Annotated in this window: 55 protein-coding genes (2 of these 55 running past the window's edge); 10 read left to right on the top strand and 45 right to left on the bottom strand. The window is 62.6% G+C overall.

Going from position 1 to position 55935, the window contains the following annotated elements; genetic code table 11:
* The 10 genes from dnaQ to AC3WUT_RS07800 all read right to left on the bottom strand — a co-directional run.
* Positions 1 to 149, bottom strand: partial view of a DNA polymerase III subunit epsilon gene (gene dnaQ / locus AC3WUT_RS07845; RefSeq protein WP_492346512.1) — the 5' portion only. The gene continues 562 nt to the left of window position 1, outside the view; the window shows 149 of its 711 coding nt (coding positions 1-149); it begins with the start codon at positions 147 to 149; the stop codon falls past the left edge of the window.
* Positions 149 to 487: an ISC system 2Fe-2S type ferredoxin gene (gene fdx, locus AC3WUT_RS07840; RefSeq protein ID WP_492346511.1), complete on the bottom strand. Its 339-nt coding sequence runs from the start codon at positions 485 to 487 to the stop codon at positions 149 to 151. Before fdx ends, dnaQ begins: the two co-directional genes overlap by 1 nt.
* A gap of 52 nt (positions 488 to 539) precedes the next feature.
* Entirely contained in the window at positions 540 to 2402 is a 1863-nt protein-coding gene (gene hscA, locus AC3WUT_RS07835) for a Fe-S protein assembly chaperone HscA (RefSeq protein ID WP_492346510.1), read from the bottom strand.
* A gap of 54 nt (positions 2403 to 2456) precedes the next feature.
* Positions 2457 to 2975, bottom strand: coding sequence for a Fe-S protein assembly co-chaperone HscB (gene hscB, locus AC3WUT_RS07830; protein WP_492346509.1), 519 nt, complete (start codon positions 2973 to 2975; stop codon positions 2457 to 2459).
* 87 nt (positions 2976 to 3062) lie between these two features.
* A complete protein-coding gene (iscA, locus tag AC3WUT_RS07825; protein WP_492346508.1) occupies positions 3063 to 3386 on the bottom strand; it encodes an iron-sulfur cluster assembly protein IscA in 324 nt (107 codons plus the stop codon).
* A gap of 3 nt (positions 3387 to 3389) precedes the next feature.
* A complete protein-coding gene (iscU, locus tag AC3WUT_RS07820) occupies positions 3390 to 3776 on the bottom strand; it encodes a Fe-S cluster assembly scaffold IscU (protein WP_492346507.1) in 387 nt (128 codons plus the stop codon).
* Positions 3777 to 3809: 33 nt separating this feature from the next.
* Positions 3810 to 5030: an IscS subfamily cysteine desulfurase gene (locus tag AC3WUT_RS07815; protein ID WP_492346506.1), complete on the bottom strand. Its 1221-nt coding sequence runs from the start codon at positions 5028 to 5030 to the stop codon at positions 3810 to 3812.
* Between the two features lie 92 nt (positions 5031 to 5122).
* Positions 5123 to 5659, bottom strand: a complete 537-nt coding sequence (gene iscR, locus AC3WUT_RS07810) for a Fe-S cluster assembly transcriptional regulator IscR (RefSeq protein ID WP_492346505.1) — start codon at positions 5657 to 5659, stop codon at positions 5123 to 5125.
* A gap of 301 nt (positions 5660 to 5960) precedes the next feature.
* Entirely contained in the window at positions 5961 to 8057 is a 2097-nt protein-coding gene (gene uvrB / locus AC3WUT_RS07805) for an excinuclease ABC subunit UvrB (protein ID WP_492346504.1), read from the bottom strand.
* 89 nt (positions 8058 to 8146) lie between these two features.
* Positions 8147 to 9064 (bottom strand): hypothetical protein, encoded by a 918-nt coding sequence (locus AC3WUT_RS07800; protein WP_492346503.1) that lies wholly within the window; start codon positions 9062 to 9064, stop codon positions 8147 to 8149.
* A gap of 160 nt (positions 9065 to 9224) precedes the next feature.
* Here AC3WUT_RS07800 and AC3WUT_RS07795 point away from each other — a divergent pair, with 160 nt between their 5' ends.
* The gene (locus AC3WUT_RS07795; RefSeq protein ID WP_492346502.1) at positions 9225 to 10421 is read left to right on the top strand and encodes an amino acid aminotransferase; all 1197 of its coding nucleotides are present in this window, start codon (positions 9225 to 9227) and stop codon (positions 10419 to 10421) included.
* An 80-nt stretch (positions 10422 to 10501) separates the two neighbouring features.
* Here AC3WUT_RS07795 and ygiD read toward each other — a convergent pair whose 3' ends face one another.
* Entirely contained in the window at positions 10502 to 11302 is an 801-nt protein-coding gene (gene ygiD, locus AC3WUT_RS07790) for a 4,5-DOPA-extradiol-dioxygenase (protein ID WP_492346501.1), read from the bottom strand.
* Positions 11303 to 11554: 252 nt separating this feature from the next.
* On the opposite strand from ygiD, the gene AC3WUT_RS07785 reads away from it, so the two are divergent.
* Positions 11555 to 13024: a polyhydroxyalkanoate depolymerase gene (locus AC3WUT_RS07785; RefSeq protein ID WP_492346500.1), complete on the top strand. Its 1470-nt coding sequence runs from the start codon at positions 11555 to 11557 to the stop codon at positions 13022 to 13024.
* A 7-nt stretch (positions 13025 to 13031) separates the two neighbouring features.
* On the top strand, positions 13032 to 13703 hold the full coding sequence (rsxB, locus tag AC3WUT_RS07780; RefSeq protein ID WP_492346499.1) for an electron transport complex subunit RsxB: 672 nt from the start codon (positions 13032 to 13034) through the stop codon (positions 13701 to 13703).
* 19 nt (positions 13704 to 13722) lie between these two features.
* Here rsxB and AC3WUT_RS07775 read toward each other — a convergent pair whose 3' ends face one another.
* From AC3WUT_RS07775 to scpA, 7 genes are all read right to left on the bottom strand, one after another.
* A complete protein-coding gene (locus tag AC3WUT_RS07775) occupies positions 13723 to 16020 on the bottom strand; it encodes a methyl-accepting chemotaxis protein (protein WP_492346498.1) in 2298 nt (765 codons plus the stop codon).
* A gap of 310 nt (positions 16021 to 16330) precedes the next feature.
* Positions 16331 to 16816 carry a VOC family protein gene (locus AC3WUT_RS07770; protein WP_492346667.1) on the bottom strand — a complete coding sequence of 162 codons (486 nt, stop codon included), beginning with the start codon at positions 16814 to 16816 and terminating at the stop codon, positions 16331 to 16333.
* Positions 16817 to 16836: 20 nt separating this feature from the next.
* Complete coding sequence (locus tag AC3WUT_RS07765; RefSeq protein WP_492346497.1) at positions 16837 to 18879, bottom strand: acetyl-CoA carboxylase biotin carboxylase subunit; 2043 nt, start codon at positions 18877 to 18879, stop codon at positions 16837 to 16839.
* A 149-nt stretch (positions 18880 to 19028) separates the two neighbouring features.
* Positions 19029 to 20561, bottom strand: coding sequence for an acyl-CoA carboxylase subunit beta (locus AC3WUT_RS07760; RefSeq protein ID WP_273425506.1), 1533 nt, complete (start codon positions 20559 to 20561; stop codon positions 19029 to 19031).
* An 85-nt stretch (positions 20562 to 20646) separates the two neighbouring features.
* Positions 20647 to 21657: a methylmalonyl Co-A mutase-associated GTPase MeaB gene (gene meaB / locus AC3WUT_RS07755; protein WP_492346496.1), complete on the bottom strand. Its 1011-nt coding sequence runs from the start codon at positions 21655 to 21657 to the stop codon at positions 20647 to 20649.
* A 55-nt stretch (positions 21658 to 21712) separates the two neighbouring features.
* Positions 21713 to 22033, bottom strand: coding sequence for a hypothetical protein (locus AC3WUT_RS07750; RefSeq protein WP_492346495.1), 321 nt, complete (start codon positions 22031 to 22033; stop codon positions 21713 to 21715).
* Between the two features lie 5 nt (positions 22034 to 22038).
* A complete protein-coding gene (gene scpA, locus AC3WUT_RS07745) occupies positions 22039 to 24216 on the bottom strand; it encodes a methylmalonyl-CoA mutase (protein WP_492346494.1) in 2178 nt (725 codons plus the stop codon).
* Between the two features lie 120 nt (positions 24217 to 24336).
* Between scpA and AC3WUT_RS07740 the strand changes: the two genes are divergently transcribed.
* Entirely contained in the window at positions 24337 to 24972 is a 636-nt protein-coding gene (locus tag AC3WUT_RS07740; protein ID WP_492346493.1) for a GntR family transcriptional regulator, read from the top strand.
* A gap of 81 nt (positions 24973 to 25053) precedes the next feature.
* Here AC3WUT_RS07740 and dusA read toward each other — a convergent pair whose 3' ends face one another.
* Positions 25054 to 26088 (bottom strand): tRNA dihydrouridine(20/20a) synthase DusA, encoded by a 1035-nt coding sequence (gene dusA / locus AC3WUT_RS07735; protein ID WP_492346492.1) that lies wholly within the window; start codon positions 26086 to 26088, stop codon positions 25054 to 25056.
* 119 nt (positions 26089 to 26207) lie between these two features.
* Here dusA and AC3WUT_RS07730 point away from each other — a divergent pair, with 119 nt between their 5' ends.
* Positions 26208 to 27224, top strand: a complete 1017-nt coding sequence (locus AC3WUT_RS07730; RefSeq protein ID WP_492346491.1) for a site-specific integrase — start codon at positions 26208 to 26210, stop codon at positions 27222 to 27224.
* A 276-nt stretch (positions 27225 to 27500) separates the two neighbouring features.
* Complete coding sequence (locus tag AC3WUT_RS07725; RefSeq protein ID WP_492346490.1) at positions 27501 to 29054, top strand: hypothetical protein; 1554 nt, start codon at positions 27501 to 27503, stop codon at positions 29052 to 29054.
* A 38-nt stretch (positions 29055 to 29092) separates the two neighbouring features.
* On the opposite strand, the gene AC3WUT_RS07720 is transcribed toward AC3WUT_RS07725, so the two are convergent.
* The 16 genes from AC3WUT_RS07720 to AC3WUT_RS07645 all read right to left on the bottom strand — a co-directional run bounded on the left by AC3WUT_RS07720 (position 29093) and on the right by AC3WUT_RS07645 (position 43874).
* Positions 29093 to 29686: a DUF2514 family protein gene (locus tag AC3WUT_RS07720; protein ID WP_492346489.1), complete on the bottom strand. Its 594-nt coding sequence runs from the start codon at positions 29684 to 29686 to the stop codon at positions 29093 to 29095.
* Positions 29676 to 30185 carry a lysozyme gene (locus tag AC3WUT_RS07715; RefSeq protein WP_492346488.1) on the bottom strand — a complete coding sequence of 170 codons (510 nt, stop codon included), beginning with the start codon at positions 30183 to 30185 and terminating at the stop codon, positions 29676 to 29678. The genes AC3WUT_RS07720 and AC3WUT_RS07715 overlap by 11 nt, the downstream gene beginning before the upstream one ends.
* Positions 30182 to 30526, bottom strand: a complete 345-nt coding sequence (locus AC3WUT_RS07710; RefSeq protein WP_492346487.1) for a hypothetical protein — start codon at positions 30524 to 30526, stop codon at positions 30182 to 30184. The genes AC3WUT_RS07715 and AC3WUT_RS07710 overlap by 4 nt, the downstream gene beginning before the upstream one ends.
* A complete protein-coding gene (locus AC3WUT_RS07705) occupies positions 30526 to 30825 on the bottom strand; it encodes a hypothetical protein (protein WP_492346486.1) in 300 nt (99 codons plus the stop codon). Before AC3WUT_RS07705 ends, AC3WUT_RS07710 begins: the two co-directional genes overlap by 1 nt.
* Complete coding sequence (locus AC3WUT_RS07700) at positions 30822 to 31199, bottom strand: hypothetical protein (RefSeq protein WP_492346485.1); 378 nt, start codon at positions 31197 to 31199, stop codon at positions 30822 to 30824. The genes AC3WUT_RS07705 and AC3WUT_RS07700 overlap by 4 nt, the downstream gene beginning before the upstream one ends.
* Positions 31200 to 31219: 20 nt before the next feature.
* Positions 31220 to 32311, bottom strand: coding sequence for a glycine-rich domain-containing protein (locus tag AC3WUT_RS07695; protein ID WP_492346484.1), 1092 nt, complete (start codon positions 32309 to 32311; stop codon positions 31220 to 31222).
* Entirely contained in the window at positions 32311 to 33069 is a 759-nt protein-coding gene (locus AC3WUT_RS07690) for a hypothetical protein (protein WP_492346483.1), read from the bottom strand. Before AC3WUT_RS07690 ends, AC3WUT_RS07695 begins: the two co-directional genes overlap by 1 nt.
* Positions 33069 to 33992 (bottom strand): hypothetical protein, encoded by a 924-nt coding sequence (locus AC3WUT_RS07685; RefSeq protein ID WP_492346482.1) that lies wholly within the window; start codon positions 33990 to 33992, stop codon positions 33069 to 33071. The genes AC3WUT_RS07690 and AC3WUT_RS07685 overlap by 1 nt, the downstream gene beginning before the upstream one ends.
* Positions 33993 to 34005: 13 nt before the next feature.
* The gene (locus tag AC3WUT_RS07680; RefSeq protein WP_492346481.1) at positions 34006 to 38925 is read right to left on the bottom strand and encodes a phage tail length tape measure family protein; all 4920 of its coding nucleotides are present in this window, start codon (positions 38923 to 38925) and stop codon (positions 34006 to 34008) included.
* A 15-nt stretch (positions 38926 to 38940) separates the two neighbouring features.
* Positions 38941 to 39297: a DUF1799 domain-containing protein gene (locus AC3WUT_RS07675; protein WP_492346480.1), complete on the bottom strand. Its 357-nt coding sequence runs from the start codon at positions 39295 to 39297 to the stop codon at positions 38941 to 38943.
* Between the two features lie 20 nt (positions 39298 to 39317).
* Complete coding sequence (locus tag AC3WUT_RS07670) at positions 39318 to 39689, bottom strand: phage tail assembly chaperone (RefSeq protein WP_492346479.1); 372 nt, start codon at positions 39687 to 39689, stop codon at positions 39318 to 39320.
* Between the two features lie 77 nt (positions 39690 to 39766).
* On the bottom strand, positions 39767 to 40417 hold the full coding sequence (locus tag AC3WUT_RS07665; protein WP_492346478.1) for a phage tail tube protein: 651 nt from the start codon (positions 40415 to 40417) through the stop codon (positions 39767 to 39769).
* 35 nt (positions 40418 to 40452) lie between these two features.
* Positions 40453 to 40926 carry a hypothetical protein gene (locus AC3WUT_RS07660; RefSeq protein ID WP_492346477.1) on the bottom strand — a complete coding sequence of 158 codons (474 nt, stop codon included), beginning with the start codon at positions 40924 to 40926 and terminating at the stop codon, positions 40453 to 40455.
* A complete protein-coding gene (locus AC3WUT_RS07655; RefSeq protein ID WP_492346476.1) occupies positions 40923 to 41249 on the bottom strand; it encodes a head-tail joining protein in 327 nt (108 codons plus the stop codon). The genes AC3WUT_RS07660 and AC3WUT_RS07655 overlap by 4 nt, the downstream gene beginning before the upstream one ends.
* Positions 41250 to 41292: 43 nt before the next feature.
* A complete protein-coding gene (locus tag AC3WUT_RS07650; protein ID WP_019578332.1) occupies positions 41293 to 41625 on the bottom strand; it encodes a DUF2190 family protein in 333 nt (110 codons plus the stop codon).
* Between the two features lie 74 nt (positions 41626 to 41699).
* Positions 41700 to 43874: a prohead protease/major capsid protein fusion protein gene (locus AC3WUT_RS07645; RefSeq protein ID WP_492346475.1), complete on the bottom strand. Its 2175-nt coding sequence runs from the start codon at positions 43872 to 43874 to the stop codon at positions 41700 to 41702.
* A gap of 321 nt (positions 43875 to 44195) precedes the next feature.
* Between AC3WUT_RS07645 and AC3WUT_RS07640 the strand changes: the two genes are divergently transcribed.
* Complete coding sequence (locus AC3WUT_RS07640) at positions 44196 to 45929, top strand: AAA family ATPase (RefSeq protein ID WP_492346474.1); 1734 nt, start codon at positions 44196 to 44198, stop codon at positions 45927 to 45929.
* Positions 45930 to 45971: 42 nt separating this feature from the next.
* On the opposite strand, the gene AC3WUT_RS07635 is transcribed toward AC3WUT_RS07640, so the two are convergent.
* The 9 genes from AC3WUT_RS07635 to AC3WUT_RS07595 form a co-directional block, all read right to left on the bottom strand.
* A complete protein-coding gene (locus AC3WUT_RS07635) occupies positions 45972 to 47444 on the bottom strand; it encodes a phage portal protein (RefSeq protein WP_492346473.1) in 1473 nt (490 codons plus the stop codon).
* Positions 47445 to 47450: 6 nt separating this feature from the next.
* Positions 47451 to 47672 carry a phage head-tail joining protein gene (locus AC3WUT_RS07630; protein WP_492346472.1) on the bottom strand — a complete coding sequence of 74 codons (222 nt, stop codon included), beginning with the start codon at positions 47670 to 47672 and terminating at the stop codon, positions 47451 to 47453.
* A 122-nt stretch (positions 47673 to 47794) separates the two neighbouring features.
* Entirely contained in the window at positions 47795 to 48109 is a 315-nt protein-coding gene (locus tag AC3WUT_RS07625; protein ID WP_492346471.1) for a Mor transcription activator family protein, read from the bottom strand.
* A gap of 55 nt (positions 48110 to 48164) precedes the next feature.
* Positions 48165 to 48917 carry a hypothetical protein gene (locus AC3WUT_RS07620; RefSeq protein WP_492346470.1) on the bottom strand — a complete coding sequence of 251 codons (753 nt, stop codon included), beginning with the start codon at positions 48915 to 48917 and terminating at the stop codon, positions 48165 to 48167.
* A gap of 39 nt (positions 48918 to 48956) precedes the next feature.
* Positions 48957 to 51017, bottom strand: coding sequence for a phage terminase large subunit family protein (locus AC3WUT_RS07615; protein WP_492346469.1), 2061 nt, complete (start codon positions 51015 to 51017; stop codon positions 48957 to 48959).
* Positions 51014 to 51559, bottom strand: coding sequence for a hypothetical protein (locus AC3WUT_RS07610; RefSeq protein ID WP_492346468.1), 546 nt, complete (start codon positions 51557 to 51559; stop codon positions 51014 to 51016). The genes AC3WUT_RS07615 and AC3WUT_RS07610 overlap by 4 nt, the downstream gene beginning before the upstream one ends.
* Complete coding sequence (locus AC3WUT_RS07605; protein ID WP_492346467.1) at positions 51556 to 51903, bottom strand: hypothetical protein; 348 nt, start codon at positions 51901 to 51903, stop codon at positions 51556 to 51558. The genes AC3WUT_RS07610 and AC3WUT_RS07605 overlap by 4 nt, the downstream gene beginning before the upstream one ends.
* Positions 51900 to 52988: a helix-turn-helix domain-containing protein gene (locus tag AC3WUT_RS07600; protein WP_492346466.1), complete on the bottom strand. Its 1089-nt coding sequence runs from the start codon at positions 52986 to 52988 to the stop codon at positions 51900 to 51902. The genes AC3WUT_RS07605 and AC3WUT_RS07600 overlap by 4 nt, the downstream gene beginning before the upstream one ends.
* Positions 52985 to 53455: a phage regulatory CII family protein gene (locus AC3WUT_RS07595; protein WP_492346465.1), complete on the bottom strand. Its 471-nt coding sequence runs from the start codon at positions 53453 to 53455 to the stop codon at positions 52985 to 52987. The genes AC3WUT_RS07600 and AC3WUT_RS07595 overlap by 4 nt, the downstream gene beginning before the upstream one ends.
* Before the next feature lie 62 nt (positions 53456 to 53517).
* On the opposite strand from AC3WUT_RS07595, the gene AC3WUT_RS07590 reads away from it, so the two are divergent.
* Positions 53518 to 53877: a hypothetical protein gene (locus AC3WUT_RS07590; RefSeq protein ID WP_492346464.1), complete on the top strand. Its 360-nt coding sequence runs from the start codon at positions 53518 to 53520 to the stop codon at positions 53875 to 53877.
* A 240-nt stretch (positions 53878 to 54117) separates the two neighbouring features.
* Here AC3WUT_RS07590 and AC3WUT_RS07585 read toward each other — a convergent pair whose 3' ends face one another.
* Entirely contained in the window at positions 54118 to 54357 is a 240-nt protein-coding gene (locus AC3WUT_RS07585; protein ID WP_492346463.1) for a transcriptional regulator, read from the bottom strand.
* A gap of 103 nt (positions 54358 to 54460) precedes the next feature.
* Between AC3WUT_RS07585 and AC3WUT_RS07580 the strand changes: the two genes are divergently transcribed.
* Both AC3WUT_RS07580 and AC3WUT_RS07575 read left to right on the top strand, forming a co-directional pair.
* Positions 54461 to 55087 carry a S24 family peptidase gene (locus tag AC3WUT_RS07580; RefSeq protein WP_492346462.1) on the top strand — a complete coding sequence of 209 codons (627 nt, stop codon included), beginning with the start codon at positions 54461 to 54463 and terminating at the stop codon, positions 55085 to 55087.
* A gap of 191 nt (positions 55088 to 55278) precedes the next feature.
* Positions 55279 to 55935 carry the 5' portion of a hypothetical protein gene (locus AC3WUT_RS07575; RefSeq protein WP_492346461.1) on the top strand. It continues 210 nt past the right edge of the window, so the window shows 657 of its 867 coding nt (coding positions 1-657); the start codon lies at positions 55279 to 55281; its stop codon lies beyond the right edge, outside the window.

Genomic DNA, 55935 nt, shown 5'->3' with positions numbered 1-55935 from the left:
CTGTCCCGCTCGGGGTTCAGGTAGTAATGCAGGTTGCGGCCCGTCAGCTTGCGGTTGACGAGCTCGACACAGCCGATTTCAATCACCCGGTCGCCGTTCTCGGCGGACAGGCCGGTGGTCTCGGTGTCAAAGACGATCTGGCGCGACATCAGTGGTTCTCTTTGGCGTGGTTGATCGTGTATTTGGGGATTTCAATCGTCAGATTGTCTCGGGCCACGATGGCCTGGCAACTGAGGCGTGACTGAGGCTCCAGGCCCCAGGCACGGTCCAGCAGGTCTTCCTCGGTTTCCTCAGGCTCGTTGAGTGAGTTGAAGCCCTCGCGCACGATCACGTGGCAGGTGGTGCAGGCGCAGCTCATGTCGCAGGCATGCTCGATGTGGATGTCGTTGTCGAGCAGTGCCTCACAGATGTTGGTGCCGGTGGCCACCTTGATTTCGGTGCCTTCGGGACAGTACTCGGGGTGGGGCAAGATTTTGATGACGGGCATGGCGGTGGATCGGTAAAGGGTTGGGCCTTGATTTCGGACGTCCGGCTGAGGCTCAGAGCGAGTCGACCTGGCGGCCAGCCAGGGCCTGCTGGATGCCCCGGTTCATGCGGCTGGCCGCAAAGGCTTCGGTGCCCTTGGCCAGGGCCTCTGTGGCGGCTTCGATGGCCTTGGCATCCTCCAGCGACTTGGCCGCCAGGGCAGCTTCAATCAAGCTGTCCAGGGTGGCACGCTCGGCGTCTGACAACAGATCGCCATCGGCTTTCAAGGCACTGCGGGTGGCCAGCACCATGCGGTCGGCCTCCAGACGGGCTTCGGCCAGGGCACGGGCCTGCATGTCCTGCTGCGCGGTGCTGAAGCTGTCTTGCAGCATGCGGGCAATTTGTTCATCGGACAGGCCATAGGACGGCTTGACTTCGATCGCCGCCTCGACACCGCTGATCATCTCGCGAGCCGCCACTTGCAGCAGGCCGTCGGCGTCCACCGTGAAGGTGACCCGGATGCGCGCAGCGCCTGCCGCCATCGGCGGAATCCCGCGCAACTCAAAGCGCGCCAGACTGCGGCAATCGGCCACCAGATCGCGCTCACCCTGCACCACATGCAAGGCCAGGGCGGTCTGGCCATCCTGGTAGGTGGTGAAGTCTTGCGCCATCGCGGTCGGAATGGTCTGGTTGCGCGGCACGATGCGCTCCACCAACCCGCCCATGGTCTCCAGCCCCAGCGACAGCGGAATCACATCGAGCAGCAACAAATCACCGCTGTGATCATTGCCGGCCAGTTGGTTGGCCTGGACGGCGGCCCCCAGGGCCACCACCTCGTCGGGGTTGAGGTTGTTGAGCGGGGCCTTGCCAAAGTAATCGTGCACGGCCTGCTGCACCTGGGGCATGCGGGTGGAGCCCCCGACCATGACCACCCCCTGCACCTCGTCACGCTCAAGTTGTGCATCACGCAAGGCTTTTCGCACCGCTGCGAGGGTGCGGGCGGTCAAGGCCTCGGTTGCGACATGGAAATCACTGCGGCGCACCGCCTGGCGCAAGGAGCCGGTACTCAGGTCGGCCACGAAATCGACGGCTTCGGCCTGCGTGAGTGCCTCTTTGCAGGCCCGCGCTGCCACCCTCAGGCGGGCCAGGTCATGCACGTCGGCGGTCTGGACACCGGTCTGCGCCAGCACCCACGCGGCCAAGGCTTGATCGTAGTCATCCCCGCCCAGGGCCGAATCGCCCCCGGTGGCAATCACCTCGAACACGCCCCGGGTCAGGCGCAGGATGGAGATGTCAAAGGTGCCGCCACCCAGGTCGTACACGGCATAGATGCCCTCGCTGGCGTTGTCCAGGCCATAAGCGATGGCTGCGGCAGTGGGTTCGTTGATCAGGCGCAGCAACTTGATGCCGGCAAGCTGGGCCGCATCCTTGGTGGCCTGGCGCTGGGCATCATCGAAATAGGCCGGCACGGTGATGACGGCACCATACAGGTCGTCGTTGAAGCTGTCCTCTGCCCGGTAGCGCAGGGTGGCCAGGATTTCTGCGCTGATCTCGACCGGCGACTTGACGCCGGCAACCGTCTGCAGGCTGACCATGCCCTGCCCCGCCTCACCCACAAATTGGTAGGGCAGGCGCGAGACGTCCTTGAGGTCGTTCAGGCCGCGCCCCATGAAGCGCTTCACCGAGACGATGGTGTTCCGGGGGTCGGTGGACTGGGCCGGCAGCGCATCAAAACCAATCTGGCGCCCTCCCCCGTCCAGGTAACGGACGGCCGACGGCAAGATGACCCGCCCCTGGGCATCGGGCAGGCATTCGGCCACGCCATTGCGCATGGCGGCCACCAGCGAATGGGTGGTGCCCAGGTCGATGCCCACGGCAATGCGACGCTGGTGGGGATCGGGAGACTGACCGGGCTCGGAAATCTGGAGAAGCGCCATGGAATTCTTTTCGGGTTCGGGGAATGTGGCAAACGCCACAAATGCGACAAACGCTTATTGTCCCAGTTGATCCAGCCGGGACTCAATGTCGCGCTCAAATCGCGCAATGAACATGAGGGCTCTGACCTGCTGGGCAGCAGCAGCAAACTGCTGTTCATCGTCCAGCAGGCGGCGGCAGGCCTCGATGGCCTGGGCCCGTGCAGCCCGCACTTCCGCATCCAGTCCATTCAGGGCAGCGGCGCTGCTCGCATCGTCGAGCGCTTCACGCCACTCCATCTGCTGCATCAGGAAGGCGGCGGGCATGGCGGTGTTGTTCTCCGCCTCGATGGGGGCGCCGCGCAACTCGCACAGGTAGGCAGCGCGACGCAGCGGGTCTTTCAAGCGCTGGTAGGCCTCATTGATGCGCACCGACCATTGCATGGCCACTCGTTGAGCCGCCCCACCTTGCGCAGCAAAACGGTCGGGATGGGCCTCGCGCTGCAGGTCTTTCCAGCGCTGATCGAGCGCAGCGCGCTCTTGGGCGAAGCGCTCGGGCACGCCGAACAACTCGAAATCATTGGATTGCAGGTTCATGGCATTCAGTAAAAAACCGCCAGCACGCAGGTGAAGGCGGTTTCATCAAGCAAGAGGCCGGCCAATGCCGGCCGGCACAGCCCGGTGTCAGACCCGGAAGCTTTCGCCGCAGCCGCAACGATCGCGTTCGTTGGGGTTGTTGAAGCGGAAACCTTCGTTGAGGCCCTCACGCACAAAGTCGAGCTCGGTGCCGTCGATGTAGGCCAGGCTCTTGGGGTCGATCAGCACCTTGACACCATGGCCTTCAAAGACGATGTCTTCAGGGGCCATGTCGTCGACATACTCCAGCTTGTAAGCTAGGCCAGAGCAGCCGGTGGTCTTGACGCCCAGCCGAACGCCAATGCCCTTGCCCCGTCGGGACAGGTATCGACTCACATGCCGGGCAGCCGCTTCAGTCAGGGTCACAGCCATGGTTTACTGCGTGTGCTTTTGTCGGTAGTCGCTCACTGCAGCCTTGATGGCGTCTTCAGCCAGGATGGAGCAGTGGATCTTCACAGGCGGCAGGGCCAGTTCTTCGGCGATCTGGCTGTTTTTAAGCGCAGCCGCCTCATCCAGCGTCTTGCCCTTGACCCACTCGGTGACCAGTGAGCTCGATGCGATGGCAGAGCCACAACCGTAGGTCTTGAAGCGTGCATCTTCGATCACGCCGGTCTGCGGGTTCACCTTGATCTGCAGCTTCATCACGTCGCCGCAGGCCGGTGCGCCCACCATGCCGGTGCCCACCGATTCATCACCCTTGTCAAAAGAGCCCACGTTGCGCGGGTTTTCGTAGTGGTCTACCACTTTTTCAGAATAAGCCATGGCCAGGTCCTCAGTTCTTGATGGGGCGTGCGCTCAGTGCGCGGCCCATTGGATGGTGCTCAGATCGACGCCGTCCTTGTACATCTCCCACAGCGGGCTGAGCTCGCGCAGGCGGGTGACGTTTTCGCGGATGGTGCCGATGGCGTAATCGATTTCTTCCTCGGTCGTGAAACGGCCGATGGTCATGCGCAGGCTGCTGTGAGCCAACTCGTCACTGCGACCCAGGGCGCGCAACACATAGCTGGGCTCCAGGCTGGCAGAGGTGCAGGCCGAACCCGATGACACGGCCAGGCCTTTGATGCCCATGATCAACGACTCGCCTTCAACAAAGTTGAAGCTCATGTTGAGGTTCTGCGGCACGCGGTGCTCCAGGCTGCCATTGATGAACACCTGTTCGATGTCCTTCAGGCCGTTGAGCAGGCGTTGCTGCAAGGCGTAGGCCTTGGCATTGCCTTCCGCCATCTCGGCCTTGGCGATGCGGAAAGCCTCGCCCATGCCAACGATCTGGTGGGTGGGCAAGGTACCCGAACGCATGCCGCGCTCATGGCCACCGCCATGGATTTGAGCTTCAAGACGGACACGGGGCTTGCGACGCACATACAACGCGCCGACGCCCTTGGGGCCGTAGGTTTTGTGGGCCGTCATGCTCATCAGGTCGATGGGCAACTTGTTCATGTCGATCTCGACACGACCTGTGGCCTGGGCTGCATCAACGTGCAGCAGGATGCCTTTTTCGCGGCACAGGGCGCCGATCGCCGGAATGTCCTGGATGACACCGATCTCGTTGTTGACGAACAAGACGCTGATCAGGATGGTGTCAGGACGAATCGCTGCCTTGAGGGCCTCGAGGTCCAGCAGACCATCTTCCTGGACATCCATGTAGGTCACATCAAAGCCCTGGCGCTCCAACTCGCGCATGGTGTCAAGCACGGCCTTGTGTTCGGTCTTCAGGGTGATGAGGTGCTTACCCTTGCCCTTGTAGAACTGGGCTGCGCCCTTGAGGGCCAGGTTGATGGATTCGGTGGCACCGCTGGTCCAGACGATTTCACGCGGGTCAGCACCGATCAGGTCGGCAACCTGGCCGCGGGCCTTTTCGATCGCTTCTTCGGCTTCCCAACCCCAGGCATGGCTGCGCGAGGCGGCATTGCCAAAATGCTCACGCAACCACGGGATCATCGCATCGACAACACGGGGGTCGACGGGCGTGGTAGCACCGTAGTCAAGGTAAATGGGGAAATGAGGGGTCATGTCCATGGCTGGCTCTATCAAAACTGGCTTGCTTGCTGAATAGCAACAGCAATCGGGTAAACCGGCGGCGCCCGCAGAGCGCGCCGGCGTTCAAAACATCACGATTTGGCGAAGACGTTGCCCAAGGCAAACACCGAATTCGGCGCATTGACGCGAATGGGCTTGACCACCGGCGTGCTCGAAATGGCACGGCGCAGCACAGGCTTGTCCTCGACCTGCACACCCTTGGCAATCTGCTCTTCGACCAGCTTCTGCAGCGTGACCGAATCGAGAAACTCAACCATGCGCTGGTTCAGGGCCGACCACAACTCGTGCGTCATGCAACGGCCCGCTTCGCCCAGGCAGTTTTCCTTGCCACCGCATTGGGTGGCGTCAATGGGTTCGTCGACCGACACGATGATGTCGGCCACGGTGATGTCAGACGCCTTGCGACCCAGGGTGTAGCCACCGCCAGGCCCGCGGGTGGACTCGACCAGTTCATGCCGGCGCAGCTTGCCGAACAACTGTTCCAGGTAGGACAGCGAAATCTGCTGGCGCTGGCTGATGGCAGCCAGGGTGACCGGGCCATTGTTCTGGCGCAATGCCAGGTCGATCATCGCGGTCACCGCAAAGCGGCCTTTGGTTGTGAGACGCATATCAAGCTCCTTCATCAGGCTTGGTCTTGTTTCAAATGCCTTGCAGCGGTGTGCCGCAGGCTCCGTCCTCACCCCGTTACCGGCTCTTGGGGCCGGCCCTTCATCGTTCTGGGTTCTTGACTGTTTGCGTCAAGTATATCACTAAGGCCAAATTAAACAGTCAGGTAAAAATACCAAACAGTCACAATTCAATCAATTGGGTCGATAGTACAAACAAATCGAGTGTCTGACCATCGGTTTGTTAGCCCAATTGGAAGGCCTGGCTTGATGTTTGAACGGCCTTGCCCCGATTGAGTTCCAGTTACTTTCGCAGAGGCAAAACCACCACGTTGTCGGTGCCTGCGGCACCGAAAGCCCGCTCCCGGAGCAAGGCCAACTGGTCTCGCGCCTGGGCCGCCTTTTCGAACTCGAGGTTGCGCGCGTGTTCCAGCATCTCTTTCTCGAGCCGCTTGATTTCGCGCGCAATGTCCTTCTCGCCCATCTCCTCGACACGGGCCTTCTGCAGGGCAGACTGCTCAAGCTTCTCGGCTTCGCGTCCACTTTTTTCGCTGTAAACGCCGTCGATCAGATCTCGCACCTGCTTGACAATGCTGCGCGGCGTGATGCCGTGCTCCTCGTTGTAGGCGATCTGTTTGAGGCGCCGGCGCTCGGTCTCACCCATCGCTTTGCGCATGGACTCGGTGATGCGGTCCGCATACAGGATGGCACGCCCATTCAGGTTGCGGGCAGCCCGGCCAATGGTCTGGATCAGAGAACGCTCGGCACGCAGAAAACCCTCCTTATCGGCATCCAGAATGGCCACAAGGGACACCTCGGGGATGTCCAGGCCCTCGCGCAGCAGGTTGATGCCCACCAGAACATCGAACACACCCAGGCGCAGATCCCGCAAGATCTCAACCCGCTCCACGGTATCCACATCGCTGTGCAAGTAGCGCACCTTGACGCCGTTGTCCGACAGGTAATCGGTCAACTGCTCGGCCATGCGCTTGGTGAGGGTGGTGATCAGCACCCGTTCGTTCTTGTCGACCCGGATGCGGATCTCCTGCAACACATCATCCACCTGATGGGTGGCGGGGCGCACCTCCACCACGGGATCAACCAGGCCGGTCGGGCGCACCACCTGCTCGACCACTTGACCAGCATGTTCGATCTCGTAGTTGGCCGGGGTGGCGGACACAAAGATGATCTGGCGCATGCGCTTTTCGAACTCTTCGAACTTCAGCGGGCGGTTGTCCAGGGCCGACGGCAGGCGAAAGCCATACTCGACCAGCGTGGTTTTGCGGGCCCGATCGCCGTTGTACATGCCGCCCAACTGCCCGATCAGCACATGGCTTTCGTCCAGGAACATGATGGCGTCCTTGGGCAGGTAGTCGGTCAGTGTGGAGGGGGGCTCGCCCGGCGCGGCGCCCGACAGATGCCTGGTGTAGTTTTCGATGCCCTTGCAATGCCCCACTTCGCTGAGCATCTCCAGGTCGAAACGGGTGCGCTGCTCCAGCCGCTGCGCCTCCACCAGCTTGCCCATGCCCACCAGCTCTTTGAGGCGGGCGGACAGCTCTTCCTTGATGGTTTCCACTGCTGCCAGCACCCGGTCCCGCGGGGTCACGTAGTGGCTGGAAGGGTAGACCGTGAAGCGCGGAATCTTCTGGCGGATGCGCCCGGTCAAGGGATCGAACAACTGAAGGGTCTCGATCTCGTCATCGAACAACTCGATGCGGATGGCCAGCTCGCTGTGCTCGGCGGGAAAGATATCGATGGTGTCGCCACGCACACGGAACTTGCCGCGCGAAAACTCCATCTCGTTGCGCTGGTACTGCATGCGGATCAGCTGCGCAATGATGTCGCGCTGCCCCAGCTTGTCGCCCACACGCAGCGTCATCACCATCCGGTGATAACTTTCAGGCTCGCCAATGCCATAAATGGCCGACACCGTGGCCACGATCACCACATCACGACGCTCAATGATGCTTTTGGTGCAAGACAAGCGCATCTGCTCGATGTGCTCGTTGATGGCCGAGTCTTTCTCGATGAACAGGTCGCGCTGCGGCACATAGGCCTCAGGCTGGTAGTAGTCGTAGTAGCTGACGAAGTACTCCACGGCGTTCTTCGGAAAGAACTCGCGGAACTCGCTGTACAACTGCGCCGCCAGGGTCTTGTTGGGCGCAAACACGATGGCCGGGCGCCCCAGACGGGCGATCACATTGGCCATGGTGAAGGTCTTGCCAGACCCGGTCACCCCCAGCAAGGTCTGGAACACCTCGCCATCGAGCACGCCGTCGACCAACTGATTGATGGCGGTCGGCTGATCACCCGCTGGCGGGTAGGGTTGGAAGAGCTCGAAGGGCGAGCCAGGGAAGGTGACGAACTGACCCTGATCTGAATCCACTGCGAGCACTCCCATACAACAATGGGCCAAGTGTACGCGCTGGTTCAAAAGCGATGGGCGCAGGGGGCGAATTACCCCCGCCAAGCATCGCCCAACAAATCAATTTACTGCGAAATTTGCTGAATATAACCCGCGACCCTCGCTTCATTCTCAGCAGTAACGTGATTTTCCTCCCGAAGCGCGATTCCAGTACCGACACCGCTGGCAGTTGTCAGACGTCGAACCCACATAACCTGATCTGCGGAGCCAGATATATTGGAGTACCCCTCTCCCTCGTTAACACTGTACACAAAACGATAAGCAGCCAACAACTGACCAGAAGTGTTGATTTTGACGCAAATCACGCCACCGGCATATCCGCCCCGAACTTGATGCTCGCAGCCGAACAACCCGTTCGAAGACATCACCAAGCCATTGCCATTGCTCGTGGCACTGCCTTGTACCGTCAACGAAACAACGTCTGCATACAACCCAAGGCTACCCAAGCTTGAGAGAGACCAAATGCCGTTCAAGCTAGAGGGCACTGCTGCATAGCCAAAGTTGTAGCGGGATATGGCCACCTCAGCCTCGCCTGGCAACTGCGCAAAGCCCGTGACACCACTGGTAAAGCGCACCCGAACCTGTCCAACAGACTTTTCCAGACTGGCCGACTGGGAAGCACCTCCCAAATAACGCCCCCCCGTGAATCGCTGCAGGTCGGCCACCCCGCTGTTATCGGACAACGTACCGGCCCCCGCATAAAAGGTTGGCTGCCCACTGGACTCATAGGCGTACAAGGAAAAAGTAAATATATTGTTTTGAACATCCAGAGCAATACCGCGCCCCGGAAGTCCATTGACCTCCGAAGTCAGCACCCAGGTGCCTGCCTGCGGCATAAAAGCGTGAGCAGCGGAGGAAAAAATAATCCACAGCGAAAACAGAATACTTCTCAAGATGGCTCCCATGGTTTTAGAAAAAATGAAGTCTACTCGATGTAAAGAAATGGTAAACGTGTATTTAACCAAATGAAAACCAATTTTCATTTACAGCAAATGCGACCAACCACACATTGGGCCTCCTCGAGTGAACCCGAACCGGCGGCCCCTCATCCTCAGCACGCGGGTCCCGAAGGGATCCCTGTAAAATGATGTACGGCGTTGCCCAACAATGCCCCTCGAAACCCCATCACTTCACACAAGCACCATGTCTCTTTTCACAGCCGTCGAGATGGCTCCTCGCGATCCGATCCTGGGCCTCAACGAGCAATTCGCAGCCGACACCAACCCCAACAAGGTCAACCTCGGCGTGGGCGTCTATTTCGATGACAACGGCAAGCTGCCCCTGCTGCAGTGCGTGCAGGCAGCCGAAAAGGCCATGATGGAAAAGCCATCCGCCCGCGGTTACCTGCCCATCGACGGCATCGCCGCCTATGACGCAGCCGTGAAGAGCCTGGTGTTCGGTGCCGACAGCGAGCCTGTCACCTCGGGACGCGTGGCCACGGTGCAAGGCATCGGCGGCACGGGCGGCCTGAAGATCGGCGCCGACTTCCTGAAGAAGGTCAGCCCCGACGCCAAGGTGCTGATCTCCGACCCCAGTTGGGAAAACCACCGCGCGCTGTTCACCAACGCCGGCTTCACTGTCGAGTCCTATGCCTATTACGACGCCGAAAAGCGTGGCGTGAACTTTGAAGGCATGCTGGCCTCATTGAATGCTGCCGCCCCGGGCACCATCGTGGTCCTGCACGCCTGCTGCCACAACCCCACGGGTTACGACATCACTGCCGCCCAATGGGATCAAGTGATCGCTGTCGTCAAGGCCAAAAACCTGACCCCCTTCCTGGACATGGCCTACCAGGGCTTTGGCCACGGCATTGCCGAAGACGGCGCCGTGATCGGCAAGTTCGTGGCTGCCGGCCTGAGCTTCTTTGTGTCCACCTCGTTCTCCAAGAGCTTCAGCCTGTACGGCGAGCGCGTGGGCGCCTTGTCGGTGCTGTGCGCCGACAAGGAAGAAGCATCGCGCGTGCTGTCGCAACTCAAGATCGTGATCCGCACCAACTACTCCAACCCGCCCATTCACGGCGGTGCCGTGGTGGCTGCCGTGCTGGGCAACCCTGAGCTGCGCGCCCTGTGGGAAAAGGAACTGGGCGAGATGCGTGTTCGCATCAAGGCCATGCGTCAAAAGCTGGTGGATGGCCTGAAGGCCGCTGGTGTGCAGCAAGACATGAGCTTCATCACCACCCAGATCGGCATGTTCAGCTACTCCGGCCTGAACAAGGACCAGATGGTGCGCCTGCGCAGCGAGTTCGGCGTGTACGGCACCGACACCGGCCGCATGTGCGTGGCCGCGCTCAACAGCAAGAACATCGACTACGTCTGCCAGGCGATTGCCAAGGTGGCCTGAGTTCTCTGAATCCGCAGGGGCAAGGCCTGCCCCTGCCCGATTCACATCAACCGCCCATGGGCGGTTTTTTTGTTACTGGATCAGCCCCAGACAACTGAGCGCATCGAAATCGAGGCCGATTGGAAATCGGCATTGAACATGCGGGGCATTTCAGTGCGCCTGGCCGCCCCAGCAGCGTAGAGCAGGGGCCAATAATGCTCATGTGTCGGATGCGCCAGGCGGGCCACCTCGCCCTGCCCCTGGAAATCGACCAATGCCTCCAGCTCACCCCGCTGCAGATGGCCCTGCACCCAGCCATCGAACTGATGTGCCCAATCGTAGGCCTGGGTGCTCGGGGTATCCCGCCTTGCGGCACGCAGGTTGTGCACCGCGTTGCCACTGCCCACGATCAGCACCCCGCGTTCGCGCAAGGCACCCAACTGCTGTCCCAAGGCGAAATGCTCGGACGCAGGCCGGCTGCCATCCATGCTCAGTTGGACCACGGGGATGTCCGCGCGCGGAAACATGGGTTTGAGCACCGACCATGTGCCGTGATCAAAACCCCAGCGATCCTGATCAAGTTGCAACTCTGGTTTCAAAATACCATCGCGCAGGGCCTTGGCCAGGGCCGGTGCGCCGGGCGCAGGGTATTGCTGATCGAACAAGGCCTGCGGAAAGCCACCAAAGTCGTGGATCGTGCGAGGCCGGCTCATGGCCGTGAGCCAAAAGCCATCGGTCACCCAATGCGCTGAGATGCAAAGAATCAATGCCGGCTTCGGATAGCGTCGCCCGAACTCAGCCCCCAATTGGGCCCAGGCGCGACTGTAAGCGTTGTCCCCCAAGGCATTCATGGGGCTCCCATGGCCCAGAAACAGCACCGGCATGCGAGGCGTCTGCGGCATGCCCGACCAAGCCGAAGCCAGAGCCGACCAAGACAGGGCGGGCGCCAAAGCGCCGACGCCGGCAAGGGCTGACAAACAGGATCTGCGCTTCATGGCGCGCTCAACAAAGAGTTCATCTGAAGCAGATTCAACACCCACAAAACAGTTCCCTACAAAGAAATTTGACGCAATATTGGTGTTTTCACTCCAGACAAGTCCACCCGATCACTGGTATATTTGCTGCAGTGCAACATAACGATCTCAGGTCGCCCCATGCTTTATCAGCTCTATGAAACTCAACGCTCCATGATGGAGCCGTTTGCCGATTTCGCCCAGGCTGCCTCCAAGCTCTACAGCAACCCGCTGTCGCCCTTGAGCCAGGCCCCCATGGCGCAACGCATGTCTGCAGGCTACGACCTGCTGTACCGACTGGGCAAGGATTACGAAAAGCCGGTGTTCGGCATCACCACAGTCGATGTGGATGGTGTGGGTGTGGCCATCCACGAGCGGGTGGAGATCGACAAGCCGTTTTGTGAGTTGCGCCGTTTCAAGCGCTTCTCGGATGATCCGGCGACCCTGACCAAGCTCAAGGGCCAGCCCGTGGTGTTGATCGTGGCACCGCTTTCGGGCCATTACGCCACCTTGCTGCGCGACACCGTGCGCACCATGCTGAAAGACCACAAGGTCTACATCACCGACTGGAAGAACGCTCGCCTGGTGCCCATGAGCGAAGGTGAATTCCATCTCGACGACTACATCAATTACGTCCAGGAGTTCATTCGCCACCTGCAGGCCACCTATGGTAACTGCCATGTGATCAGCGTGTGCCAGCCCACCGTACCGGTGCTGGCTGCCGTGTCGCTGATGGCTTCGCGCAAGGAACAGCTCCCGCTGTCGATGACCATGATGGGTGGCCCGATTGACGCCAGCAAGTCGCCCACGTCGGTCAACAACCTCGCCACCAACAAGAGCTTCGAGTGGTTTGAGAACAATGTGATCTACCGTGTGCCTCACAACTTCCCTGGGGCTGGCCGTCGCGTCTACCCGGGCTTTCTGCAGCACACGGGCTTTGTGGCCATGAACCCGGACCGCCACGCCACCAGCCACTACGACTACTTCAAGGACCTGATCAAGGGCGACGACGCCAGTGTCGAGGCCCATCGCAAGTTCTATGACGAGTACAACGCGGTGCTCGACATGGATGCGGATTACTACCTGGAAACCATCCAGACCGTGTTCCAGGACTTCAAGCTGGTCAAGGGCACCTGGGATGTGCGCAGCGAGAAAGGCGTGGTCGAGCGCGTGCGTCCACAAGACATCCGCAACACCGGCCTGCTGACCGTTGAAGGCGAACTGGACGATATCTCGGGCTCCGGCCAGACCGCTGCCGCCCACGATCTGTGCAGCGGCATTGAAGCCGGTCACCGCAAGCACCTGGAGGCCAAGGGCGCAGGCCATTACGGCATCTTCAGTGGCCGCCGCTGGCGCGAGGTGGTGTACCCCACCGTGAAGCGCTTCATCCTGGACCACCAGGCCACTGCGGCGTCTGGTGGCCGCGCGACGGCAGAAGCTGCCGGCAAGGCCGTTGTGCCCAGCACGCCAGTCAAGGCCACCGCACCCGCCAAGGCCGTGGCGGAGACGCTTGGCAAGCCCACAGCCCGCGCCAAGACCGCCAGCAGCGCCAAGGCGAGTGCCAAGCCCTCGTCCACCAAGGCCGCCCGCGGCCCTTCAGCCAAGGCTTGAGCGCGCGGTGCAGGATCTGATTTCGCGCCTGCATGCGGCGCTGCCCCAGACCCAGTGCACCCGCTGCGGCTACCCTGATTGCGAAGCCTACGCCACGGCAGTGGCCAAGGGCGATGCTGGCATCAATCAATGCCCGCCCGGTGGCGCAGAAGGCGTTGCCCGGCTGGCGGCCATCACCGCTCGGCCATGGGTTCCCCTGAGCCCGGAGCACGGCACAGAGGGGCCGCGCACCGTGGCATTCATCGACGAGGCTTGGTGCATTGGCTGCACCCTGTGCTTGAAAGCCTGCCCCACCGACGCCATTCTGGGCAGCAACAAGCAGATGCACACCGTGATCGAGCCCTGGTGCACCGGCTGCGAGCTGTGCATCCCGGTCTGCCCGGTCGATTGCATTGAGTTGGAGGTAGCCAGCGGCGAACGCACCGGCTGGGCCGCCTGGTCAGAAGCCGAGGCGCAAATTGCCCTGCAACGCTACCGCCAGCATCAGGCTCGGCAGGCCCGCGAGCAAGCCGAAAACGATGCCCGTTTGCAGGCCGAAGCCCAGGCCAAGCTTCAGGACATCAGCGCCCACTCGCGCCTGAGCGATCCGACCCAACTGGAGCGAAAACGCGCCTTGATCGAAGCCGCCCTGCAAAAGGCCCGAGCCCGCCGCAGCCCCGGCAGCAACGGCGAAGAATGAGCCTCAGGCGCCGCCATGCTCAGGCGGCGGCCAATGACTTGTAAACCCCGCACCCGATGTACAGACCAGGCTGAGACAAGGCCTGCACAAAAGACATCTTGGTCTGCATGCGCCCTGTGGCCGGATTGGTAATGTCGTACTCGACCCAGCCCGGCGCCACCCTGGCACGGTCGATGATGTTGTTCAGCAGCACCTCGCCTTGGATGCCTGGGATGTCCTTGACATTGCTGCCCACCTTGGCTGGATTGCCGCCAAACGCCCGGTAAGCCCCCGACTCGTCCAGCACAAACACATACATGTCCCGGTCATGGAAAGGCTGAGCCGGATCGGTGATCTGGCGCATCAACTGCTCTGCTGACATCCCCTGGCCCAACTTGACTGCGCGCTGCACCAAGGCCTGCGCCTCTTCGGCCGTTCCCTGCTGCAAGGCAAAAGAGGCCACCGATGCCGACAAGGTGGCAGCGCGATGCTCCAGCAAAGACGTCTCCTGCACCGAAGACTCCACCATTTGTGCATTGCGCTGGGTGATCTGGTCAAGTTGCTGGATGGCCAGCGTGATCTCGCTCAGGCTGGCGCTCTGCTCAGTACTCAAGGATGAAATCTCAGCCATGCTGCTGGCCACCGATCGAATGCCTTCGGTGATGCTACCGATGCTGGTACCTGCGGCACGGATCAGCGCAACACTGCCCTCCACCTGCTCCGAGGAAGCGCTGATCAACTGACGGATCTCACGCGCCGATGCGGCTGAGCGCTGGGCCAACGAGCGCACCTCGGCAGCCACCACGGCAAAGCCCCTGCCTTGCTCACCCGCACGGGCCGCCTCCACGGCCGCATTGAGCGCGAGGATGTTGGTCTGAAAGGCCAAGCTGTCGATCACACCGATGATTTCGCTCATCTTGTGGGCGCTTTGCTGCATGCCCTCGACTGAGGCCACCGCACGGGACATCGCAGACGCCCCCGCCTCGGCGTCGTCACGCACCTGGGCCGCACGGGCGTTGGCTTGTTGTGCAATGCCTGCGTTGTGCTCGACCGTGCTGGCCAGTTCTTCAACGCTGGCTGCCGTCTGCTCCAGGTTGGCGGCCTGCTGCTCGGTGCGATCTGACAAGTCCTTGCTGCTCACGGCCAGACTGCCCCCGGCATGGGACACCAGGGCCGAATTGCTGCGCACATCAGCCACCATGCCCGACAGGGTGTGTGACATGGCACGCAACAAGTCGGCCAGCTCGCTCAGTTCATCGCGCCCGTTGACAGCCAGGTGAATCTGCAGATCACCCTCAGCCAGTTGGTGCGTCACCGCAATCATGGCGCGGAAGCTCAGAACAAAACTTCGGTAGAAGGACATCAGCAGGTACAGCAGCAGGGCGATGCCCAGCACCGTGACCCCCAGTGCCGTGTTGCGCTGCAAAACGAGGGTGCTGGCCCGCTTTTGAAGCAGGTCGTCGATACTGCCCAACACCTTGTTGCTCAGGGCCTGAGCATCACCGATCGCCTTGGTACCACTGGCGAAAAAGTCGCTGGGCGGCAGGCGCGGCTCAGCCACATCCCCGCTGACCGGAAAGGCCTGGCGGGCCAGGCGCAGAAAGTCATTGCTGCTGGCCAAGGTATTGCCCGCCGATCCCAGGTCTGCCTGGCGTTGCTGCAGGGTCTGCAATGCAAATTCCACATCACGCAGTTCGCCCCCCAGGTTGTCGAGCAGCACATGAAGGCGTCCGATGCTCAGGGCGGTGGGTTGAGCCTGTGTCAGCAAGCCAGCGCCGCTGCCCCGCACCAGGCCCAGGCGCTCCGTCCAGGGGATGATGCGCGACACACTCATGTCAATCAGCAGGTAGGTCACCGGATCAGGGTCGAACAGCAGGCCGGAGTGTTCGGCCGTCTCATAGGCCATCCGACGCAATTCATCGATCAGGGCCGAATGCTCGGCAAAGCTGGCCGCCGCGGCCCCCTGACGCAGCTGTGGCAATTGCTCCAGGCGAGGCCGAATGCGGCTCCAGGTGGCGTTCATGTTCAAACCACCCTGCCCTTGCACCGCCGTCTCCACCTCGGCCATGCCTTGCTTCAGGCCTTGCGCACTCTGTTCCAGCGCCGGCGCAATCGACGCATTGCCAGACAGCAGGATGTTCATCTGCCCCCGGTGGGTCTGTGTCAGCGCCACCAGGCGCACCACGGGTGCCAGCACCTGTACGCCGGCCTGTTCACTCTGAATGAACTCAATGTCCTCATGAAAACGCTGCAGCAGTTGCAGACACACCAGCAGCAACGGGACCAGCAGCATGGCGGAGAGCAGCAGCAACTTGGCCGGCAAGCGCATGCGGGACATCAAGGCGACACCGGGTCCCCAAATAGAAAGCGTTTTCATGGCATGTGTCCCCTAGGCGTCACGGTATTTTGTTGCAGCGATTTTGAATCTTTAGCCTGTGCCCAAACTGACAGAAGGTTCTCCATAACCTCAGGGCAAACCCGCATTTTTTGAGCAAAATGCGAGTATTAAATGGCCGACCTGTCTTTTTTATCACCTATTCAAGGCCAATTGCAATGATTTGGGTGGATTTCACTGCAAGATCAATGAAAAAAAGCCACCTGCATCAAGCAGGTGGCTTCAGGAGCGGGAGCGACGAATCGAGTGAAGCTCAGACCGACGGCGACGCGGCCAGCGCCGCAAAGGCCTTCACCACCTCCGGTGGGGCTTGCACCAGCTCGATCAACACGCCCTCACCCGAGATCGGAAACTCGTCGTTGCCCTTGGGGTGGAGGAAGGTGATGTCAAAGCCGGCAGCACCGCGGCGGATGCCGCCGGGGGCGAAGCGCACACCATGGGCGCTCAACCATTCCACGGCCACCGGCAGGTCATCGATCCACAGACCCACGTGGTTCAACGGTGTGGCGTGAACGGCGGGTTTCTTGTCTGGATCCATGGGCTGCATCAGGTCGACCTCAACCTTGAACGGCCCCTCGCCGATGGCGCAGATGTCTTCATCCACGTTCTCACGCTCGCTTTTGAAGGTGCCTGTCAGGGTCAGGCCCAGCATGTCCACCCAAAGCTTTTGCAGCCGGGTCTTGTCGGGTCCGCCGATGGCGATCTGCTGGATGCCCAGCACTTTGAAGGGTCGGTTCATGGTCATGGCACGGGCTCCGCTCAGACAAACTCAAGAATGACCTGGTCCACCGCCAGCGACTCGCCCTTGTTGGCGGCGATCTTGCCCACCACGCCGTCCTGCGTAGCAAACAAGATGTTCTCCATCTTCATGGCTTCGATCACGGCCAGCTTCTCGCCGGCCTGCACGGTCTGGCCAGGCTGCACAGCCACATCCACCAGCAAGCCGGGCATGGGCGAGAGCAGGAACTTGCTCAGATCAGGCGGCGCCTTGTAAGGCATCAGCTTGTGCAGTTCAGCCGAGCGTGGCGACAGCACCAGGGCCTCGATCTGGGTGCCGTTGTGCGACACGCGCAGCGCCAGCGGGTTCTTGCCAGACCCTCGCTCCACCTGGGCCGTGAACGCGGCACCATTGACCAGGCCCTCGATGCGGATCGCCCCCAGACGGGCACCGCTGCTGAACTGGTAGCCTTTGCCGTCCACGTTCACGGTGCTGGTCTGCGCATCCAACTCGGCGACTTGCACCGGGTAATGCACGTGCTGGCCAGCCTTGTCCAGAACCACCACCACGAAGTCTTCACCCAACTTGGCGCCATGACCTTCCATCTGGCCGGTGATGCCCGAGGCACGCTGGCGATAGCGGCGGTTCTGGAAGGCCGCCAGGGCCACCAGGAAGGCCGGGTCGCTGTGCGGCACGTCTTCGGCAAAAAAGCCCTTGCCGTAGTTCTCGGCAATGAAGCCGGTGTTGAAATCACCCGACACAAATTTCGGGTGCGCCAGCAAGGCCGCCTGGAAAGGGATGTTGCTGCTGATGCCGCGGATCACAAAGCCGTTCAGAGCTTCGCGCATCTTGGCGATGGCATCGTTGCGGTCGCGTCCATGCACGATGAGCTTGGCGATCATCGAGTCATAGAACATCGGGATCTCGCCACCGTCGGTCACCCCGGTGTCCACGCGCACGCCGAACAGCTTGTCGGTCTTGCTCTGGAACATGGTTTCCGGCGGGGTCTGAAAACGGACCAGGCGGCCGGTGGAGGGCAGGAAGTTGCGGAACGGGTCTTCGGCATTGATGCGGCACTCGATGGCCCAGCCATCGCGCTTCACGTCGGCCTGGGTCAGGGGCAGCTTCTCGCCGGCAGCCACACGGATCATCAGCTCGACCAGGTCCAGGCCCGTGATGCATTCGGTGACCGGGTGCTCCACCTGCAGACGGGTGTTCATCTCCAGGAAGTAGAAGCTCTGGTCCTTGCCCACCACAAATTCGACCGTGCCGGCGCTCTGGTACTTCACGGCCTTGGCCAGGGCCACGGCTTGCTCGCCCATGGCCTTGCGGGTTTCGTCGCTGATGAAGGGGCTCGGCGCCTCTTCGATCACCTTCTGGTGACGACGCTGGATCGAGCACTCTCGCTCGTTCAGGTAAATCACATGGCCGTGCGAATCGCCCAGCACCTGGATTTCGATGTGACGCGGCTCCTCGACAAACTTCTCGATGAACACGCGGTCATCGCCAAAGCTGTTGCGGGCTTCGTTCTGGCAGCTGGCAAAGCCCTCGAAGGCTTCCTTGTCGTTGAAGGCCACGCGCAAACCCTTGCCGCCACCGCCGGCCGAAGCCTTGATCATGACGGGGTAGCCGATGCCCTTGGCGATCTCGACCGCCTGCTCCGGGCCGCTGATGGCGTCGTTGTAGCCCGGAATGGTGTTGACCTTGGCCTCGTTGGCAAGCTTCTTGGAGGCGATCTTGTCGCCCATGGCGGCGATCGAGAAATGGCGCGGGCCAATGAAGGCCATGCCTTCGTCCTCGACGCGCTTGGCAAAGGCCTCGTTCTCGCTCAAAAAGCCGTAGCCGGGGTGGATGGCCTCGGCACCGGTGGCCTTGGCGGCGGCAATGATCTTGTCAGCCACCAGGTAGCTCTCGCGGCTGGGCGCCGGGCCCAGCAGCACGGCCTCGTCGGCCAGGGCCACGTGGCGGGCCTCTTTGTCGGCTTCGGAATACACCGCCACGGTGGCGATGCCCATCTTCTTGGCGGTGGCGATGACGCGGCAGGCGATTTCACCACGATTGGCAATCAGGATTTTCTTAAACACGGGCAGCTCCCTTCGTGGTGAATTCGCCTGCACGCACTGCGTGCGTCAAGCAATTTGCAGAAACGTTTGCTGCGCAACCGCTTTCACCCCGGTTCGCAATCAGAATCTTCTTAAACATTTGACTCGTTCCTTCTTGTTCGTGCCGGTGATCAGAGCGGGATGTTCCCGTGCTTGCGCCACGGGTTCTCAAGCTTCTTGTCCTTGAGCATGACCAGCGAGCGGCAGATGCGCTTGCGGGTCTCCGACGGCAGGATCACGTCATCGATGAAGCCACGGGCACCAGCCACAAAGGGGTTGGCGAAACGGGCCTTGTATTCGGCCTCCTTGGCGGCCAGCTTGGCCGGGTCGCCCTTGTCTTCGCGGAAGATGATCTCCACCGCGCCCTTGGCGCCCATCACGGCGATCTCGGCATTCGGCCAGGCAAAGTTGACGTCACCGCGCAAGTGCTTGGAGGCCATCACGTCGTAAGCGCCACCGTAGGCCTTGCGGGTGATCACCGTGATCTTGGGCACCGTGCACTCGGCGTACGCGTACAGCAGCTTGGCACCGTGCTTGATGATGCCGCCGTACTCCTGGCTGGTACCGGGCATGAAGCCGGGCACGTCGACAAAGGTCACCACCGGGATGTTGAAGGCGTCGCAAAAGCGCACGAAGCGAGCGGCCTTGATCGAGCTCTTGATGTCCAGGCAACCCGCCAGCACCAGGGGCTGGTTGGCCACGATGCCGACGGTCTGGCCGTCCATGCGGGCAAAGCCGATGATGATGTTCTTGGCGTACTCGGGTTGCAATTCAAAGAAGTCGCCATCGTCCACAGTCTTGACGATCAGCTCCTTCATGTCATAGGGCTTGTTCGGGTTGTCGGGCACCAGGGTGTCCAGGCTCTTGTCCTGACGGTCCACCGGGTCGCCGCTCTTGCGCACGGGGGCCTTCTCGCGGTTGTTCAGCGGCAGGTAGTTGTAGAGGCGGCGCAACATCAGCAGGGCCTCGACATCGTTCTCGAACGCCATGTCGGCCACGCCACTCTTGGTGGTGTGGGTCACGGCGCCGCCCAGTTCTTCAGCCGTCACCTCTTCATGGGTCACGGTCTTCACCACTTCAGGGCCGGTCACGAACATGTACGAGCTGTCCTTGACCATGAAGATGAAGTCGGTCATGGCGGGCGAGTACACCGCCCCCCCGGCCGAGGGGCCCATGATCATGCTGATCTGCGGGATCACACCGCTGGCCAGCACGTTCTTCTGGAACACGTCGGCATAGCCCCCCAACGAGGCCACACCTTCTTGAATGCGGGCGCCACCCGAGTCGTTGAGGCCGATCACCGGAGCACCGACCTTCATGGCCTGGTCCATGATCTTGCAGATTTTTTCGGCATGGGCCTCGGACAAGGCGCCGCCGAAGACCGTGAAGTCCTGGCTGAAGACAAAGACCAGGCGGCCATTGATCATGCCGTAGCCGGTAACCACACCGTCACCCGGGATCTTGTTGTCGGCCATGCCGAAATCGGCACAACGGTGCTCGACGAACATGTCCCACTCTTCAAACGTGCCCTCGTCCAGCAGCAACTCGATGCGCTCACGCGCGGTCAGCTTGCCTTTGGCATGTTGCGAATCGATGCGCTTCTGACCGCCGCCGAGGCGGGCAGCAGCGCGCTTGCTTTCGAGTTGCGCCAGGATGTCTTGCATGGTGTCTTCTCTCTTTGCTCCGGATGGATTCTGGAAATGAGGGGGTTGGATCGGTTGGATCAGGTGAAATGAGGGCCGGCTGGGTTCAATCGCTGTGGCGGCTGGCCGCCAGCAATTGCCGAGCAGCGGTGGAGGCGGGCAGCAGCCCTTGGGCCACCTCGTCGGTGAAGCGAGGCAGCAAGGCCTGCACCTGCGGGTGGGCACGGAAAGCCTGCTTGAGACCCGCGTCGATGCGCTCCCACATCCAGGCCAGCGACTGGCTCTGGCGGCGCGACTGCAGGCGCCCATTGGCCCCCTGCAACCGCCTGAACTGGCTCACGGCGACCCAGAAGGCCTCTACGCCCTGCCCCAGCAAGGCACTGAGCTGCACCACCTGCGGGTGCCACAAGGCCTCGTCATGATGGGCGTGCTCGGGGTTGCCGTGCAGGCCCAGCAGGCGCAGCGACGAGGTGATCTGGGCCTGGGCCCGCGTGGCGGCGTGCACGTCGATGTCGGCCTTGTTGATGACCACCAGGTCGGCGATCTCCATCACGCCTTTCTTGATGGCCTGCAGGTCGTCACCGGCATTGGGCAGTTGCATGAGCACGAACATGTCGGTCATGCCCGCCACGGCGATTTCGCTCTGGCCCACACCCACGGTCTCGACGATCACCACGTCATACCCCGCGGCCTCGCACACCAGCATGGCCTCGCGGGTTTTCTCTGCAACGCCCCCCAGGGTGCCGCTGCTGGGGCTGGGGCGGATGTAGGCCCGCTCATGCACCGACAGGTGTTCCATGCGGGTCTTGTCACCCAGGATGGAGCCCCCCGAGACCGTGCTGGAGGGGTCGACCGCGAGCACCGCCACGCGGTGGCCCTGACCGATCAGGTACAGGCCCAAGGCCTCGATGAACGTGCTCTTGCCCACGCCGGGCACGCCACTGATGCCCAGGCGAAAAGAGCGCCCGGTGTGCGGCAGCATGGCCGTCAACAACTCGTCGGCCTGGGCCCGGTGATCGGGCCGGGTCGATTCCAGCAGCGTGATGGCCTTGGCCATGGCGCGCCGCTGCACCGCTGGGGCGCCGCTCAGGATGCCTTCAAGCAAAGGGGTCTGCATGGTCTGGGTCAAAGGTCAAAAAGGAGTGCTTCAAACGCGGGCAGCCAGCAAGGGCTCAGTCCTGGGCCGCGCCGGGGTCGGAGGGCCGGGGGGTGCCCTGGGCGCTGTCGGTCAACAGGCGGGCGCGCAGCAGGGCCTGCAGCTTCTTCTGCAGGGGCGAGCCTTCGGCACCGAGCTTGACGCCACGCTGGGCGCTCAGGCGCAAAGGCGCCAAGGCATCCGCTGCCTGGTGCCGCACCGGGTGGGCGGGTCGGCGCCCGAGCGAACGCTCGACCGCCATCACGATGTACTGCGACTTCGACAGGCCCAGCCTGCGGGCCGCTTCATCGACCTCGCGCTCCAGCGCGGGGTCCATGCGGACAGCGACATGGCTCATGCGTTTCAGCCCTGCTGTGCCTTGCGGATCTGTTCCAGCACGTCCTTGGCGCTGGCCGGGATGGGCGTGCCCGGGCCGTACACGCCCTTGACGCCGGCCTCGTACAGGAAGTCGTAATCCTGGCGCGGAATCACCCCGCCCACGAACACGATGATGTCGTCCGCGCCCTGGTCCTTGAGCGATTGGATGATGGCCGGCACCAGGGTCTTGTGGCCTGCGGCCAGGGTGGACACGCCCACGGCGTGCACGTCGTTCTCGATGGCCTGGCGGGCGCACTCCTCGGGGGTCTGGAACAGCGGTCCCATGTCCACGTCAAAGCCCAGGTCGGCAAAGGCCGTGGCCACCACCTTGGCACCGCGGTCGTGCCCGTCCTGGCCCAGCTTGGCGATCATCACGCGCGGGCGGCGGCCCTGCTCATCCGCAAAGGCACTGATCTCGGTCTTGAGCTTGTCCCAGCCTTCGGCCGAGTCGTAGGCGGCGGCATACACACCGGTCACCTTCTGGGTGTCGGCACGGTGGCGGCCAAAGATCTTCTCGAGGGCATCCGACACCTCGCCCACCGTGGCGCGCAGTCGAATAGCCTGGATGGTCAGGTCCAGCAGATTGCCCTGGCCGCTCTCGGCTGCAGTCGTCAAGGCGGCCAGCGCGGCCTGCACTGCGGCGCTGTCGCGGGTGGCCCGGATCTTCTTGAGGCGCTCGATCTGCCCGTCGCGCACCTTGACGTTGTCCACCTCCAGGATGTCGATGGCGTCTTCGCTCTTGAGCTTGTACTTGTTGACGCCCACGATCACGTCTTTGCCCGAATCGATGCGCGCCTGCTTCTCGGCAGCCGCCGCTTCGATCTTGAGCTTGGCCCAACCGCTGTCCACCGCCTTGGTCATGCCGCCCATGGCCTCGACCTCTTCGATGATCTTCCAGGCGGCATCGGCCATGTCCTGGGTCAGCTTCTCCATCATGTAACTGCCAGCCCAGGGATCGATCACATTGGTGATGTGGGTCTCCTCCTGGATGATCAGCTGGGTGTTGCGCGCAATGCGGGCGCTGAACTCGGTGGGCAGCGCAATCGCTTCGTCAAAGCTGTTGGTGTGCAGGCTTTGTGTGCCGCCAAACACCGCTGCCATGGCCTCGATGGTGGTACGCACCACGTTGTTGTAGGGGTCTTGCTCGGTCAGCGACCAGCCCGAGGTCTGGCAGTGGGTGCGCAGCATCAGGCTCTTGGGGTTCTTGGCATCAAAGCCCTTCATGATGCGGCACCACAACAGGCGCGCCGCACGCATCTTGGCTACTTCCAGGTAGAAGTTCATGCCGATGGCCCAGAAGAAGCTCAGGCGGCCGGCAAACCCGTCCACATCCATGCCCTTGGCGATGGCGGTCTTCACGTATTCCTTGCCGTCGGCCAGGGTAAAGGCCAACTCCAGCGCCTGGTTGGCGCCCGCCTCTTGCATGTGGTAGCCCGAGATGCTGATCGAGTTGAACTTCGGCATGTTCTTGGCCGTGTACTCGATGATGTCGCCGATGATCTTCATCGACGGCTGGGGCGGGTAGATGTAGGTGTTGCGCACCATGAACTCTTTCAGAATGTCGTTCTGAATGGTTCCGGACAGCTTGTCCTGGCTCACGCCCTGCTCTTCGGCCGCCACCACATAGCCGGCCAGGACGGGCAACACAGCGCCGTTCATGGTCATGGAGACCGACACCTTGTCGAGCGGGATCTGGTCGAACAAGATCTTCATGTCCTCGACTGAGTCGATGGCCACACCGGCCTTGCCCACATCGCCGGTCACGCGGGGGTGATCGCTGTCGTAGCCACGGTGAGTGGCCAGGTCAAAGGCCACCGACACGCCCTGGCCGCCAGCGGCCAAGGCCTTGCGGTAGAAGGCATTGGACTCTTCGGCCGTCGAAAAACCGGCGTATTGGCGAATCGTCCAGGGGCGCACCGCGTACATGGTGGCTTGCGGGCCGCGCAGAAAGGGCTCAAAACCCGGCAAGGTGTTGGCGTACGGCAGGTTGGCCGTGTCGGCTGCGGTGTACAGCGGCTTCACGCTGATGCCGTCGGGTGTCAGCCAGTTCAAGGCATTCACGTCACCACCGGGGGCCGACTTGGCGGCAGCCTTCGCCCAGGCTTCCAGCGAGCTGGGGGCAAATTCAGGGTTGGACGGCTTGGCAGACTGTGAATCACTCATGACAAAAGCTTCTCCGACGGGGCTTGGGGTGTTGGCTCAGGGTATCCCTGCTTAATCCAGCAGTTTACATCATTCATAATTATTGATTCAAAATATTCCACACACCTTACAATCCGCGCCATGTCCGCCCTCACCCTCACGCCCAAAGCCCTGTACGAAGAAGTGGCCGAACTCCTTCGCCAGCGCATCTTCCAGCGCGAGCTCGAACCTGGCAGCTGGATCGACGAGCTGAAAATCGCACAAGAGTTCGGCATCAGCCGCACGCCGCTGCGCGAAGCCATCAAGGTGCTGGCCGCCGAAGGCCTGGTGACGATGAAGGTGCGCCGTGGCGCCTATGTGACCGAGGTCAATGAAAAAGACCTGCGCGACGTCTACCACCTGCTGAGCCTGCTCGAAAGCGATGCCGCCGGTGAGGTGGCCGACCACGCCACAGCCGCCCAGCTGCAAGAAATCCAGGCCCTGCATGACGAACTCGAAAAGGCCGTGGACGACCGCGAACGCTTCTTCCAGCTCAATGAGCGCATCCACCTGCGCATCCTGGAGATGGCCGACAACCGCTGGCGCCTGCAAATGGTGACCGACCTGCGCAAGGTCATGAAACTGAACCGCCACAACTCACTGCTCAAGCGTGGCCGCATCGCCGAATCACTGCAGGAGCACCGCGAAATCACCGAAGCCATCGCGGCCCGAGACGGCCACGCCGCCGCCCAGCGCATGCGCGCCCACTTCGCCAACGGGCTCGAAGCCGCGGCCTGACTCGGCCACCTGCCCTTCACGCCAGGGTCGAGCCCCCCCCCCGATGGACGGGGTTGATCATCTGATTTGAAAAGACCCGGATCAGACCGGGCTGGCGGCCTCTGCGCCCGCATGGGCCAACGCCATCACCTCGTGAGGCGTGTGGCCACGCAGGCGGTGGTCGCTCCAGACTTGGCGCCAACGTCGTGCCCCAGGCAGGCCATTGCGCAGGCCCAGCATGTGCCGCGCCATGGTGTGCCAGGGTGTACCGTGCTCGGCCTGCTCGCGCGCCATGTGGTCGCACATCAGGCGCTCCACGTCTTCGCGCGTCTGGCCGCTGGGCTCGGCGCCCCAGAAGCGGTGGTCCCAATCAGCCATCACCCAGGGGTTGTGATAAGCCTCACGACCCACCATCACGCCATCCACCTGCTCCAGGTGAGCCTGCACCTGCTCATTGAGTGTGATGCCGCCATTGACGGCAATCGTCAGCCCCGGGAACTCTTGCTTCAGCCGGTAGACCATCTCATAGCGAAGCGGCGGAATCTCGCGATTTTCCTTGGGACTCAAGCCTTTCAACCAGGCATTGCGCGCATGCACGATGAACACCTTGCAACCGGCCTCGCTGACCTTGCCCACGAAGTCGCGCACAAACTCATAGCTCTCGATGCGGTCGATGCCGATGCGATGCTTCACCGTGACCGGCACCCGCTGCACCCCATCCAGCATGGCCTTCACGCCATCCGCCACCAGATCTGCCTCAGCCATCAGGCAGGCCCCGAAAGCGCCACGCTGCACCCTCTCACTGGGGCAACCACAGTTCAGGTTGACCTCGTCATAGCCCCACTGTTCGGCCAAACGTGCACAGTGCGCCAGATCCACCGGCTCGCTGCCCCCCAATTGCAGCGCCACCGGATGCTCTTCGGCGTGGTAGCGCAAATGCCGGGCCACGTCCCCATGGATCAGCGCCCCCGTGGTCACCATCTCGGTGTAGAGCAAGGTGTGGCGGGTGATCAGGCGGTGCAGGTAGCGGCAATGGCGATCAGTCCAATCCATCATCGGCGCGACACTCAGCCGGTGCATGCTGTAGGAAGGCTGTTCTCCTCTGAAAACGTCACCTGGGGTGCCTGTCTGATTCACGTCGATTTACCTGTTTTTAGGGTCTTTTTGGGCTGCCGGTGCTACATTCAGTGCTACAAAAACTTCATGTAGCACTGACAATGGGCTCAATTGTCTCACGCAAGAGAAAAGACGGTTCAATGGGTCACACAGCCCAGATCCGACTGAAAGACGGCGGCAAGGTCATCTACACCGAGGCCCAGACCTTTGACCGCAAACCAGCAGCTCAAGCCTGGTTGAAGAAGCGCGAAACCGAACTGGCGGTACCTGGGGCACTCGTCAAGCCCAGCGACCCCATGCTCAAGGATGTGATCGACCAATACTGCGCTGATACCCTTCGGGCCCATGGCAAGACAAAAGACCAGGTGCTACGCACCATCCGCAATGCCCCGATCGGCGAACTGCGCTGCTCGGAGATAACCAGCCAGGAACTGGTCAGGTTCGCCCAATCGATCGAGGCTCAGCCCTCAACCCGCGGCAACTACCTCTCTCACCTGGCGGCGGTCATCAGCGTGGCAAAGCCGGCGTGGGGCTACCCACTGGAAAAGCAGGCCATTGATGACGCTCGCACGGTGCTCGCCAAGCTTGGCGTGACCGGAAGGTCCAGGCAACGTACCCGGCGCCCCACTCTCGACGAGCTCGACCGGTTGATGACTCACTACCAGACGGCAGAGCTGAAGCGCAAGGACATCATCCCCATGACCCGGCTGATCCCCTTTGCGATCTTCAGCACCCGACGCCAGGAAGAGATCACCCGCCTGCAGGGCAAGGATCTGGACAAAGCCAACCTGGAAATCATCGTCCGAGACATGAAGAACCCAGGCGAGAAGATCGGCAATGACGTGCGTGTCACCCTCACACCCGAAGCCTTGAAGTTGATCGAGCTGCAACCCGAGACCGATGGCGTCATCTGGCCTTACAACGCTGAATCGATCAGTGCCTCATTCACACGAGCTTGTGCCCTGCTCGGGATTGAAGATTTGCATTTTCATGATCTGCGGCATGAGGGAGTCAGCAGGCTGTTTGAGATGGGCTGGACCATTCCCCGTGTGGCGAGTGTGTCAGGACATCGGTCCTGGAGTAGCTTGAAGAGATATACCCATTTAAGGCAGGCGGGGGACAAATACGCCGGCTGGAAGTGGCTCGACATTGCCTGAGTTCTGCCTCTGACTCCGCAAATGCCCGAACGCCGTGAAATTCGGACCATTTGGCGCGATTCTGCAAATGCAGAAACTAACCACAGGAGATTCACCTCGTTCTTTGAACCCAGGCGAATTCGCTGCCACTAAACGGAGCAGTTGTGCAGCCCCGCCTAGCACCCCACATCAGGCACAACATTTACCAAAAATCAGGGGAATCAACATAACTGCGCTTCCCCCCGGTTGATTGCGCTCATATACTAGCTTCACAAGCAATCCATCAGGGGGAACTAGATGAATGCGTTGAAAACTGCGGTCGCCGCCGTGGGACTCGCCCTGTGTGTCCAGGCTCAGGGAGCCGACGCGCCGAAGACCGACGTAGCCGCTGGCACGATGATAAAAGACGAAACTCGCGTTTATGTCAAACAATGCATCAATCCCGAGACAAAGGCCAGGAAGTCGGTCGAAGAGGGCAAAGTATGGCTACCTGCCTTTCTGCCTCCTGCGGTAGTACTGGCCGCCATTGATGCCCTGGTGGATGTCAGCGTAGGAATTATCAGCACTGCAGCGCAAGACGAATCCTTGATTGTCAACTCAGCTTTCCCAGTCTCGAAGCCCTTTTACAAGGTCAAGCCTTCGGGGCAACTGGTAGTAAACCCTGAGTTTCAATGCCTCCAAGTGATAACAGGCTCTTTCTCGGGTGGTGCCCTCTCAGATGCTCCTGAATCTGCGCCTTTAGAGTCTGATCTCGACTTCAAATCCATTGACCCCAGCATTCGAGCTCCGCGAGTATTCTTCGAAGCAGAGTTCATGGCCGTTCCGGGCAACGACAAGTTGATGGCCTTGGCGCCGAAGCTCTTCCTTTACCTCGGACCAACTAAGAAGAGGTTCTGGGAATGGGGCGAGACGGCCCGCAATATTTCCATCAACCTCACATTCCAAGCTGCCGGAGCAGAGAAGAATGACGTCGTAGGGAACATCATCGTCCCATTTCGCAACGTTGCAACAGGTACGGGCGTTGGTCCTGACTACTTCAAGGGGCTGATGCTTCCACCAGTGGCATTGCCGGCTATGTCGGCGACAGAGCAACAGGCTCTCAAAGACGCACGTGATGAATTGGTCAAAATTGCAGAACTTCGCAAGCCTTCGACGATTCAGGAAGACATCAGGCTCGGGAAGATTTATTCCGAACAGTTGGACGCGTATTGCGCAGCCTGGGACAGCTATGTCTTCCAGCTTAAGGAGCAGCACAAAGCCTCTGGAGTAAAGACGGACTTTGCAGCACCAGCCAATGACAACTGCCCACCATCCGTCAGGATGGCCCAGCTTGTAGCCAGTGATCGGAAGGCGAATTTGGATCGCGTAACCGCCACAACAGATAGAACACGAGAACTTCAGACCACGATCGCTACATCCAAGTTCGTACATTGCAACGCTGATGCTTGCGAGCTCTCAGGCGAAATCGCAAGGGATTACGTACCGCTGGTTGTATCAGCAAGCATTACTGAAATTCGCGAGGCGTCCGCTTTCACGAAGTACCTTGCTGCGGTAGCAGAGGCTATGAAGCCGTCGGTGAAGAACGCCCTCAAGGACGCGACGCCAGCGGCAAAAGCAAGCGCCGAGAAGGCAGAAGCCGACAATGTCGCTACCTCTACAGAAAACGCACAGCAAGATAAGGACGCCTACGTCGCTGCCAAGGCAAAGGCGGAGGCTTCATACAAGGCATGGGAGGCAAAAACCACGACTTCGGAAAAAGATGCGGCTTGGCCTCAGGTGATTGAGGACCGGGTGGCGGCCAATAAGGCGGCACGAAAGGCGAAAATCAATCAGCCCTACACCTTAGACTGAGAAGTAGCATCCAGCTTACTTGTCATAGTTCATGCTGCCTAATTGAGCTTCGCCCCCTTAATGCTCGGGTGCACCTCCGCCGGCTGGTTCCCAGCTTGATTGATTCCGTCATGGACGGTTTGATTCACAGCCTGATATGCGGCCTCGCAGGCGAGCCCCCTCAATCGGGTTTCATCAGCAACTGCCGCCAACTCTCCCGCTCTTTCATCAGCGCGTCTGAACAGCTCGGCAAGCAAATCGACGGCGGGGGTTGTGTCTGCCTGGCACTGGCCGGCAACGGTGGCCGCTGAGGCGCTGCCACGCTGACGCTCGACATAAGCGGCAAGCTCGCGCTGCAGCCGCTGGCCAGCATCACGGGCACGGTCCACAGCCAAACGCGACTGAGCCAAGTCAGCCTGGGCCCGGGTTTCGATTTCAGAGACTTGTTCACGGTATTGCCGCTCCAGTTGACGGTTGGTTTCTGAGGCCACACGGGCCAGGCGTTCGCCCTCGGCCTGCCGGGTGGCTTGCTGGGTCTTGGCTTCGGAGGCTTCGAGCTGGGCCCCCTGAAGGCGCCAGGTTTGAACGGCCGCGGTGCTGGCCAACGCGAGCACCAGGACCTGCAGGGCTTTGCTCTTGAAGCTATCGAGCATTGGCAACCTCCTGCAGTTGCCCGAGGCACACCTCGAGCTCCGCCCCGCGCCGGTCCACCAGACCGCGCAGGGTCACCAGCTCCCCCTGCACCCGGGCCTTGACCCAGCGCGAGAGCTGCTCGCACCCGGCCTGGGCCTGCCCCGCATTGAAGAGCCGGGCCAGGGTCGAACCGGCGAGCGCCTCTTCGCCCAGGTTGTAGGTGAAGTCGATCAGGGCCGCCCGCTGCCAGGGCGTGAGCGGCACCCGGATCTGACGCGACACGGCCGCATCCGCAATCCTCAGGTGCTTGTCGCGCAGGGCATCGCACTCGGCCGGCGTGTAGGTCTTGCCCGGCACCACGTCCTTGCCCGTGATGCCTTCGCACACCGTCAGGATGCCCACCGGGTCACGGTAAGGCGTCAGGCGCCGGCCCTCGTACCAGGTGGCCAGCACACCGGCGAGCGCAATGGCACCACCGCTGGCGGCCTGGATCAGGCGTTTTTTGAGAAGCTCGTTCATTTGGGGGGAGTACCGGTTTTGATGGTCAGGAAGGCGCCCCAGGTGACGGCAGCGAGCGCCACCAGGGCCGTGATGGGCTTGGCCAGGGCCCCGATCCAGTTCAGTACCTTGAAGGCGCCCTTCATGGCCATGAAGAACTCCACGATCTCGGCGGTGTTCGACTCGGTGCGGATCGTCGCGCTGGTGTTTTCCGCGAGATCTGCCCGAAGGCTCGTCATGGTCTCGTCACCGGTGGCCAGGCGAACGCGGATGGTCTGGAGCTCGGCCTCGACGGCCGCGAGGCGCTCGGCTTCGGTGGGCGGAACCGCAGCCGCAGAGGGCAAGGTTTGGTCTTCCTGCATCACACCCCCTTGGCTTGGTCGCAGTGACCCGCATCGAGGCGGTCCAGCAGCCGGCACAGCACGCGGCCCCACGTCCTGCCCTCGTCCCGCGCCCGGGCCGCGCGGCTGCTCACGGTCTCGCGCTCGTCGCCATTGGCGGCCACGTTGAACACCCGGTCGAATGCCCGGGCAATGCCCCAGGCCCGACCCGAGTTCGTGAGCACCGCCCACAGGTAGCGCACCAGGGCGGCCAAGGGCGCCAGGGCCACCACGGGCAGGAGCATCAGGAGATAGATGCGCTGTTTCTGACTCTGGTTCATGGCCGCTCCCCCGCTTGCACCGGGGCGCCCAGGATCTGGTCTGCGTCGACAGCGTGCCCCGCCTGCACCAGCAAGGCCAGCGCCGCGGGCAGGTCAGAGCGGTCCAGGTCAATGAAGCCCCGCACCGAGCAGTCCTTGACCAGGGCCTGTACCGCCGGGCTCGGGTCGGCCAGGATGGCCCATTTGGCGGGGCCGAAGCGATCAAAGAAGCTGCCCACCGCCACATGCCGGGGCACAGCCACCACCGGGTCATCAGGTGCGGGCCCAAGCAGCTCGAAGCGCCCGGCATGGTGTTCGGTGACAAACGCATCGTCAGCCACGACGGTGTTCAGGATGGCGCCGTCGGCGTCCAGGAGGTTGTAAAGGTGTCTCATGGTTGGGCTTTCAGGGGGGGTCAGGGGGTGAGGTCCGCAAAGAAGCGAAGGAACGCAAAGCCGCTGCCGCCCGCACCGCTGCGGCAGTTCGGTGCCGTCAGGCTCTGGCCACTGGACAGACCACCGCCACCCCCGCCCCAGGTGCCGCCGCTGGCATACGCCACGCTGTTGCCCCCTGGGGCCCCCGAGATCGCGCCGCCCCCGCCAAACGCCCCAGCAGCCGCCACCGAGAATCCACCGGGCGTGCTGCCCGTTTGCAGGTTGACCCCGCCACTACCACCACCGTCGCCGGCAGCGCTGCCCGCGGAATACGACCCGCCACTGCTGTACCCGCCGGAGCCTCCGCCACCAACAGGCAGCGGCACCAGGCCCCAATGCGCCACCAGGTCCGCCTGGTGGGTCGCGCTGCTGTACAGCGTGAAGCCACTGCCCCCGTTGCCGCCTTGAGCCAGGTTGCCGCTGGTCATGGGCAGGCCAGCCGAGAACACCCCACCGCCGCCGGTGGCCACCCAAGACGAGGCTGTCGGCGCCGCAAACACAATGTCCCCGCCGGCCGTGGCGGTCTGGTCCGCCCCACCGAACAGGTTCACGCCCCCACCACCCGTGGCCACCTGCTGCCCGGTCCAATTGGTGTTGAGGACGCCGCCACTGCGCCCACCGGCCGAGTTGATCTGGCCGCCCGTGGCCGAGCCGCCGGGTGCACCCGCAAGCACCACGCCGGTGTCGGAGTAGATGTACCCGCCCGTGCCTCCGTTGGCCACCAGGTTGACGGCCTGGGCCGCGATCACGATGGAAGAAGCCCCGCCGTTGTTCCCAGCGGCGCTCGCGTTGGTCACATAGGCCCCACCCGCCCCGATGGTCACGACGATGACGTCGCCCTTCTTGATGCGAGACAGTCGCCGGGCGAAGCCCCCAGCACCGCCCCCGAACGCGGCCGTGGGGGCCATGCCGGTCCGAACATAGAGCCCACCCGAGCCGCCGCCGCCGATTACGGAGAGGTCGACCAGGCCGTCGCAGGGGGCCACGAGGGTTTGGCTGGTTGTCACCTGCAGGGACAGGATGGAACGGTACTGCTTAGTGCTGCCACCGAGCAAATCAGGAAGAGACGCCATTACATGTACCTCCACACGTTGGAGCTGGAGAAGAATTTGAAGGTGACGGCCCCGGGCGGAATGCCCAGGACCAGGGAGTCGGTGACCATGGCAGCGCCGATCTGCAGGGGGATCGGGTTGTTGGGGTTCACGACCAGGCTGTTGTCCGCGCGGCCGTTGGCCACCACGACCACGCACACATCGCCATTGGCCGGGTTTTGGGGCAGGTACTTGGCACAAGCCCCGGCCAGCGTGATTTCGTTGATGGTGTTCAGGCCGCCATTGGCCGCGCCGTAAAAGCTGCCACCCGTGTTGGTGACCTGCTGGATGGGCAGCGACATCAGGCCCAGCGAGAACCAGTTGGTGGGGTCGTTGATGGGGTCGACGGTGCTGTTGGCAATGGCGGCCCGGGTGCGGTAGAGCTGCCCATTGATGGGGCTCCAGGCACAGGCCCCCGAGGCGTAAGCGCCTGGCACCCACTTGACCGCCCCGAGCGCGGCCTGGGCCGCGGCCAAGGTGTTGGCCGCAGCCGAGGCGCTGGCGGCTGCCGCGTCGGCCCGCTGCCCAGACAGCGAGGCCTGGCCAGCCGCATCCTGCACGCTTTGGGCTGCCGCGGAGGCAGCCGCGTTCATCCAAGTGAGAGCCGCCCGCCACTGGGCCACGCTGGTGTTTTTGAGGTGATCGAAGAGTGCTGTGCAGCGCACCGCAAAGCTCGCTCGATCGGCCCGGTCCGGCGTGGCCGGCAGGTCATCGAGGGTGGGAGGATTAACCAATGGCATCAGACCATTCCTTTCACATAGCCGCTGAAGGTGGCGGTCTGGGCGTTGTCGTAGCTCATGGAGCCACTGCCCAGACCGAAGACGTTGAGTCCGACGAAGCCGGCGGCGTCCGTAGCAATCCAGGCCGCGGGCACATCGAGCACCCTTTGCACGACAGACAGCACGTAGTCGGCCTGCTCGCGCGGCAAGATCAGCTTGAAGCGCATGTCGGTGGCCGAGCGACGGCGCTTGATCGAGGTGTTGCCGTAGTCGTCGGTCTTGATGTACGAGTACGTCACGGGCTCGGCCGTGGCGCCTGGCTGGGTCCCGCCCCAGGTGTCGGCATTCACCAGGGGCACCAGGTCACCCAGCACCACCATGCCCGCGCCCACCACGCCGCCCGCCGGCGCCGTGAGCGAGAGGGTCAGCTCCGCTTCGGGGTACGGCACCAGGTCCCGGATCAGGCAGCGCGTGAGGGGCTTGATGGCTCCGAAGGCCCAGTCGTACCAATCGAGCGGGTCCTCCTGGAGAACGAGGGTCTTGCTGAAGACCACCGCGCCGGCGGGCTTGTCTTTGACGACCACCGACAGCGTCGCCCCGTCCAGGCCATAGCAGGCAATCGCATTGAAGAAGCCCGGACGCAGCACATAGGTCAGGGGTGATGCAATCCGGCCTTGGGTGCTGACTTCGGTGTCAAACGCCGCCCAGCGAGCCGTGGGCCCAGCATCGAGCCAGTACTCGCTATCGACCTCAGGAAGTACCGTGCGGCCTGCTGCTACCGCCTTGACGCATTCGTAGATGCGGTGCGTGGCCTTGCGGATGCGGCGATCACCCAAGGCGCAGGCAGCACCCGAGACCCATTCGACTTCGCCGACCGCGGGCTCGGCGATGTTGCAGTCGGCCAGCATGGCCTCGGTGATGGTCAACGGGACAAGAATGTTCATTGGTGAACCGCCTTCATTGGGTGTGGTCCTCTACCAAGGCCATGGGCACGGCCCCGCCCTCAGGGTTGCCGTTGGTGGCGTCGGCAGTGCGCCGGGCCTGGGCTTCGAGCTGGGCGGTCTGGGCCCGCAGGGCTTGGACTTCGGCGATCAGGCGGGTGAGCAGTTCGGCGGTGCCGCTGCTGGACTGGGGCAGACCCTGGGCGGCCGGGTTGTAGGCTTTGGGCACCACGGCCTCACCCTCGTGGATCAAGGCCAGCATGTCCTGGGGCACGTAGTTGGTGCCCACCGCAAAGCGAGGCACGCCCACCGACTCCGCGGCTTTGAGCAGGTCTTCGTAGCGGAAGCCCGCGACCGTGGCCAGGTCGCTCAAGGTGGCACCGCTGGCCTGGGTCGCCTCAAGCAGGCCCTTCACATTGCCCGTACCGGTGAACTGCTGCGCCAGGGTGGCGAGGCTGTCCAGGCGGGCAATCTCTGCGGGGTCGGTGACGCCCATCGCGAAGGCCCCGGCACCCAGGTTCACCTCGCGGGTGTACTTGGTGGTGGGGGTGGTTCCATTGCCTCCATTGCCACCGCCGCCGACCGTGAAGCCACCGGACGAGGTGCCCGAGGAGGCACCGCCTGAACCGCCACCGGAGCCCCCTCCCCCGACCGTGAACTGCGCCCCAGGGTTCGTGACCTGCACCCCGGGCTTCGTGGCCGAGGCGCTGCCCTCCTGCTCGCCGAGCAAGGCACTCGCGATCTTCTCCAGCGCCTGGCCCACGCTGAGCACGCTGGTGTCGATGCCGCGCAGCGTGTCGACCTGGTCCTTGGCGTTCGACAGAATCTTGTCCAGGCTCGCGAGCTGGTCCTCAGCCGTGGCGAGCTGCTGCTCGGCAACTGACTTCTGCACACCGGTCAGGTCCTTGAGCTCGGAGAGCTTGCCCGCCAGCGTGAGCTGGGCCCGCTGCTGCTCAAACGCCGAGCCGAACTGGCTGGAGTCCAGGCCAGACCGTGCCGCCGTGATGGCGTCGCTCAGGCTGGTGGCGTCGGGCAGATAGCCCGTGCTGCGGGCCGTCCCGAGCGCCTGGTCGATGAACTGCAGGCCCGCGCGGGCGCTTTGCGCCTGGGTGGCCTCCACCGTGTTGTACAGCTCGGTGACGTGGCCCTTCAAGGTGTTGAACAGCGAGCCCAGGGTGTTGACCGACTCCTGGGCCACCTGCTTGGCGGCTTGGAGGCGGGTTTTCTCGGCAGCGACGGCGCGCTCCAGGGAGGCATAAGCCGCGTCCGTGGCCGCCTGCAGGGCCTTCTTTTTGGCGTCCGCTTCGGCTTCGGCCTGGGCTTTGTCCGCATCGGCCTTGGCCTGCGTGGCCTTGGCGGCCTCTTCGGCGCTCGGGGTCACACTGGCAAAGGCGTCGGCCACGTTCATGAGCGTGGCGTAGGCCTTGCGCCCGGACTCGGTGCTCAGATCTTGCGCTTCGACCAGGGCGCGGAAGGCTTCGCGGGTCTTGGGGGTGGACAGGCCCACGCTTTGCAGGGCCGCGCTCACATTGCCCAGGGTCTGGGCGTTGCGCTCGTCCTGGGTATAGAAGTTCTCGTAGTAGCTGCTGATCTTCTGGTTCAGGGCCTCGATGCCGCCGGCAAGCGTAATGAGGCCATCGGCCGCGTCAAACGAGAGGTCCTTGAGCGACTTGAGCGGCAGAGCCCCGGCCAGGGTGCGCAGGGCCTCGACGGACGCGATCTGGCTGTTGATCTCAGTGATGAGCTGGGTGGCTTCGTCGTCGCTGAGTTTCTCGGCATCGATGTCCTTGAGCTTGGCTGCCACCGATTGCGGGATGTCTTGCGCGGCCTGCAGGGCCTGGATGGTGGACTGTTTGAGGTCCAGCGTGAAGTTGGCAACCGCTGTGGCCATGTCCGGGCTGCGCGTGCTGCTGGTCTCGTACAGGGTGCCCGAGTAGTTGCTGCCCTTGCCGGATTCGCCGAACTTGAAGCCATTGCTGAGCGAGCCCCCGGCAAACACGCCGCCCCGGCCATTGCCGGAGGTCTCCAAACCGGCGTGGTAGTCAGTGAGATAGGCCTTGCTGCCCAGGCCCTTGAGCATGGCGTTGATGCTCTCGGCCGTGCTGGACACCGCTTTGCGCGTGGCGTCCTCGCGGTCGCCCATGCCGTCGGCTTCGAGCAGGTAGGCCTGGCCGTTGGTGACCGACTTGCGCGTGCCATCGGGGCGCAGGCTGTTATCGCGGTTGTACTGCTGGCCCTCGTAGGTGTAGACCTCATCGCGGCGGTTGTTTTTAACTTCGCCGTTGTAGGCCACGCCGTACTGGCCGCCCGAGCGGGTTTCTCCGCCATTGAGGCTGGAGAGCAGCGAATAGGCCGCCAAGGCTGCGCCCACGTAGGGAATGGCCGAGCCGATGGAGGCCCCGAGGCCTGCCGCCCCAGCAGCGCCTGCACCCATGCCGCCAGCTTGGGCCGCGGCCACGGCCGCCGCCGATGAAGACCCGGCGCCCAAGCCCATAGAGACACCCATGGCTGCATTACCGGCCGTGGTGCCGAAGAGTGCCCCGACACCACTGCCCAGCAAGCTGGCCCCGCCATACAGGTTCGAGGCCGAGCCGGCCAGGTTCAAGAGGCCACCGGAGCCACCGCCAATGCCTCCCAGACCACCCAACACATTGGCCGTGATGCTGACCACCCAGCGCCGGATGGTGAGCTGGTACAGCATGTCCAGCACACTGGCCTTGATGGTGGCGCCGATTTTTTCAAAAGCCGACTGACCGCCCTGGAACACATTGGTCCAGACGGACTGCGCCGTGTGGTCCACCGAATTGATGATGTCGGTGAGCGTATTGAGCTCAGCCTTGGCCAGGGCCGTGGAACGCGCAATCGCCGCTGCGGCCTGGGCCTGGTCAACCGCACGGGCCTTGTCCTCATCCGAGGCACCCGAGCGATCAATGGCGGCGAGCTGCTTGGCGAGCTCGAGCTCAACCTTGCGCACCGCCACGATCTTCTCGCGCTCGCGGGTGGTCTGGCCCAGCAGGCCTACCTCGTCGGTGTACAGCAGGGCCTCTTCTTCGACCTTGCGGGTGTATTCCTCCTGAGACTGGGCCAGGATCTTGTAGTCCTTGACGCGGCTGGCAGTTACCAAACGTTCCTGCTCGGCCACCTCAGCCCGCAGTTCCGCCACGTAGTCGGGTCGGAAGCGATCGCTGCTGTCGGCCTGCTGGAGCTTGAGCTTCATCTGCTCGAGGCGGAATGCCTCGATCGCGGTCTTACCCTTGCCCCAGACCGCATTGGCGGCTTCCAGCTCGCTGGCCTGCTGGCCGATCGAGGCGGTGGCTTTTTTGGTGTCAGCCACCAGGGCGTCGTAGGCCTTTTGCGAATCGGCGACGGCCCGGGCCTGTTTTTCTTGTTCGGTGCGGCTGGCCTGCACCTGGACGTAGCGCTGGGCCTCGACCAGGGCCGCTTCTTTGTTGGCCCGGGCCACACCGCTGATGCTGGTCTTGAGGTCTTCCTGGATGCGGGCGATGAGCTTCTCGCTGTCGGAGAGCTTGGCGCCCTCAAGGCCGCGTTCTTTGATGCGGGCTGTGAGGGTTTCTTCTTCCTTGATCAGGGCCCGGATGCGGGCGACTTCGTTCTCGCCGGCGCCGGCGGCCGTGCTGGGGGTCTTTTCTTTGTACTTGTCCCGGATGTTCTGGATCAGGGCATCGCGTTCTTTGGCGCTGATCTCGCCATCGGCCGCCTGGTACTGGGCCTGCACCTTGGCGATCTCTTGGCGCATCTTGAGCTCGTTGCTCAAGAACTTGGCCTGTTCGGTGTCGAAGGCCGCCCGGGCCTTCAAGCGCTCATTGCCTTCTGCAATGGCCCGCGCATTGGCCTCTTGGCCGGCGACGGTCGCCTGCAGGGCCGCGAGCTGGGCCTGCAGTTGCTGGGTTTCTTTGCCGTCGGCAATCCCGAGGCTGCGGTTGCGCTCCTGGCGGGATGCAATGTTGGCCTGCAAGGTGGCGATCTGGTCCGAGCTGGTGGGCTGGCGGCCCAAACCCATCATGGCGTCACCAGCCCACTTGATGGCGTCTTTGATGCCCAGCCAGCCGCGCTCGATGTAGCCCAGGTTTTGCAGAATGGACTGGGCACGTTGCTCGGTCATGGCCGAGAACGCATCCTGAGCCACCTTGGCTGCCTCAGTCGCCCTGCCCTGGTCTTCCAAGGCCTTGATCTGCTTGTACAGCGCAACCGTCAGGTAGTTGGTGCTCTCATTGAGCTTGAGCGAGGCCTGCAGCGGGGCCTCACCGAGCTGCCCAAAGGCCTTGGCGGTCTCGGCGACCGAGGTGCCCACGGCCCGCTCCATGTCCAGGGCCGACCGGGTGTAGGTTTGCAGGCTTTCGCCGGCCACCCTGCCGGTGCTGGCCATTTCGATCAGGGCAGCCGAGGCGGCGGACTGGGTGCCCTGCATGACCGCCAGACCGCGGGCCATGTCCTGCATCTGGCCAGCAGTCACCCCGGCTGCGTTGCCCGACAGGGTGATGGCCTTTTGAAACGCGGAGGCTTCCTGGCTGCCCTGGTAGTAGGCCAAGCCCAGGCCCGCCACCGCTGCAACGGCCAGGTTGGTGGGCGTGAGGAGGCCGCCGATGTAGGTGCCGAGCGCCTTGGTGGCGTTGCCCACACCGCCGAACATGTCCTTGAGCTGGCCACCCTGCTGCATCAAGACGGTCAAGGGCTTTTGCCCCGCCTGCAGGCTGACCACGATGTCGGTGACCTGGGCCGGCACCATGCGCATGGCGGCGGCCGTCTGCGCGGCCGAGGCCCCGAGCTGCTGCATGGGGGCCGTGGCCTGGCCCAAGCCTTGGCCAAAGCTGTTCGCCTGGGACTGGGCGGCCCGCATGTTGGCCGTGAAGGCCTGCAAGGCGCCTGCGGTCTGGTCGTCCGCCGTCAGGACAATGGTGGTGTTGGGGTTGGTCATGCACCCACCCCGTTCTTACGTGCCGCGGGCTTTGCGCTGCTCGGCCTGGTAGGCGTGCATTTCTTGCAGCCAGGCCGCTTCGAGCATTTCCAAACACTGGAAGAGGTCGATGCGCTGGGCATCATCGAGGCCATAGGCCAGCTCGTAGCGGTGCAGCGTGGACCAGTCCATGCCCAGGAAGTGCAGCGCCCCGTCCGGGCCCATGAGCGCCCGCCACGCAAACTGCATGCGCCGGAAGATGGCCAGGGGGATCTGGTTGTCAGGGAAGACATTCAGGGACGGGGGCTCGGTGAGTTGCTGGAGAAGGGCGAGGTGCTTGCCAAAGCCCAGGCGGCTGGCAGCGGCTTCATCGGGGGGCTGCGCTCCGCGCACCAGGACGCGGGCGCAGTCCTTTAGTTTTTTGCGCGGGCCTTGCTGTTCCAGTGGGCGTCGCGGTAGGCATCGAAGATCTCGCGCGGGGCCCGGTGGAAGCGGCTAATCAGGAGCTGCACGTTCTCAGGCGTGAAGGGCCGGCCCGGGGCTTTCCAGTCGTTGATGAGCATGCCCAGGATCTCCGCATCGGACTTGCCCTCGATGTCGGTGGGCAGGGCCTCCATCTCTTTGCGGGTGCGGTACTTGAATTCCAGGGGCAGCACCTGGTCAGGCTGGGCGCCCGGCGTGGTCAGGGTGACGTCGATCCAGAAGGTGGCCGGCAGGTCGAAGGTGAAGGGGATGGCGGAAGAAGCAACAGTGGCAGCAGCGGAGGCAATGGCGGTCGGGTTCATGGTGAAGAAGCGATGAGGGGGAGGATGGGAGCGCAGGGGTAGACCCTGCGCGTGGGTGACAGAGATCGACCTGACGATCAGTTCGGGTAGACGGTGGGCATGTTCTGGGCCTCGATCGAGACCTTGGTCTGCACCACGCCCTGGGCCTGGCCGGTGGGCACACCAGCGGCGGCCACATAGCCCAGCAAAAGCATCTTGGCGCCCGTGCCAAAGCGCAGGCGCACGGCACGCATGCTCTTGGCCTTGTAGGCCTTGTTGCACTCCACAAAGCCCGGATCGGACAGATCGAAGATGTTGTCCATGCCAAACGACAGCGGGCTCACGATGGTGGGCACGCGCTTGCGCACGTTGTCGTGGATGGTGGTGACGTCGGCAAACTCCGGGTCGCCGCCCGAGACGTTCACACCTTGCACCGTGGCAAAGCTCGCGCCAAAGGTGACCACCTGGAAGCTGCCCGCCACCAGGCTGTCGTAGGTGCTGGTGTCTTCGTTTTCCAGCTCGAAGGTCTTGGCCGCGGGGTTCACGTTGGCGATGCGGAACAGGCGCTTGTCGACCTGGTACATGCCCTGGGCGGCCATCAAGATGATGTCGCCCACGTTCGGGTCAACGGCGCCCGAGTACTTGGCCACGCCTGTGGCGGCCTTGCTGATGCTGACCAGGGTGATGGCGGCACCCAGGCCGGTTTGCACGTCGATGCCGACGTTGCTCCAGAAGATGGCTTGTCCCATGGTGGGGCTCCTTTGAATGGATGGTTGGTGAGGGGTTAGAAGGGCTGGACCGAGGCCGGCGCACTGGCATGGCGCACCAGCAGGGTCACGGTGGCGCAGGCGGTCTGATCGCCGTCCACGTCGTAGTCCACGCTCAGGCTGTGGGGCGTGACGCCTCCGGCCACACCGCCCAGGCTCGGGTCCTGCTGCAGCCGGGTGTAGACCCGGGCCAGCAGGTCGTCCACGGCCTCGTCGGCCGGGGCCAGGGTGTTGCCGCGGGCGTAGCACTCGACCGAGACGGCCGTGCCCCAGACCAGGACCGCGCCCTGCCCGACCGAGGTGTCGGGGTCAGAGCCCGCCAGGCGCACCACCACGGCGGTGCTGTCTTGCTGGCTCAAGGGGCGCAGCCGGGTGCGGTACACCTTGGGGGCGACTGCAGGGGCGGCCTGCAGGGTGGCGACCATGGCTTGCACGGCCTGCAGGAAGATGGTGGACATCGTTGCGGTGGTGAGGGTGGGCGCGGTGTTCATGCCAGCTCCAGCAGCAGGTGGGTTTCTCCGGTGCCGTCGTTGCGGGCATCGGCAATGAGGTAGGCCTGGCCATCCACCGTCACGCGCAGGCCCACCGGATTGGCTGGGACCTGGACCGTGGGCAGGGCGAGTGCCGGTTGTGACGAGGCCATGCCCAGGGCGCCTACTTGGCCCGCGGCGTAGCCGTTGGCAAAGATGGCGTCCACCCTTACGTCTCCGTTGTCGGGCTCGTTCACGTTCTCGATGAAGGCGGCACAGTTCGACAGCCGGCGGAAAGCGGCGGCTGCAGTGCGGGCCTCCAGGAGGGCGAAGGGCTTGGGCATGGCTCGGGTCACCTGGTCAGATCTGGTGGGGTTACGCGGGTGCTCAGACGGCGACGCCGGAGAGGCGCACGCGGGCCGTGGTCTCGTTGGCCGCCTTGGGCGACAGCAGCGCACCGATCAGGGCGTTGCCTGCAGCGGTCACCGTGACGCGGCGGTTGGCGTTGTCCCAGTACGCCTTGGTGCCGGCCGCGCCCACATCGGCGCTCAGGGCATTGAGGTCGTAGACGCCAATCAGGTTGGTCTCGACCGAGGCGCCGGCTGCGGCTGCACTGGTGGCCACGCCAAACAGTGCGCCGACCTGCAGGCCGTCGCCGCCGTTGACGGCATAGGGGGCCGGCAGGGGCACGGTGTCGCCGGACTGGATGAAGTTTTTCATTGGAGGGGCTCCTGAAGGGATAGAGGGTTAACTGGGTGCTTGGCTTGGGTGGTGGGGGAGGCAGTGAGGGCGGCTTAACCGCCGGCTGCCTTGTAGAGGCCGCGGTGCTCAACGGCCTTGGCGGCGAAGTCTTCGCGGCACTTGTAGGAAACGCCGTCGCTCTCAAAGCCCACCTCGGTCTCGATCACCGGGCCTTCGGCGCCGTCCAGGTAGCAGTACTCCACCGTGTCGACCTGGGCATTGCTGGCTGCCAAGTACCAGGCCGTGGTGCTGTTGCCGTCCAGCAAGGGCTCGACGATGGGCTCCAGGGAGGTGCGGCCGCCACTTCGGAACTCGTTCACATCGGCCTGGCGGGCCGGCACATAGTTGCTGCTGGTGAGCTGGTAGGCGGTCTGCTCGAGGCTGGCGGGCACGATGAGGTAGCTCGGCGCGATGCCCAGCTCTTCACCGGCCAGGCCCTTTTGCAGGCGCATGGCGGTGCGGCCCGCCGACAGGGCCGTGAACTGCAGGGCAGAACCTGCTCCGGTGCCCAGGTTGCCGTGGTCCGCGTGGAAGAGCGTGGCGCCGTCGGAGAGTGCCGCGTTCGCTGTGAGCTGGGCATAGACCAGGCGGTTCTCAAGGCGGCGGGCGGCAAAGCCGAAGGCGCTCACCAGGCGGTCAAAGGCCCGCAGGTCGTCGTTGATGATGGCCTGGCGCGACAGGGACACGATGCGGCCATAGGTCAGCACCTGGTAGGACTCGGCGCCGTCCTTCATCGAGCCGTACTTGAATTCGCCGTGTTCATTCGTGCGCAGCAGGTCAGGGGCGGCCGACAGCGCGGTGATCGTGATGTTCTTGAAGTCCGGGGCGTTCGGGGCCCGGCGGGCCCACAAGGCATAGGTGCCGGGGTTCTCGTCATAGGCGCTGCGCAGGCGCTTGTTGGCCACATTGGCAAACAGCGAAGGAAAGTCGCTGGTGGTGTTCATGCCGCCAGCTCGGAAGTGCAGCATGCGGGTGGCAAGCGTCAGGCGGTCCATGCCGCGGGTGCTGACGCCATGGCCTTCGAGAAAGTCGCGACCCAGCTCCAAGAGGCTCATGCCCCGGTACTGGCGGCCGTTGTCGTCAAGCTGGGTCTGGGCGGCGACACGGTGCAGGATGGCCTGCTCGATGCCGGCCATGCGGGTTTGCATCTCATCGCGCAGGGTCAGGACCTGCCCGCCCTGCCCGCCCTGAACATTGCGGTGGCCACCGCTGGCGGCATCGCGGCGGGCCAGTTCATCGAGCACCGAGCTGCGGGCCTGCTCGACCGAGTTGCCCGAGCGGATGAGGCCGGCGGCCAGGTGGGCCACGCCGTGGCGGGCGCAGAGGTCGGTGATGTCGGCAGCGGCAGAGGCGGCAGCAATGGCGGCTTGAGTTGCAGCATCGGCATGGCTGCGCTGGGCCGAAGTGCCAGCTTCAGGGGCTGCGGACCAAGCAGACGAAGAAACGGGGGCCGTGGCAGTGCTGCCGCCGGCTTCAGTGCTCTGAGGCATGGAGGAATCCTTTCGGGTTTGGGTTTCGGCGGAGAGGCCCACCGTGGGCAGGGAATGGGCGCGGGTCTCGATGAACTCGCAGGGGAAGGTGCGAAGCTGGAAGGCCTGGTCGGCGGGGGCGGCGCCATCGGCGCCAGGGGCCGAGGGCGCACCAGCAGCACCAGCGCCAGAGCGGATCTGGCTGTCCATGTCGGCAGGGATGGGGACGAGGGAGACCTCATAGGGCTCCCAATCGACCACGCGGTAACGCCAGAGCTCGCCCTCGTTGGCGGGGGCCACCATCTCGATGCGGTGGCGCACATAGCCCACCGACACATTGCGGATGATTCCGTCGGCCACGTCTTGCACGTAGCCAGCCACCGACTCGCGGCGCGAGAAGGTGGCGCTGCAGGTGCCTTGGCCGTTTTGAATAACGGGGTTCTCGACCACGCCGAGCTGGGCCTCAAGGCTCCACTGGCTGTGGGTGTTCAGGAGTGGCGCACCGCGGCGCAAACGGTCCAGACGGATGGCGCCCTCTTCCACCACCAGTTCTTCGACATAGGCCCGGTCGCGGTACCAGTCGAAGCACTTCACGCCCGCACCGGTGGTGAAGACGATTTGCGCGGTGGCGAGAGGGGAAGACTCAGGGGCGGAACTGTCCGCCTGGGAACGCTGGAAGCCGCGCAGCTCCATCTGGCGGCCAGCGAGTGGGAGGGCCTCGCGGCGGGTCTGGATCTCAGGGGTCGGGGTCTCGGACATGCACTGATCGTGCTGTCCGAGTTGTTCCATTTCCAGGAAAAGTGGGACGACTTGTACCGGGCGCCATTACTGGCATTACAGCAGCAACGGCGACGCACCGAATTGAGATCTACGCACACGTCAGGCAGAATCGAGATCCAGGGAATAGCTCATCAATCCATATCAAAAAACTTTACTCTACTCTGAGATTTTCCACGCTTCGGCGGATTTTCCACTGACCAAAATAATTAACATAAAATATCAGCGGTCATTCTTCATATTAAAAAACCAAGCACAGCCAGCCGCAAAAAAATCTCACCACAACACATCATCCAAGATAAAATGCGAATCCAGTCACTTGAAATCCACAACTACAAGAGCTTTCTAGATAGTCAAATTGTAAATCTCGAAGCAGGCTTCAATTTGTTAGTCGGATCAAACAATTCCGGCAAAACCAATGTACTCAGCCTTCTCGAATTACCCGCTGGATTTGACGATCGGCATCGCTCCACCAAGACCATTCCGGAATTCGGAGGCATTAACACATCACCTCCACAGGTTTCCGCATCAATCATAACAACACTACCCGAACTTCACCGCCTACTGGGCACTGCGACCTTTCAATTTCCGATCCCAAACAACGTAGGAAACATTCGTGACATATTAACAAATGCCTACGAATGCAAGGACGAAATACAAATAAATTACAATCTATCATCACAAATTTACGCAAGAATTGAAAGACCAATAAATCTGGAATTAATCGCAAACCAACCAGGAGCTTTAGCAGCATTAACCGGACAAGAAATAAAATCCTTCCAAATAATGACATCGGGCAACACGTTTGCCGTTTCATGGGAGTGGCTTAGTAGCTTTCGAAAGCTAATCTACAGATTTGGAGCAGAACGCAGACCTGCGGCGAGAACCTTCGACACATCCAGTTCTCTACTTAAAAGTGACGGCGGAAACCTTGCTTTCTGCATAAACCACCTTCAAACCAGCGACTCTCAAGGGCATAAGCTACTGTGCGAATTGGTGAATCGAGTATTCCCAGAAGTGCAATGGGTACAGAGCATTCCTGTAGGGAGTGAATTCATTATTCAGTGCCTTCCAGAGCCGCCATCAGGTCGTCGACAGGATCTCGCACGCCCACTGGACGCGATGGGCACCGGCCTTGGTAACGTAATCTCAATGCTCTATGTGCTGTTGACCTCCAGGCACCCGCAAGTCATTGCAATTGACGAACCAAATGCATTTCTACATCCTCGGGCATTACGAGAATTGTTCACCATCCTAGAAGAGTATGGCCCAGATCACCAGTTTGTAATTTCCGCGCACTCTCCCGATGTCCTGACCTCAGTACGTCCTGCAACAATTACCTTGTTAAATCTCAATGATGGCAGCACCAAAGTTCGGCAGGCAAGATACGATCAGATACGTACGCTTAGCGGTGATCTCTCAGAAATGGGGATCCGCATGACTGATTTACATTCGCGTGACAGAGTGCTTTGGGTTGAAGGGCAGACCGAAGAGATTGTCATCCCCATGCTTATTAAGAAGAGACTACCAAAAATAGCAGCAAGCACAGCAGTACTGAGAGTTGAGCACACAGGAACTTTTGATAGGAGAGGAGGAGACGTGGTTGAAATATGCAAGATCTATACTCGTCTAAGCCAGTCCTCAGGCCTGGTCCCCCCCTCTGTCGGAATGCTTCTGGACTCAGAAAAGAGATCCGAAAATATTAAAAAAGAGATCGAGAGTAAATCTGGCGGCCAAATCCGATTCCTAAAGGAGCAGATGCTGGAAAACTACGTTCTAAAAGATAACGCGATTCATGGCGTACTAACGGCACTATGTGAGTCTGTTTCCCCGGAGCAAGTAACATCCGAATTAAAGAAAGGATTGGATTTAAATTTAAATGCCGCTCAAATTTTATCTAAAATATTCGATGACCTATCCAGCGCACGACACTCCTACCGAAAGACCATCCATACGCCGATGCTTTTCGAGTGGATGATTATGAACAATGAGGCTGGTCTGGAGAGCCTGTTTTTAGAGCTTGAACAACTGTTTTAAAAATCTGAAATATAGTGGAGCGGGGCCCCACAGATCTGGATTCTATCTCCCGCCAGTTTCAGAGGCCTGCCCAGCCATCGTCCGCCCCTTCTGCAACATCATCAGAAAGTCCAGCGTCCCATCCCGCTGCAGCCGCTCAAAGTCGGTCTTGTACTCGGTAAAGAACAGCTCCGGCTCCATGCCCCGCCGGCGCAGGCTTTCGCTGATGGTGCACAGGCCACCCGCGATCGCATCGAGCTCGGCCGCCACGTCCTGCACCGGGTTCACGTAGTCCCACTTCGGGGTTGCCCAGTCGCAGGCGTAGTCCGGGCTCCTCAGAATGTTGGCCAGCACCGCCGCGTCAATGAAGGCCCGCCAGATCGGTTCGCACAAGCCCGGGATCAGCGTGAGCCATTGCAGCTGCTCAGCATTGCGCCGGTATTCCAGGATGGCCACGCGGGCGCTGCTGAAGTTCACCTCTCGCACATCCCCGGTGAGCATCTCGTAGGTGATGCCCATGCCGGCGGCGATCAGGTGCAGCTGCAGCTTCACGTAATCCACATAGCCCGGCACCGCATTGGGCTGGACGGTCGTGATGTTCAGGCCCGAGGGCACCTGGATGATGGAGCCGCTGCTCAAGGTGCCCAGGTCGCCTGATTCGGATCTTTGGTCTGGGGTCCGCTGGTCTTCGGGGCCCAGCGGTCCCATGGAATTCACGTCGCCACTGGCGATCACGGACAGGCGCGACTCCAGGTTCTTGCGCTGGGCCTCGGCGTCTTCATAGAGCTGCAGGTCGCGCACCCGGCTGATGACGGGAGCCAGGCGGGTGAAGCCCCTGCCCTGCCCTGGCCGCTCGGGGTTGAAGAGGTGGATGATGCGCTCGGCCGGCACGGGGCTGCTGCTGGTCCTGGCCATGCGCGGGCCCAGGACTTCACCGGGGTGCTGGTCAAACAGCCAATACGCCACCCGCCTGCCGAGAGGGTCGTACTCGATGCCATTGATGATGGTATTGGCACCGTGGCTGCCCACCTTGGCGCTGTCGAGCCAGTCGATCTCCAAGAGCTGGAGCTGCAGGGGCACCGGCAAGCCATCACTGGGCCGGCGGGCCCGCAGGCGCACCAGGACTTCGCCGTCTTGCTCCATGGCCCGGTAGGCGGCTGCCTGCAGGCCGCCCAGGTTGCGCACGCCGTCGGCATCGGCCACCTTGGACCATTCCTGCCAGAGGGCCGTGATGCGCTTGGCGTCTTTGCCCAGGCTGCGCGGGTTGATGCCGGTGCCGATGACGTTGGCGACCATGGAGCCCAGGCCCCGCGCGACGTAGGGCGTGTTCTTGACCAGAGAGCGGGCCCGCACGCGCAGGGTGGCGGCATCAGCCCGGTGGTCGGTGTCGGCGCTGGCACCGGCCCGGCGGGGTCGCCAGCCGTCTCGGGTGCTGGCCCCTTCGTAGGCCCGCTGCAGCAGCTCACGGGCCTGGTGGCGGCGCAGGCCGGCCTGGGGGTTGAAGACGCCGATCAGGCGATCCAGGAGGTTGGCCATGGTGCGTTACTCCCGCGAAGTGGAGAAGCCGACACGCCAGGCGCCGGGGTTGCGGGGCGAGCTGGCCCGGGTCAGGAGGCTGGCGACGTGCTCACGGGCGGATTTCAGCTCGCCGATGCTGCGGTAGCGCACCTTGCGCAGGCCGTTGGGGCCGTGGATCTCCACTTCCAGCTCGCCGGTGGCGATGGCGGTGTCGATGTTGTCCAGGTCGGTTTGGGTGTAGGCCATAGGGGATAAACGTTGGGTCCGGGTAGTTGCCCGGCCAACTTATCCAGACTGCTGTTCCATTTCCAGGAAAGGTGGAACAAGATTTGAACGATGACTACCGGTCCACCACGACCTCCACCTCTCTACCTGTTCCCCGGCTGTTTGAGAATTCGGTAGACCGTCGTTCGCCCAATGTTGAGTTGCCGAGCCACTTCGCTGGCGTTGCGCCCGTTGAACAGCCGCAGCACGTCCTGCGCCCGTTTGTCACGCTCAACACGGGGCAGCGCCGGGATGTAGCACTCAATGCCAGCAAACTCCGACCGGACTTCGGCTTTGAGGCGATCGATGTTGCACATGGCCCGGGAGGCTTCCGGCAGTTCGGATTCAAGGTAGGCAAAGATCCGATCCACCAGGTCAAGTTCGGTGATGGGCTCGGGCGTGGTCTTGGGTGGGGTCATTGCTGCAGTGATTCGGCAGGAGAAAAGGCAAAGGAAGAAGGGCCGGCGGTGCTGCTTACCGTGCCGTGGCGAGCGCTTGCGCATACGCCTGGCGGTAGTTGTTCAGCAGGTTGGCATCCGCAATGCGTTGCCCCACCGCCTCGAACGCCAGGCGCTTGCGGTAATTGGCCGCCGTCACATAGATCAGCACCGGCGTCACCTGGCGCCCCATGAACTCCCGCTGGTACACGCCCGGGCGCAGGCCCTTGGCGCCCGGCATCACCACAAAGAAGCGGCCACCGGCCCGGCGCTGGGCGGCGATCTTGCTGCGGGCGTCGGTGGACATGTTGCGGGTGAAGCCCGCCGTCAGGGTGACCCGCAACTGGCTCAGGATCTGGATGATCTGGCCCGAGCTCATGTTGCCGAAGGCATCGAGCCGGGCCCCGGCCCCGGGCACCGCGTACCAGCCCTTGGGCATCTGGCCGGTGATCTGCAGGGCCCGTTCAAAGCGCTTGAGGGTGCGTTGCCCGCCCACGATGTGGGGCAGCATGTAGCGGGTGGCCGGTGTGCCAGCATTGGACGTGGCCCTTTCATCCTTGAGCCAGACCGTGGCCTCCAGGTTCTGGGAGGTGGCGCCCCGGATGAAGAGGCTGTTCAGGGTGTAGGGCGTGGGCCGGTCGAAGGTGCGCTGGATCTCAGAGCGCAGGCCATCGCGCACCTGGATGGCCGTGGTGTTCAGGGCGGTCTTCAGGGCAAAGCGGGTTTGCTTGGCCAGCTCGCCCACCAGCCGGGCGGGGTCGGGGAAGTTGATTTGGGCGTGGATTTTCATGGGCGGGGATTCAGGGGTGGGAGCGGAGAGACTTGAGCGTTACCAGGCACGGGTGAAGGTGGGGGCCGAGGATCGACGGCGGGCGTAGCCGCGGTCTTGGGGTTCTTCAGTGCGGGACGAGCTGGGCACCGGGGCCACCGGAATGGCCGGGGCTGGTGTTCTGGCGGGCAGCGGAGCACTGAACAGATCGGCATTCACCGGCTGCACCGCGGCCTCGATTTGCTGCCACTTGCGGTCGCTGTGGTGGTGCAGCCCGATGCTCATGGCCGAGTGCAGGGCGTAGTTGCGGCAGTCCAGCACCTCGTTGCGCGGGCGGCGCTTGACCCAGCGGTAGGTGTCGCGCCCGTTGAGCTTGGCCAGGATGCGCTGCTCGGCCGTGAGCTGCTCGAACCATTCGCGCGGCAGGTCCTGGCTGAAGTGCACATAGCCCGGGCCCGGGGTGGGAATGGCGAGCTGGCCCAGCAGCAGGTCCTTGGCGGTGTCGACCCCCACGTTCCACAGCTTCACGCCCTGGGGCCATTTCTGGCCATTCCAGTTGATGTCCTGGATGCTGGCCGGGCCGAGCACGGGCACGCCCTCTTCGCCCCGGCCCTTCACGGCCCTGAGGCACGGGAGCTGGTGCTGGTTCTTGCGCACCCAGTTGTACACGGCCTGGGTCTGGTCGCTGGAGTCAATCGAGATGCCCGAGAGGCCCAGGCTCCCTGCGTGGTACGCCTGGGGGTAGCGGCGCTGCAGGTAGGTGGTGACCTGCTGCCAGTCCTCTTCGCTGGCCGGGTTGCCCTCGATGATGTGGTGGTCCACGGGCCAGGACTCCAGACCTCTTGCCCAGGCCCAGACGGCGATCTCCCAGCGGTTGCGCTGAACGTCCACCCCAGCGGTGAGCACCAGGCCGCCCACGGGCACTTGGCAAAGCGGGAAGGCTTCGGCCCGGGCCTGCAGGGCGTGTTCATCGCTGCGCTCGCCCTTGACCTCCCAGGTTTCACCGAGGGTTTCGTTGACGAAGAGCTGCATGGGGCCGGGGTCGCCCTTCTCCAGGGCCGACACGGCCTCTTCAAACTCTTTGACGATGCTGGCCCAGCTGCGCTGGGGGCTGTAGGCGGCCCAGACCTGCACGCCCAGGGTCTTGGGGGGTCGGGTGGGCTGGCCCTGGCTGTCACGCCAGATGCGGTCGGGGCCGTAGCGTTTGGCAGTCTTGCTGCAGACCCAGGTGCCGGCCATGGGCTGGCCGCCGGGCAGGTAGTCGGCCTGGGTGATGGACTCGCGGCAGTGAGGGCAAATGTGGCGAACCGTTTCCGGGCGGCCCTTGTCCCATTTGAAGCCGTGGGGGCGGTCCTTACCGCCCCACATCAGCGGGTGCTCAGCATCGCAGTGGGGGCACGCGATGTGGAAGCGCACGTAGCCTTCGGAGTTGTCGCAGGCACGTTCAACGTGGCACAAGCCCTTCACCCCCGGGGTAGAGCCGCCGACGAACTTCGGGTAGGCCGCACCCTCCAGGCGCCCCTTGGCCAGGCCGCCGGGGTCGCCGGACTTCTCGATCAACTGGTCGAAGGCGCTCCACTCGTCCAAGATGGCCACGGCCACCGTGATGCGGCGGTAGGCCCGCTTGGCTTTGCCGCCCAGCAGGTGCAGCACGCTGTCGCGGAAGGGTTTGAACTTGATGGTGTCTTCGTTGGCCTTGCCCTGCTTGCGGGCCTTGCGCACGGCTTCCACCGCATCGAGCACGGGGTCGATCTCGCTTTTAACGTAAGAGTCGCGGTCATCGTCGGTGGGCTGCCAGAGAGCCTGTTTGCGCCTGCGGTGGGCGATGTTGTAGGCGACGAAGGCCGTGATCATCTTGGTGTAGCCCACGCGCTTGGACTTCATCACCGCCAGGTCTTCGATGCGGTCATCGCTCATGAAGTCCAGGATGCCGGTCTGGAAGGACCAGCCAACCCAGCCGCCCTTTTGGTGGGAGCTTTCTCCGGCGAGCTTGAAGTGCTCGGCGGCCCATTCGCTCAGGCGCTGGGGGACTTCGGCTCGGAGGCTGTCCAGGCCCAGGCGGACCGAGCGCACGATGGCCTGGGCGGTTTCGTTGTGCAGGGTGACGGTGGCCGTGTTCAAAAGGGTAATCCTTCGGTGTCTGTGTCATCGTCGGCGTCGGCCTGGGCCATGGCATCCACCTGCTCGGTGACCAGGCGGGCGGTGGAGCGAATCCACTCGTTGCGGGCCGAGGCCAGGACCTGCATCACGGCGGCCTTGGCTTCTTCGGGCAGATCGGGGCAGGCCTTTTGCAAGGTGCCTTCGAGCTGGTCAAAGCGATCGACCACCGCGCTGCTGGCCATGCCGAGCACATCGGCGAGCAGGCCCACGGGGGCGTACTCGCCGCGGGCGACGGCGTTCTTCAAGGCCTGTGCGATGCGCTGCTCGCGGGCCAGGGCCGCGCGTTCTTGCACCAGGTCGAGGCCGCCGGTCTCGGAGGAGGCCCGGCCTGCGGCCATGTCGCGCAGGCGTTCGCAGTAGGCGATGAGCCAGGCGTGGGCCGTGTCGCCGCGCACCATGACGTTGTCGGCCATGAGCTGGCTCACGCGGGCTTCGCTCAGGCCCACCATTTCGGCGAACTCGGCTTGCGAGATGGGCTGGTCCAGGAGGGGGATGAGCTTCACTTAACCCCCTTAGGACACTCACGCAACAGCCCGAGCGGGCGGTGCGAATTACCCGCGTTGGCCCCTTGCCGGGAGGACCCGCAGGCCCGGGGGGTGGGGGCCCTGCCCTGCTCCACCGGGTCGACCTGATCGACCTGGCAGCCAGCCTGGCCATCGAGCCTGCCGGCCGTGGCCACGTAGCGCACGCCGCTGCGGTGGCGCAGTTCCTGGACGGCGTTGGAGGCCAGGGTGTTGCGCAGAGCCCAGCCTGCCGCGCTCGAGGGCCAGCCGGTGATGGTCACGATCTCGCGCAGGGTGAGCGGGCCCAGGCGCAGGAGTTGGGTGAGGATGTAGGTTCGGGTCATGCGTTGGCCCTCCGTTCGCCCAGGCGGGCCAGCCGGGCCTGGTTCACGGCATCGCGGGTAGCCTGGGCCAGCGCCGCAGCGCGGGCCTTGTTGGCCGCACGCTGCTCGGCGGTCAGGTCACTGGCCCGCACAGGTGGCGCCTCGGGGCGCGGGGTGATGGGCGGAGCCAGGGGTGCCAGGGCCATGTCCTGCCAGCGCTTCTCGCGCAGCCAGCGCAGCGGCGTGGGGGCAAAGCACCGCCCATTGCCCGGCAACCAGTCGCCGGCCTGGGCCTTGGCCTGGCGGGCTGCAGCCTCGGCGATCTGCTGGGCTGTGGCCTCGCCCTGCCCCACCACCGCGTCGAAGGCCTGGCGCGTGTCGGCCAATCGTTGGCGGCGGGCCTGCGGAAACGCCTCGATGAAGTTCAGGAAAGCCTGCTCGATTTCGCTCTCCCCCGGGAGGGGGGTGAGGGGGGTATTTAGTTCTATGACGGTTAATGACGGTTCGGGTGCAGCAGCTGTTGCACCCTTTCGCGCAACAGCTGTTGCACCCTTTTGTGCTCCAGGTTGCACCCTTTCGGTCTCGGCAAAGGGTGCAGGATCTGCACCCTTTTGCGTTGGGTGGTCCCCGGCACTGTGGGCCCGGGTTTTGGGATGAAAGGGTGCATCCTGCGTTGCACCCTTTGCGTCAATTTCTACCCCTTCGGAAAAGGGTGCAAGGTTTGCACCCTTTTGTCGGGCGGCCTGGGGCACGTTCGGGTCGGCTCCGGTGCCCGGCTCATTGGGTGCCCAGGTGCCCCGCTCGGCCGGCGGGATGCGGCTGTCATAGGCCCGCACAAAGGCGGGGTTGATGTTGTAGACCCGGGCCAGGCCACGCCCGCCCGCGTTGTGGCGCACCAGCAGCAGCCAGCCCATGTCCTGCATGCGCCGGAGTTGATTTTGCACGGTGCGCACCGACTGGCGGGTCTGCCGCGCAAGCGTGGCCACCGAGGGATAGATGTTGTGGCCGAGGTCGTCGGCGTTGTCTGCCAGCTTCACCGCCAGCAGCAGCTCGCTGCCCCCGTTCGGGTAGTGGTCAAACACCATGCCGACCAGTTTTCCGCTCATAGCCGGGGCGCCTTCATGCAGTCGGGCTTGCCCTGGTCGTGGGCCGCTCGCAGGTAGGTGACGATCTCCTGCCCGATGGCCACGTGGGCCAGCCAGCGCTTCTCGAGCTCCTGCAGGTCGTTGTAGTTGGGTCGGGCCTTGGAGGCGGCGGCCGCCTCGACCTCCAGCACCCGGGCGAAGCTGGCCCCGAGCTGGCTGAGCAGGTACATCGGGTCAGCGCCACTGAGCTGGTGGTTCATGGCGATGACCGTGCAGCCCAGCGCTTCGGCGAAGGCATTCAGGATGGCCTTGCTGCCGGTGACCTGGGAGATCTTCACGGCATCGCGCAGGCCCAGCTTCGCGGCGCCCGCCTCCAGGATCTCGCTGGCCAGGCTGGATGGGTTCTTCTCCATCAGCAGGGCCACCACCTTGGTGCTGCCCGGATACCCGCGCACGGCCGCCTCCGCCGCTGCGACGACATCAGTCATTTTGAAAATCCCCTTTGAAATTTGAAATACGGCCAGCGCGGCTGGACCAGAAACTGGAGGGCATGAACACAGACACAACCCAAAGCCGGAAAGGCACACCGATGGACATGAACCCAAGCGACTTGGAAGCCGCCATGCATGACGCGCTGGTCAAGGTGGCCGGGCCCATGCTGGAAGAGCAGACCGAGATGCGAGCGCAGTTGAGGGCGCAGCGGCTCTTGCTGACGCTGCTGTACGCGGATCGGTTTCGTGACGACTTGCACGCCTTCGAATGCCTTGTGGCAAGACTCACGCAATTGACTGAAGAGGCGACGGAGACTCTGCCTGGAGGCAAGTGCACATCCGAGGCCATAGCGGCCAAACATCGTGTGCAGCTCCTGCTGTCGCAATTCCACAATTTGGTTCGGAGCCATGCCGCGTAGTGATGGGCAATACGACCTTTCCCGAACAACGCACACCAGCACTTGCGTACTGGCGCCAGATGCCGCATTCGACTGCAACGTGCCTGGATGCTGACTCAATCTGCTTTGACAGCGCCCGCCCAACAACAAATCCCAAGACGGGGGTGCAAGAGCGCTGGGGAAATCAAACACTTCGCGACGCCAGAGGGTCAACCCGATTGATAGCCACGTGTGAGTTAGCTTGTAGGGCATGCACGGCCCTTATTCCGGGGAATCAAGAATGACCGGCTGCGCAGTTCGCAGCACAGCCCATTCGACCTCGGGATTCAGCTCCTCGCATCGAACTCCAGTCATTCGTTCAATGCGGGGGCAATGCTCAGCCGGCGTAAAGCGCCCCGGCAACTTCCAATGATTGATGGCACCTCGGGTCACCCCCAGGCGACGACCCAATTCAGCCAACGAACCAACAACCTTTCCAGCCCGATCAATGGGGTGCTCCATGTCACTTCCTTCAAGCAGCAATTCCCATAAGTCTACTTTAGATAGACCTAATCATCAATCATTCGTAGACCATGCGCGTCTACCTGAGCTATACGATCAGCGAATGGAACTGAAAGACTGGGTTAAAGCCGCACGCGGGCAGCTAACGCTGGAGCAGTTGGGCGAGAAGCTCGGCCGCAGCAAAGGTGCCATCGGTCACTGGGAAACTGGCAAGAACAAGCCCAGCTATGACCAAGTGATGGCGATTCACGAATTGACCGGGTACCCGCTGCCCGGTGACTTGATTGAGCAACAGGAAGGATTCGAGCCAGCGGGCACACCGAAGACCACGCGCAGAACTCCTGTTGTCGGGACGGCAAAGATGGGCTCGGACGGCTACTACGAAGAACTTCAATACCCTGGCGGGCACGGTGATGGTTACGTTGACGGGTACAGTTCAGATCCCAAAGCCTACGCCCTGCGCGTAAAGGGTGACAGTATGCATCCAGCCATCCGACATGGGTCTTTCGTGATCGTGGAGCCAAATGGGCGACCCGTTCCAGGCGAATACGTGGCGATCTCGCTGAAAGATGGATCAAAAATGGTGAAAGAGTTGATCATTGATCGACTGCATGAGGTCGTCATTGAATCCGTCAACGGCAATCACAGAAAGACGCTCGAACGGGATGAGATCGAATGGATATATCCAGTCGCAGCAGTGGTAGCTGCCTCGAAGTGGCAGCCAGAGTAGAAATTACTGAAAGGATTGAGGTATACCGCCAGCTTGCAAGGCGCTTAGGAATGAAGCAACTGCATGGATTTATAAATTGCTAGCTTGAATCCATTGCACTTCATAGGTACGTTCAAATCCATTTGAACACCACAACTCTCAGCATCTCGTTGCCAACTACAAATTAAAATCGAGTCTTCATCGAAGAAATTATGCCGACAGCCTCCACATTCACCCGCTCGGTCTATCTATCAGACATTCCCGATCCTGCCAAATCAGTCGGCGCCCATCTGGCGGCCAAGCTACAAATCTTTCAGACTGATGAGCGCACGCTAACTGATGAGTTGTGCGACATGCTCTGCATTTGGCTTGGCATGGGCGGAGCAAGTAGTCAGGGGGCTGGGCCTATATTGCCTCCCTTCACACTTACTTTATCAAAGACGACCACAGCAGAAGAGGTGAAGAACGGCGCAGATCTGGAACTTATAGTATCCAGTCCACTGGGCTCTAAAAGATGCCTGATTCAAGCAAAGGTCTTGGATCCGAGTAGCGGCAAACTCCGCTGTGATTCAAAAGCAGGATGGAAGAAGCTAAGGACTCAACTGGCTTTAGCACGCAGTGAGGTGGGCGACGACCTTGCTTTTCTCCTCGTATACGTTCCTCGCACCTTGCTAGACGGCAATATTTATGGGTATGGAACGTATGAACAGCATTACGAAAACTACACAACAACCGGGAAGCGACCCGCCTATTTTGGAGCAACATTGATTCCCGTAAGTGCCCTACTCGGCTCCAAAAATGGTTGGCGCAATACTAAGTCGAAGGTTCCACAATTAACCACTGGTGAGTTCAAATATGGTGTAGCGCTT

The sequence above is a fragment of the Curvibacter sp. EU05-FHT14A10 genome (assembly GCF_058791075.1).
Note: the sequence above shows the minus strand (reverse complement) of the source record. Positions and strands in the feature narration are given on the sequence as shown.

What these genes read in the sequence shown, in the direction of transcription:
- fdx (WP_492346511.1), bottom strand. Translation starts at nt 487, where the DNA reads ATGCCCGTCATCAAAATCTTGCCCCACCCCGAGTACTGTCCCGAAGGC.
- hscA (WP_492346510.1), bottom strand. Translation starts at nt 2,402, where the DNA reads ATGGCGCTTCTCCAGATTTCCGAGCCCGGTCAGTCTCCCGATCCCCAC.
- hscB (WP_492346509.1), bottom strand. Translation starts at nt 2,975, where the DNA reads ATGAACCTGCAATCCAATGATTTCGAGTTGTTCGGCGTGCCCGAGCGC.
- iscA (WP_492346508.1), bottom strand. Translation starts at nt 3,386, where the DNA reads ATGGCTGTGACCCTGACTGAAGCGGCTGCCCGGCATGTGAGTCGATAC.
- iscU (WP_492346507.1), bottom strand. Translation starts at nt 3,776, where the DNA reads ATGGCTTATTCTGAAAAAGTGGTAGACCACTACGAAAACCCGCGCAAC.
- AC3WUT_RS07815 (WP_492346506.1), bottom strand. Translation starts at nt 5,030, where the DNA reads ATGGACATGACCCCTCATTTCCCCATTTACCTTGACTACGGTGCTACC.
- iscR (WP_492346505.1), bottom strand. Translation starts at nt 5,659, where the DNA reads ATGCGTCTCACAACCAAAGGCCGCTTTGCGGTGACCGCGATGATCGAC.
- uvrB (WP_492346504.1), bottom strand. Translation starts at nt 8,057, where the DNA reads ATGGGAGTGCTCGCAGTGGATTCAGATCAGGGTCAGTTCGTCACCTTC.
- AC3WUT_RS07800 (WP_492346503.1), bottom strand. Translation starts at nt 9,064, where the DNA reads ATGAAAATTGGTTTTCATTTGGTTAAATACACGTTTACCATTTCTTTA.
- AC3WUT_RS07795 (WP_492346502.1), top strand. Translation starts at nt 9,225, where the DNA reads ATGTCTCTTTTCACAGCCGTCGAGATGGCTCCTCGCGATCCGATCCTG.
- ygiD (WP_492346501.1), bottom strand. Translation starts at nt 11,302, where the DNA reads ATGCCGCAGACGCCTCGCATGCCGGTGCTGTTTCTGGGCCATGGGAGC.
- AC3WUT_RS07785 (WP_492346500.1), top strand. Translation starts at nt 11,555, where the DNA reads ATGCTTTATCAGCTCTATGAAACTCAACGCTCCATGATGGAGCCGTTT.
- AC3WUT_RS07775 (WP_492346498.1), bottom strand. Translation starts at nt 16,020, where the DNA reads ATGTCCCGCATGCGCTTGCCGGCCAAGTTGCTGCTGCTCTCCGCCATG.
- AC3WUT_RS07770 (WP_492346667.1), bottom strand. Translation starts at nt 16,816, where the DNA reads ATGAACCGACCCTTCAAAGTGCTGGGCATCCAGCAGATCGCCATCGGC.
- AC3WUT_RS07760 (WP_273425506.1), bottom strand. Translation starts at nt 20,561, where the DNA reads ATGCAAGACATCCTGGCGCAACTCGAAAGCAAGCGCGCTGCTGCCCGC.
- meaB (WP_492346496.1), bottom strand. Translation starts at nt 21,657, where the DNA reads ATGCAGACCCCTTTGCTTGAAGGCATCCTGAGCGGCGCCCCAGCGGTG.
- AC3WUT_RS07750 (WP_492346495.1), bottom strand. Translation starts at nt 22,033, where the DNA reads ATGAGCCATGTCGCTGTCCGCATGGACCCCGCGCTGGAGCGCGAGGTC.
- scpA (WP_492346494.1), bottom strand. Translation starts at nt 24,216, where the DNA reads ATGAGTGATTCACAGTCTGCCAAGCCGTCCAACCCTGAATTTGCCCCC.
- AC3WUT_RS07740 (WP_492346493.1), top strand. Translation starts at nt 24,337, where the DNA reads ATGTCCGCCCTCACCCTCACGCCCAAAGCCCTGTACGAAGAAGTGGCC.
- AC3WUT_RS07730 (WP_492346491.1), top strand. Translation starts at nt 26,208, where the DNA reads ATGGGTCACACAGCCCAGATCCGACTGAAAGACGGCGGCAAGGTCATC.
- AC3WUT_RS07725 (WP_492346490.1), top strand. Translation starts at nt 27,501, where the DNA reads ATGAATGCGTTGAAAACTGCGGTCGCCGCCGTGGGACTCGCCCTGTGT.
- AC3WUT_RS07720 (WP_492346489.1), bottom strand. Translation starts at nt 29,686, where the DNA reads ATGCTCGATAGCTTCAAGAGCAAAGCCCTGCAGGTCCTGGTGCTCGCG.
- AC3WUT_RS07715 (WP_492346488.1), bottom strand. Translation starts at nt 30,185, where the DNA reads ATGAACGAGCTTCTCAAAAAACGCCTGATCCAGGCCGCCAGCGGTGGT.
- AC3WUT_RS07710 (WP_492346487.1), bottom strand. Translation starts at nt 30,526, where the DNA reads ATGCAGGAAGACCAAACCTTGCCCTCTGCGGCTGCGGTTCCGCCCACC.
- AC3WUT_RS07705 (WP_492346486.1), bottom strand. Translation starts at nt 30,825, where the DNA reads ATGAACCAGAGTCAGAAACAGCGCATCTATCTCCTGATGCTCCTGCCC.
- AC3WUT_RS07700 (WP_492346485.1), bottom strand. Translation starts at nt 31,199, where the DNA reads ATGAGACACCTTTACAACCTCCTGGACGCCGACGGCGCCATCCTGAAC.
- AC3WUT_RS07695 (WP_492346484.1), bottom strand. Translation starts at nt 32,311, where the DNA reads ATGGCGTCTCTTCCTGATTTGCTCGGTGGCAGCACTAAGCAGTACCGT.
- AC3WUT_RS07690 (WP_492346483.1), bottom strand. Translation starts at nt 33,069, where the DNA reads ATGCCATTGGTTAATCCTCCCACCCTCGATGACCTGCCGGCCACGCCG.
- AC3WUT_RS07685 (WP_492346482.1), bottom strand. Translation starts at nt 33,992, where the DNA reads ATGAACATTCTTGTCCCGTTGACCATCACCGAGGCCATGCTGGCCGAC.
- AC3WUT_RS07680 (WP_492346481.1), bottom strand. Translation starts at nt 38,925, where the DNA reads ATGACCAACCCCAACACCACCATTGTCCTGACGGCGGACGACCAGACC.
- AC3WUT_RS07670 (WP_492346479.1), bottom strand. Translation starts at nt 39,689, where the DNA reads ATGAACCCGACCGCCATTGCCTCCGCTGCTGCCACTGTTGCTTCTTCC.
- AC3WUT_RS07665 (WP_492346478.1), bottom strand. Translation starts at nt 40,417, where the DNA reads ATGGGACAAGCCATCTTCTGGAGCAACGTCGGCATCGACGTGCAAACC.
- AC3WUT_RS07660 (WP_492346477.1), bottom strand. Translation starts at nt 40,926, where the DNA reads ATGAACACCGCGCCCACCCTCACCACCGCAACGATGTCCACCATCTTC.
- AC3WUT_RS07655 (WP_492346476.1), bottom strand. Translation starts at nt 41,249, where the DNA reads ATGCCCAAGCCCTTCGCCCTCCTGGAGGCCCGCACTGCAGCCGCCGCT.
- AC3WUT_RS07650 (WP_019578332.1), bottom strand. Translation starts at nt 41,625, where the DNA reads ATGAAAAACTTCATCCAGTCCGGCGACACCGTGCCCCTGCCGGCCCCC.
- AC3WUT_RS07645 (WP_492346475.1), bottom strand. Translation starts at nt 43,874, where the DNA reads ATGTCCGAGACCCCGACCCCTGAGATCCAGACCCGCCGCGAGGCCCTC.
- AC3WUT_RS07640 (WP_492346474.1), top strand. Translation starts at nt 44,196, where the DNA reads ATGCGAATCCAGTCACTTGAAATCCACAACTACAAGAGCTTTCTAGAT.
- AC3WUT_RS07635 (WP_492346473.1), bottom strand. Translation starts at nt 47,444, where the DNA reads ATGGCCAACCTCCTGGATCGCCTGATCGGCGTCTTCAACCCCCAGGCC.
- AC3WUT_RS07630 (WP_492346472.1), bottom strand. Translation starts at nt 47,672, where the DNA reads ATGGCCTACACCCAAACCGACCTGGACAACATCGACACCGCCATCGCC.
- AC3WUT_RS07625 (WP_492346471.1), bottom strand. Translation starts at nt 48,109, where the DNA reads ATGACCCCACCCAAGACCACGCCCGAGCCCATCACCGAACTTGACCTG.
- AC3WUT_RS07620 (WP_492346470.1), bottom strand. Translation starts at nt 48,917, where the DNA reads ATGAAAATCCACGCCCAAATCAACTTCCCCGACCCCGCCCGGCTGGTG.
- AC3WUT_RS07605 (WP_492346467.1), bottom strand. Translation starts at nt 51,903, where the DNA reads ATGACCCGAACCTACATCCTCACCCAACTCCTGCGCCTGGGCCCGCTC.
- AC3WUT_RS07600 (WP_492346466.1), bottom strand. Translation starts at nt 52,988, where the DNA reads ATGAGCGGAAAACTGGTCGGCATGGTGTTTGACCACTACCCGAACGGG.
- AC3WUT_RS07595 (WP_492346465.1), bottom strand. Translation starts at nt 53,455, where the DNA reads ATGACTGATGTCGTCGCAGCGGCGGAGGCGGCCGTGCGCGGGTATCCG.
- AC3WUT_RS07590 (WP_492346464.1), top strand. Translation starts at nt 53,518, where the DNA reads ATGAACACAGACACAACCCAAAGCCGGAAAGGCACACCGATGGACATG.
- AC3WUT_RS07585 (WP_492346463.1), bottom strand. Translation starts at nt 54,357, where the DNA reads ATGGAGCACCCCATTGATCGGGCTGGAAAGGTTGTTGGTTCGTTGGCT.
- AC3WUT_RS07580 (WP_492346462.1), top strand. Translation starts at nt 54,461, where the DNA reads ATGGAACTGAAAGACTGGGTTAAAGCCGCACGCGGGCAGCTAACGCTG.